Here is a 57,671-nt window from a genome sequence, read left to right on the forward strand (position 1 = left end):
TTCAGCAAGCGTTAATGTGCTGCCTGATAGAGGAATATGTTTAGTATCTAAACTACTGGGACTCTGCTCATAGACTACCCAGCGGTTGGTTTAGAAAAAACAAAAAAGAAAGTAAACGATTTAAAGAAAAAACAAGATGTCAAGAACAAATTTTGATACATTATTGGAGGCTGGTTGCCACTTCGGACACCTTAAGAGAAAGTGGAACCCTGCAATGGCTCCTTATATTTTCATGGAACGCAATGGTATTCATATCATTGACCTCCACAAAACAGTTGCAAAAGTAGACGAAGCTGCTGAAGCTTTGAAACAGATTGCCAAATCTGGCAAGAAAGTTCTTTTTGTTGCTACTAAAAAACAAGCTAAACAAGTTGTAGCTGAGAAAGCTCAATCTGTTAATATGCCTTATGTAATCGAACGCTGGCCGGGTGGTATGTTGACTAACTTCCCGACTATCCGTAAGGCTGTGAAGAAAATGGCTACTATCGATAAATTGACTAACGATGGTACTTACTCTAACCTTTCTAAGAGAGAAGTTCTTCAGATTTCTCGTCAACGTGCAAAATTGGACAAGACTTTGGGATCTATCGCTGACCTGACTCGTCTGCCGTCTGCATTGTTCGTTATCGACGTAATGAAAGAAAACATCGCAGTTCGCGAAGCTAACCGTCTGGGTATCCCTGTATTTGGTATCGTTGATACTAACTCTGATCCTTCAAACGTAGATTTCGTAATTCCTGCTAATGATGACGCTACTAAATCAGTAGAAGTTATCTTGGATGCTTGCTGCGCTGCAATGATCGAAGGTTTGGAAGAAAGAAAAGCTGAAAAGATCGATATGGAAGCTGCTGGTGAAGCTCCTGCTAACAAAGGCAAGAAGAAATCAGTGAAAGCTAGACTCGACAAGTCTGACGAAGAAGCTATCAACGCAGCTAAAGCTGCTGCTTTCATCAAGGAAGACGAAGAGGCTTAATATATAAAATGTGCCAATTTGCTAATGTGCAAGAGTATATTTATACGCTTGTATCTTGATTGGCAGATTGGCACATTTTTTGTTTCGAAAATTATTATTCATTTAAATAAAGGAAATTATTATGGCTGTAAGTATGGCTGATATTACCAAGCTGCGCAAAATGACCGGAGCTGGTATGATGGATTGCAAAAACGCGTTGACTGAAGCTGAAGGCGATTTCGACAAGGCAATGGAAATTATCCGTAAGAAAGGACAAGCTGTTGCTGCTAAGCGTTCGGAACGTGAAGCTTCTGAAGGTTGCGTTTTGGCTAAAACTACCGGTGACCGTGCTGTTATCGTTGCTTTGAAGTGTGAAACTGACTTTGTGGCTCAGAATGCTGATTTCGTGAAACTGACTCAGGATATTCTTGATCTTGCTGTGGCTAATAAATGCGCTACTTTGGACGAAGTAAAAGCATTGCCGATGGGTAACGGTACTGTACAGGATGCAGTGACTGACCGTAGCGGTATCACAGGTGAGAAGATGGAACTGGATGGTTACATGACTGTAGAAGGTGTATGCACTGCTGTTTATAATCACATGAACAGAAATGGTCTTTGCACGATTGTTGCTTTCAACAAGGAAGTGAACGAGCAGTTGGCTAAGCAAATAGCTATGCAGATTGCTGCCATGAACCCGATTGCTATTGATGAAGATGGCGTTTCTGAAGAAGTAAAACAGAAAGAAATTGAAGTTGCTATTGAGAAGACAAAAGCAGAACAGGTACAGAAAGCTGTAGAAGCTGCTCTGAAGAAAGCTAACATCAACCCGGCTCATGTGGACAGCGAAGAACACATGGATAGCAACATGGCTAAAGGATGGATTACAGCTGAAGATGTAGCTAAAGCAAAAGAAATCATTGCTACTGTTTCTGCAGAGAAGGCTGCACACCTGCCTGAACAAATGATTCAGAACATCGCGAAAGGTCGTCTGGGCAAGTTCTTGAAAGAAGTTTGCTTATTGAACCAGGAAGATATCATGGACGGTAAGAAAACTGTAAGAGAAGTGTTGGCTGCTGCTGACCCTGAACTGAAGATTGTTGATTTCAAGCGTTTCACTTTGAAAGCTGAATAATCAATCAGATTCAAATTCTATGATGTGTCCTTAAAAACGGAACACGTTAACTTAATAGAGGTATTCATTAAGACTCTCTATTTGAAGATACAAGAAAGGCAACTAATTCATAACGAGTTAGTTGCCTTTTCTTTTGATTTGATCTTATCATTCCTTTCCTCAAGAAACTGCCATGTATAACATGAGGCACATTCTTGGGGAGGATTATTTCAATGCTTTGTCTATTTCCTTCATCAGCTTGTCCATTTCCTCTTTTTTATAACCGACAGTGGCGGATATCACTTTCCCGTCTTTGTTGATTAAGTAACTTCTGGGAATGTATTGACTGGCAAACTTACCTGTGACTTCCCGTTTCGGGTCCGGGTAGAGAGGAAATGTAAACCCTTTACGCTTGTTGTATTCCGTTAATTGATCGTCGGTATGTTCGCGCCCGATTACTAACATGCAGAAATCTTTGTTGTCCTTATATTTAGGCCAGAGTGTTTTTTGAACTTCAGCCAGTTCGCTTTGGCAAGGACCACACCAAGTAGCGAAAATATTGATTAATACAACTTTCCCTTTCAAGTCCTCGGAGTTTACAGTACCGTTCACTGTTGAATGAAGGGTGAAAGCAGGCATACTATCGCCTACCTTGACGATATCAGCATTGTTGTCTTGTGCAAATGACAACAGTGAGAATAACGCTGCTGCACAGAATAATGTTACTTTTCTCATATCTTTAAAATTTCTAGTTACAAAATGCTATTTAGTTTAACCTCCTATACCTTTTGTTTTAGAGTATCCTTCTTTAATGAGCAGCTCTATGATTTTGGTTTTGAAATCTCCTTGTACCATAATCTCTCCGTCTTTAGCCGATCCGCCTACTCCGCATTTGCTTTTCAGTAGCTTACCCAGCTCTTTCAAGTCGTTTTCTGTACCTATAAATCCGGTAATTAATGTGACCACTTTACCGCCCCGGTTCTTTTTGTCAATGGAAACTCGCAGGCTTTGTTTGTTTTTGTCGAGAGTAACTTGCTCTTCATCGTTATCCATTTCATAGCCGAAGTCCGGATTCGTGGAATACACTACGTTTAATCTATCTTTCCAATCATTATTTTTCATACTCGTCATTTTTAATCCTTTTCAAAAGTATTAAACTTATGGAAAAGAGCAAAATTTGAACCTCTTTTCATTGTTTTGTTTAATCTCTATTAAGGTTTTCTGTTATAGGGTTGTCAGTCTCAAAAAAGATTGTACTTTTGCAAAATACCAAATTTAGTAAGAAGTATGAGCACATCTATACGAAAAGAGGCGGATAAAGTGCCGGAGCCTACCTTGCGCAGACTTCCCTGGTATCTGTCCAACATAAAACTAATGAAAGAAAAAGGAGAACAGTACGTCTCTTCTACACAAATCTCTAAGGAAATAAATATTGATGCTTCTCAAATCGCCAAGGATTTATCCTACGTCAATATCTCCGGGCGCACGAGAGTAGGGTATAACATTGATGCGCTGATTGAAGTGTTGGAGAGTTTTCTTGGATTTACCAATATGCACAAAGCCTTCTTGTTTGGTGTAGGTAGCCTGGGGGCTGCTTTGCTTCGGGATTCAGGTTTGCATCATTTCGGGCTGGAGATTGTGGCAGCTTTTGATGTGAATCCGGAATTGGTGGGAAAAGACCTGAATGGTATTCCTATTTTTCACTCTGATGATTTTGAGGCAAAGATGAAAGAATACGATGTAAATATCGGTGTGTTGACCGTGCCTATTAATATTGCTCAGGAAATTACAGATAAGATGGTAGACGGAGGTATAAAAGCCGTATGGAACTTTACTCCTTTCCGAATCCGTGTACCCGAGAATATTGTGGTGCAGAATACGTCTTTATATGCTCATTTGGCTGTTATGTTTAACCGATTGAATTTTAACGAGAAATAATGAAGATTATTGCAGTAGGCATGAACTACGCCCAGCATAACAAAGAACTGGGACATACACAAGTAAATACGGAGCCGGTGATTTTTATGAAGCCTGATTCTGCTATTCTGAAAGATGGCAAACCGTTTTTCATCCCCGACTTTTCCAACGAGATACATTATGAAACGGAATTGGTAGTCCGTATCAACCGATTGGGGAAAAATATCGCTTCCCGTTTCGCTAACCGCTATTATGATGCTGTGACAGTCGGTATCGACTTTACAGCCCGTGACCTTCAACGAAAGTTCCGTGAGCAGGGGAACCCCTGGGAGCTTTGTAAAGGTTTTGATTCATCGGCTGCTATTGGGACTTTTGTTCCGGTAGAGCATTATAAAGATATTCAAAATCTGAACTTCAATCTGTTGATCGACGGTAAAGAAGTACAGCGTGGCTGTACAGCAGATATGCTTTTCAAGATAGATGATATTATCGCTTATGTCAGTCAGTTTGTAACGTTGAAAATCGGTGATCTACTCTTTACGGGGACTCCTGTCGGTGTAGGTCCTGTTAGTATCGGACAGCGTTTGCAAGGTTATCTGGAAGAGGAAAAACTGCTGGATTTCTATATCCGTTGATCTTTTTTATTCATTAGTACTCATTTGTTATACAAAATATGAAGATAAGAGTAGGCTTTGGCTTCGACGTACATCAGCTGGTCGAAGGGCGTGAATTGTGGCTGGGTGGTATTCTTTTGGAACATACAAAAGGATTGTTGGGACATTCGGATGCTGATGTATTGTTGCATGCGGTTTGCGATGCTTTGTTAGGGGCGGCGAATATGCGTGATATCGGCTATCACTTTCCCGATACGGCTGGAGAATTTAAAAACATAGATAGCAAAATTCTGCTGAAGAAAACAGTGGAATTGATTGCTACCAAAGGATATAAAGTGGGGAATATCGATGCAACCATTTGTGCCGAACGCCCGAAGTTAAAGGCACATATTCCTTTGATGCAAGAGACGATGGCAACTGTCATGGGAATTGATGCGGATGATATTTCCATTAAGGCGACTACTACCGAGAAACTCGGTTTTACGGGTCGTGAAGAAGGTATATCAGCCTATGCTACCGTATTGATAGAGAAGATTTCTTAACCCCTAAAACAAATAAATATGATTCGGCTCTTAAAAATTTACTTAACACTTGCTTTTTTGTTGGTAACGACTTTTTGTATGGCTCAAAAGGGTGAACTGAAATTTAGTAAAGATGGTAAATTCAAAATTGTGCAATTTACCGATGTGCATTTTAAATACGGCAACCGGGCTTCTGATATCGCTTTGGAACGCATAAATCAGGTGCTTGATGATGAACGCCCGGATTTGGTGATTTTTACCGGCGATGTTGTTTATTCTGCTCCGGCAGATTCCGGAATGTTGCAGGTATTGGAACCGGTAGTTAAACGCAAATTGCCTTTCGTGGTCACTTTTGGTAATCATGACAATGAACAGGGAATGACACGGGAACAGTTATATGATATTATCCGTAAAGTTCCCGGCAATTTATTGCCAGACCGGGGAACAGTCTTATCGCCGGACTATGTATTAACCGTGAAATCGTCTTCTAATGTAAAGAAGGATGCAGCTTTGCTTTATTGCATGGATTCTCATTCCTATTCTCCTTTGAAAGATGTGAAGGGATATGCATGGCTTACATTCGATCAGATAAATTGGTATCGCCAGCAGAGTGCAGCTTATAAAGCGCAAAATGGTGGACAGCCTTTGCCGGCTCTTGCCTTTTTCCATATTCCTCTTCCTGAATACAATGAAGCTGCCCGTACCGAAAACGCGATTCTTCGCGGAACTCGTATGGAGGAAGCTTGTGCACCTAAATTGAATACGGGAATGTTTGCGGCAATGAAAGAAGCGGGTGATGTGATGGGTATGTTTGTAGGACACGATCATGATAATGATTATGCAGTGATGTGGAAAGGTATTCTTCTGGCTTATGGACGCTTCACCGGTGGAAATACGGAATATAATCATTTGCCTAACGGGGCCCGTATTATTGTATTAGATGAGGGTGCTCGTACATTTACGTCCTGGATTCGTCAGAAAGACGGAGTGGTGGATAAAATTTCCTATCCGGCAAGTTTTGTCAAGGACGATTGGACTAAACGTTGAGGCTTGCGAACTTCACATGGCTAAGGCGCGTGTACTTTGAACCATAGCTTTCGTATTGGCGTGATACTTTCGCCGATGCAATGTAGATAATATCTCCCAGTCGGTATTCATGTTCTATCCCTGATAGAGTGCATGAAACCGCACTGGGATTTTTTGATGGAATACTTATAATAACCAGGTTTCCACTGGCATCGGTTAAAGTCAGTATCTGCTTGACAAAAAACTGTGGGGTAGTGCCGTTCACTCTTGTTTTGTATGGATCGTCTTCCAGTCGTACGCGTGTGACTTTTAATTTTAAGTCAGTCAGTTTTTCCCCTAATTCTCCCAAATAGCGGCTTGATGAACGTTTCTCTCTCGACTTTCTGATCATGATATCCAAATGTATGGAATGATAAGCCTGTGCTATTTGGACGAAGCGTTCCTGTTTAGGTATTTTTGGGGTGAACTTGTAAGCTACCCAACTTAAATAGGCAGGATCTATCTTCAAAATTTCATGAAGAAAATGTCCCCGGTATTTTCCGAAAAAGATAAGGTCGTCACCGTTACTCTGCATTCTTTTCTCATTGTAATCCATGAGAATAAGGCAACGCCTTGAATAGTAAAACATTGTACTGGCCATTCGGAGGGATTCGTTAATGTCCGGTGACAGGTCATGTATATAAAGAATAGATTGCTTTTCGGGCAGGGGAGAGTACAGCCAAAGGGAATAGTTTGGTTTCCCCGGTCGGGGCAACACCACCAAGTAGACTCCTGCCTCTTTAAAAGAGGCTCTGCCTCGGTTGTACTCATTCAATTTGGCATACAATAAGGCTTCTTCGTTTTCGGAAATGCCCGGTAATCTAGGGTTAGCCATAATTGTTCTCGCTTTTGGTATATTTCAAATATAAGGATTTTCTTTCAGAAAAGCAACTTTTCTCTTTGAAATCTCGTACATTTGTAACCATGTAAATTTTCAAAATTCGAATGGAAGAACGAAACAAGAGAGTATTGGTAGGTATGAGTGGTGGCATAGACAGCACCGCTACCTGCTTGATGCTGCAAGAACAAGGATATGAGATTGTAGGAGTTACCATGCGTGTGTGGGGAGATGAACCGCAGGACGCCAGGGAGTTAGCAGAACGGATGGGGATTGAACATTATGTGGCAGATGAGCGTATTCCTTTTAAAGAGACCATCGTAAAAAACTTCATAGACGAATATAAGCAGGGGCGTACACCGAATCCGTGTGTGATGTGCAATCCGTTGTTTAAGTTCCGTGTTCTGACGGAGTGGGCGGATAAGTTGAATTGTGCATGGGTAGCTACCGGACATTATTCGCGATTGGAAGAGAAAAACGGAAACATTTATATAGTAGCCGGAGACGATGATAAGAAAGACCAGTCGTATTTTCTCTGGAGATTGGGGCAGGATGTGCTGAAACGTTGCATTTTCCCGTTGGGAGATTATACGAAGGTAAAGGTCCGTGAGTATCTTGCGGAGAAAGGGTATGAGGCAAAGTCGAAAGAAGGAGAAAGTATGGAAGTCTGCTTTATTAAAGGAGATTATCGTGATTTTCTTCGTGAGCAGTGTCCCGAACTGGATAGTGAAATCGGACCGGGATGGTTTGTCAACTCTGAAGGAGTAAAACTGGGGAAACATAAAGGAGCACCTTATTATACGATTGGCCAACGAAAAGGACTGGAGATCGCTTTAGGAAAGCCTGCTTATGTGTTGAAAATTAATCCGCAGAAAAATACAGTGATGCTTGGAGATGCCGACCAATTGGAAACTGAATACATGTTGGCGGAGCAGGATAAGATTGTGGATGAACGGGAACTGTTCGGGTGTGAGGATCTGACAGTGCGGATTCGTTATCGCAGTCGTCCGATTCCCTGTCGGGTGAAAAGACTGGAAGACGGACGTTTGTTGGTCCGTTTCCTCGAAACGGCTTCAGCCATTGCTCCCGGACAATCTGCTGTGTTTTATGATGGAAGACGGGTGCTGGGAGGAGCTTTTATCGCTTCCCAAAGAGGAATCGGGCTGGTGATTATAGAAAATGAAGAATTATGATTGATTAAAATAGAAAGATAACTTATGAAGAAGTTTATAGTATTGATTCTCGCTCTAAATATGTATCTGGGGGTATCTGCCCAATTTACTCCGGGAGATACCTTAAAATACCGGATTAGTCTGAAAGACAAAGCGGCTACGGACTATTCTTTGCAGAAACCGGAAAAGTATTTGTCTAAGAAATCTATTGAGCGGAGAAAAAAACAGGGATTGCCCATTGATTCTACCGATTTACCGGTTTGCAGGACGTATGTAGATGCCATACGAAAAACTGGTGTTCATGTACTTGTGACCGGGAAATGGGATAATTTCGTTACTGTTTCTTGTAATGACAGTACTTTAATCAGCGAAATAGCTCAACTGCCTTTTGTACGTTCTACAGAAAGGGTGTGGAAAGGTATCACGCAAAGAGCATTTCAAAGAGACTCATTGATAAATAAACCGTTGCGCACCGATAGCCTTTACGGTCCTGCAATCACGCAAGCGGCTATGAGCCGCGTCGATCTCCTGCATGATGCCGGCTTTAAGGGACAGGGAATGACTATTGCCGTGATTGATGCCGGCTTCCATAATGTGGATAAGATTGATGCCATGAAAAATATCCGTATCCTCGGTGTGCGTGACTTTGTGAATCCGGAGGCAGATATTTATGCAGAAAGCAGTCATGGAATGTCTGTATTGTCCTGTATGGCTATGAACCAGCCGCATGTGATGATTGGCACTGCTCCTGAAGCTTCTTATTGGTTGCTGCGTAGTGAAGACGAATATTCGGAAAATTTGGTAGAGCAGGATTATTGGGCGGCAGCTATCGAGTTTGCCGATAGTGTAGGAGTGGATTTAGTGAATACATCGCTTGGTTACTACTCATTTGACGATCCTGCGAAGAATTATAGATACCGTGACTTGAATGGTCATTATGCATTGATGTCCCGGGAAGCAGCGAAAGCTGCCGATAAAGGAATGGTAGTTGTGTGCAGTGCCGGAAATTCGGGTGCAGGTTCGTGGAAGAAGATTACTCCTCCGGGAGATGCGGAGAATATCATAACTGTAGGAGCTGTAACAAAAAGAGGAGAACTGGCGCCGTTTTCTTCTGTAGGAAATACGGCTGACGGACGTGTGAAGCCGGACGTAGTGGCTGTCGGTTTAAATTCGGATGTGATGGGAACGGATGGAAATCTTCGTCGCGCCAATGGAACCTCTTTTGCTTCTCCGATTATGTGCGGTATGGTAGCTTGTTTGTGGCAGGCTTGTCCGAAGCTGACGGCAAAGCAGATTATTGATTTGGTGCGTCAGTCTGGTGACAGAGCTGATTTCCCGGATAATATATATGGATATGGTATTCCCGATTTGTGGAAAGCATATCAATCAACTCAACGTTAACTGTTCTTTTTTATGGATTCTCTTTCCCTTTTAGAACTGAATTCACTTGTCCGCCGTAGTCTGGAGCAATGCCTGCCCGATGAATATTGGATACAGGCAGAGTTGAGCGATGTCCGTTCCAATACGACGGGGCATTGTTATCTGGAATTTGTGCAGAAAGATCCTCGTAGTAATAATCTCGTAGCCAAAGCACGGGGGATGATTTGGAATAATATCTACCGCTTGCTGAAACCCTATTTTGAGGAAAGCACCGGACAACTATTTACCTCCGGTATTAAAGTGCTGGTGAAAGTAACTGTTCAGTTTCATGAGTTATACGGTTACAGTCTGACGGTGCTTGATATTGATCCAGCTTACACGTTGGGAGATATGGCTCGCCGTCGTCGGGAAATATTATTGCAGTTGGAAGAGGAGGGAGTCTTGACGTTGAATAAAGAACTTGAAATGCCAGTTCTTCCCCAACGTGTTGCTGTCATTTCTTCGGCTACCGCAGCCGGATATGGAGATTTCTGCCATCAGTTACAGCACAATCCGGGCGGATTCTATTTTTATACAGAACTTTTTCCGGCTTTAATGCAAGGCAATCAAGTTGAAGAGTCTGTATTGGCGGCTTTAGACCGTATCAATGCCCGCATCAATGAATTTGACGTAGTGGTCATTATTCGTGGCGGTGGGGCTACTTCTGATTTATCCGGTTTTGATACTTATCTACTAGCAGCTGCATGTGCGCAATTTCCATTACCTATCATTACCGGTATTGGTCATGAACGCGATGATACAGTGCTTGACTCTGTGGCTCATACCCGGGTAAAGACTCCTACGGCTGCTGCCGAGCTTCTGATTCATCAGGTAACGGAAGTAGCAGAGCATCTGGAAGAATTATCTGTACGTCTTCAACAGGGAGCTTATATGCTTCTTGAGCAGGAACAACGAAGGTTGGAGGCGCTCCAAATCCGTATTCCCAATCTTGTTCACCGCAAACTTGCGGATGCTCGTTTTTCTTTGCTGGCAGCAAAGAAGGATTTGTCACAAGTGGCGAAAGCATTGTTGGCCCGTCAGTCTCACCGGTTGGAACTTTTGCAACAGCGGATAGCAGACGCCTCTCCGGATAAACTCTTGAGCCGGGGATACAGTATTACAATCAAAGACGGGAAAGCGGTGACGGATGCATCTTCGCTGAAACCGGGAGATCGCTTGACAACCCGGTTGCTGAAAGGAGAAGTGCAATCTGTGGTGGAAAAGTAACTATCCGTCGACTGTTTATTTGTAAGAACATTCATCATTAACCATTAAATATCAATCATCGTGGCAGCAAAAAAAGAAACATATTCCCAAGCAATGGAACGTCTCGAAAAGATCGTTCGCCAGATAGATAATAACGAACTGGATATCGACATTTTGAGTGAGAAAATAAAAGAAGCCAATGAGATTATTGCTTTTTGCAAGGATAAACTGACAAAAGCCGACCGGGAAGTCGAAAAATTATTGCAAGAAAAGAGGCTATCTGAAGAATAAAAGTTATTTTTGCGTTTCAATGCAATAGAAAATAAACTAATACATAACAATATGAAAGAAATAGACTGGGCGAATCTGTCATTCGGATACATGAAGACAGATTACAATGTGAGAATTAACTTCCGTAATGGTGCATGGGGGGAATTAGAGGTTAGTAGTGATGAACACCTTAATTTGCACATGGCGGCAACCTGTTTACACTATGGTCAGGAAGCCTTTGAAGGGTTGAAAGCATTCCGTGGAAAGGATGGTAAAGTACGTATTTTCCGTTTGGAAGAAAACGCAGCCCGTCTGCAATCTACTTGCCAGGGAATTCTGATGGCAGAACTTCCGACAGAACGGTTTAAAGAAGCAATTTTGAAAGTCGTAAAACTGAATGAACGTTTTATCCCTCCTTATGAAACCGGTGCTTCTCTTTACATTCGTCCGCTGTTGATCGGAACAAGTGCCCAAGTAGGTGTACATCCTGCTGAAGAGTATATGTTTGTTGTGTTCGTAACTCCGGTAGGTCCATATTTCAAAGGTGGTTTCTCTACCAATCCGTACGTTATCATTCGTGAGTTCGATCGTGCCGCTCCTCATGGAACAGGTATTTATAAAGTAGGTGGCAACTATGCAGCCAGTCTTCGTGCTAACAAGAAAGCACACGATCTGGGGTATTCCTGCGAGTTCTATCTTGATGCGAAAGAAAAGAAATATATTGATGAATGTGGTGCTGCCAATTTCTTCGGTATTAAAGATAATACTTATATCACTCCGAAATCAACTTCTATTCTGCCTTCTATTACCAATAAAAGTTTGATGCAGTTGGCAGAAGACATGGGTATCAAGGTGGAACGCCGTCCGATACCGGAAGAAGAACTGGAAACATTTGAAGAAGCAGGTGCTTGTGGTACTGCCGCAGTAATCAGCCCGATTCAGCGTATCGATGATTTGGAAAACGGAAAATCATACGTTATCTCTAAAGACGGTAAGCCGGGACCTATCTGTACAAAATTGTACAATAAGCTGCGTGGAATTCAGTATGGCGACGAGCCGGATACACATGGCTGGGTGACGATTGTAGAATAACGATATATTATGAAATAACACATTTATCAATTAATATTATTCACTATGTTAAAACTAAACTCAGAACTGCGTGCTCAGGCGCGTGAGGCACTTCAAGGAAATTGGGTGATGGCGGCTGTAGCTGCCTTGATTTATTCGGCTATTGTCAGTGCAACAAGTTATTTACCTTTGGTAGGAACATTGCTTGTAGGATTGCCGGTGGCATACGGATTCACGATTCTCATGTTTAGCGTGATAAAAGGAGCAAAAGACATTGACTTGGGAATCTTGTTTGAAGGATTCAAAGACTACAGCCGAATCATGGGAACCGTAGTTTTAGTGTTTATTTATACTTTCTTGTGGTCGTTGCTACTAATTATTCCGGGCATCATTAAACACTATTCGTATGCGATGACACCGTATATTCTGAAGGAAGAACCCGAAATGAAAAACAATGCAGCTATCGAAAAGAGCATGGTTATGATGGATGGCAATAAGATGAAGTTGTTCATGCTTGATTTGAGTTTCATCGGTTGGGCTATCCTTTGCCTCTTTACTTTCGGTATCGGATTTTTCTTCTTGCAACCTTATATGCAGGCTTCTCATGCTGCTTTCTATGAAGATTTGAAAGCACAACAAGGTGGAAATGTAGAAGTAAACGTTGAGGTGAATGTTGAGATTTAATAACACGAATCATTCAATATTATAGAAGAATGGAGCATAGAGAAATCTGTGCTCCATTTCTTTTTGTCGGTTGCGTCAAAATCAGTACCTTTGCGACCTAATCAGGATTGATATGGGAAAGAATAAATTAGAAAAGTTTGCCGATATGGCGAGTTATCCACACGTGTTCGAATATCCTTATTCGGCAGTAGATAACGTGCCTTTTGACATGAAGGGGAAATGGCATGAGGAGTTTTTTAAAAACGATCATCCGATTGTGCTCGAACTAGGCTGCGGACGTGGTGAGTACACCGTCGGCTTGGGTAAAATGTTTCCCGAAAAGAACTTTATAGCAGTTGATATAAAAGGTGCCCGTATGTGGACGGGAGCAACGGAATCATTACAGGCCGGAATGAAGAATGTCGCTTTTCTGCGTACCAATATTGAAATCATTGAACGTTTTTTTGCCGAAGGCGAAGTAAGTGAAATATGGCTTACCTTCTCTGACCCGCAAATGAAGAAAGCAACCAAGCGATTGACTTCTACCTATTTTATGGAACGGTACCGTAAATTCTTGCAGCCGAATGGTATTATCCACCTGAAAACGGACAGCAACTTCATGTTTACCTATACAAAATACATGATTGAAGCAAACCGTCTTCCCGTTGAGTTTATGACCGAAGATTTATATCATTCCGATTTGGTAGATGATATTCTCGGTATCAAGACTTATTATGAACAACAATGGCTCGATCGTGGTTTAGCTATTAAGTATATCAAATTCCGGCTTCCGCAGGAAGGTCAATTGCAAGAACCGGATGTAGAAATAGAGCTCGATCCTTATCGTAGCTACAATCGTAGCAAACGTAGCGGATTAAGTACAAGTAAATAGTTTTGTGCAGTAACAATCGCCCTTAAAGTGAACTGACACTTAATCGAATGGTGATTTTAAATTGTAAATAGTAAATCGTCAAATAGTAAATAAAATGACTCTCTATCCTAAATTGATATTAGATGCATTGGCAACGGTGCGTTATCCCGGTACGGGAAAGAATCTGGTGGAAGCGGAGATGGTTGCCGATAATCTCCGTATTGATGGCATGACTGTCAGCTTCTCATTGATCTTTGAGAAACCGACTGATCCGTTTATGAAATCAATGTTGAAGGCTGCGGAAACAGCTATCCATACGTATGTCTCTCCTGATGTGCAGGTAACGATCACAGCGGAAAGTAAACAAGCTGCCCGTCCGGAAGTTGGCAAGCTCCTTCCGCAAGTGAAGAATATAGTCGGCATATCTTCCGGTAAAGGTGGAGTAGGCAAGTCTACGGTGTCTGCGAATCTGGCTGTTGCTTTGGCTAAATTAGGTTATAAAGTAGGTTTGCTTGATGCTGATATTTTTGGTCCTTCTATGCCGAAGATGTTTCAGGTGGAAGATGCACGCCCTTATGCTGAACGTATCGACGGTCGTGACATGATTATTCCGGTAGAAAAATATGGAGTGAAATTATTATCTATCGGCTTCTTTGTCGATCCGGATCAGGCAACTTTGTGGCGTGGTGGAATGGCTAGTAATGCGTTGAAACAGTTGATTGCTGATGCAGCTTGGGGAGAGTTGGATTATTTTCTGATAGACCTTCCTCCCGGAACCAGTGATATTCATTTGACAGTTGTTCAAACGCTGGCCATGACAGGGGCGATTGTTGTCAGCACTCCGCAGGCAGTGGCTTTGGCAGATGCCCGTAAGGGAATCAATATGTTTACCAATGATAAGGTAAATGTACCTATCCTTGGTTTGGTTGAAAATATGGCTTGGTTTACTCCTGCCGAACTTCCCGAAAATAAATACTATATCTTCGGAAAAGAAGGCGCAAAGAAACTGGCTGAAGAGATGAATGTTCCTTTGTTGGGACAGATACCTATCGTACAAAGCATTTGCGAAGGGGGAGATAATGGTACACCTGTTGCGTTGGATGAAGATTCCGTAACCGGACGTGCTTTCTTATCCCTGGCTGCCAGTGTCGTTCGCCAAGTAGATCGACGGAATGTAGAGATGGCGCCGACTCAAATCGTGGAAATGCATAAATAAGTGGAATCTGGAGTTGGATAGCTTTGCAGTAAGTTATCCATAGGATATAAAACGAGCCTCTGTAGTCTTTTCAAAGACTATGGAGGCTCGTTTATTTATTGATTTTTAGGATTACGTATTCTTGCAAAATAATCTTATATTATAATCCGCGTAATCCGTGCCTAAATATATTATATAAACTAATTATGATGACATACTTATATAGCAATTGTTGTTGGCGGATTTTCCTCTACAAGATAGTGACGCTATCCGATAGAAATAGTGACGGTATCATTATCATATACCGTCACTATCCTAAGCATATACCGTCACTATCTTTTTAACGTTCGAATTACTTATTCAAAGCTTTCATAAGCTCTTTTTTCATGGTGTCTACTCCGGGAAATCCAGTTTGCTTGAAAGTAATATTACCCTCCGGATCAACAACAAAATAAGTGGGAACTCCCCGGATATTGAAGCTGGACATCAGAAAACTCCATTGTTCATTTGTCACACGGAAATGCTCACCATGAATGTCGGTAATCATATTTTCCCAAGTGCCTTTGGGTGAAGTTTCGCCTGTGATGTAGAGGTAGATAATATCCTTGTCTTTTAATTCCTCTTTCATTGGAGTAATGGCTTTATTGGCTGTGCGACAAGGGCCACACCAAGTTGCCCAAAAATCGACTAACAACGTGTGTCCGCGGAATTTAGAGATAATGGATGGGAATAAATCCTCATTGGAGACTTGTCCCGTCTCGTTTACAGTGAAGCCTGTCTTTCTTTTGTTTAATTCAATTTTCTTTATTATTTCTTTGTTCGTTTGAGTAAGCATCTCTGCGTATGCCGGGGAAGAAAAAGTTTTTAGTTCGGCATTCTGCTCTGCTGTTAACGGGGTAAAATCCTTTATGGATTGATACAGCTTATTAAATTTAATGTTATCGAATAAGGGTCCCTGTCCCGTTCCCAGTGTCTCTTTAAGTACATCTAAAGAATTTGGCAGAAAACTTATCAAGTATATTGTTGATGCGTAATATTTACCGTATAGCGCTTTCAGAGTGTTGATAGAAGTGAACTCTTTCAATGTGTCATAGTATTCTGTAGGAATATCAATGCGGGTATTGTAGAAATAGTCGTCAGTCTGTTCTTTATTCAGTTTATTAACAGCGATATATGCTGATTTTAGTTCTCTCTCCGTCATGGCGATTTTACCAGTCGCTGCCAGATCTACCTGAATATTTAATAGCTCTTTACACGCATTGCTGTATGGGGATTGTGCAATTTCTTTTCGAATGGATGGAAGACGCTCCAATACATAAGCCTTGTATTCATCTGCGCTTTTCCCGGCAATGTCGTTATACATATCCATGTAATAAACTCTTTTCAATACAATATCTATATCTACGGAAGCTAATTCTTGTTGCAGACTAGCCAGATAACCATTAAAGTATACAGGTTCTCCATACGTTTTATCCTTTTTTTGCAGATGCGCCTGTCTACGGCATAGTTCCTTTGTATTGATGATGAGCGATGTCTCTTCGTTGGGAGCTATCAGACACTCGATCCAGCCAAAAGGAAGTTCTAATGATACACTTGTAACGGACGTTATTTTGACCTCCGCCTGAAAAGTGCCGTCTTCTTTGATCTTTATGATATTCTGTTCGTTGTGGACATTCAATGCAGGGCTTTCTATATGCATCTTCATTTGTTGCATCATCTCTTTCTGATAGTCCAGCATTTTCCCTTTGAGTGTAGCAGTCCCATAAACCAACTTTGGAGTAGGCAATATCGCTTTCTTGTTTATTTTGTGTACGACTGCTTCTTTGGGAAGTTTTTGTTTATAGAATGTATCTTTGTCTAATTGTATTCCCCATATCTTATAGGCCCCGTCGAAGTCCCCTTCCGAGAAATCCAGACTGGTTACATTTTCAGGTATTGGGGGAAATAAGAGTTGAAACTCCGCTTCTCCCGATTCCGGCATCCAGAATTCCTTATCCAATGTGATTCCAACTCCCTTTCGGATAGGATAAAGCATTCCGTTATTATCTTTCAGAAAACTGCCCGTTGCTATTTTAATCCAGTATTTCGGACGATAAAAAGCCTTTATATACACTGTTGTCACGGTATCACTCATGACAATTTTATCAATCTCAATACTATTGGAGCTCCATGCTAGAAAAGGAGGCCGCTCGATAACTCTGTCTTTGGCTTGTATGGTGCAGATTGTGCAGAATATTAAACCGATAATCCATGCGAATCTTTTCATGTGAATAATGTTTTATTACACGAACAAATATAAGGATCTTTTTATAACTATCCTTGCGAAAAGCTGAAAAAGAAATGACTTTTTTCAGCACCGGGGAAAGATACGTCCGGCACCGGGAGGAGAGAGTTCCCCACCGATGAACGCCCCGTTCCTCACCGATGAGGAAAGGGAGCGGTATCGGGGAAGTTATTTATTGTAACCGGAACGTGATAGGGAGGGTATACTTAACAGGGACAGCCTGTCCTTTTTGCATTCCCGGTTCCCATTTAGGCATGTTTCCCACTACACGGATGGCTTCTGCATCCAGTGACGGAGATACGCTGCGTAATACTTTTACGTTTGACAAACTACCGTCTGTTCCGATAATCATTTGTATGATTACCCTGCCTTGTTCTTTGTTTTTTTGAGCAATGACAGGATATTTGATACTTCTAGCAAGATAACGCATCAACCCGGCTTGTCCCTCCGGGAATTTGGGCATTGTTTCTACTACAGTGAAAGCCTGATCTGCGTTTTCTCCTTTCACACCTACTGCACCGGGAGTTGAATCTTCCTGTGGACCGTATCCCACTACAACTACTTCGTCCAGATCAGACTGTTTGATCTCTTCCGCCTTGGGTAGTTCTGGATCGGATAGTCTGAAAGCAACGGGAACTGTAAATCTTACATTTACTGCTTCCCCTCTTTGTTTGCCAGGTTGCCATTTAGGCATGGCAGCAATGACACGCATGGCTTCTTTGTCGAGATACGGATTGACACTTCGTTCTACTTTTGTGTCAGCTATACTTCCGTCCTTTTTAACAGTAAAGCTTACAATTACACGTCCTTGTGCACCGATTGCATGTGCTTCAGCCGGATATTTGACATTTTTAGACAAGTAATCCATCAATGCCTTCATCCCTCCCGGAAAATCCGGCATTTCTTCTACAACCTGAAAGACAACTGAATCCGGTACACTCTTGATTTGTGTTTCCGTTACTTCCTTTCCTTTTGTACCTTGCGGAAGGCTGATTTCTTGAATTTCTCTTGTAGAAAGTTCGGGAATATTTGTGGTTTCAGCTTGCATGGCAACTTCTTCCGTTACTTGTCCCATCATTTCTTTTGCAAATTTTTCAGTAGTACGTGCTACCATTTCGATGTTACTGACAATCATCAAGATGCCAGCTAAGGGAAGAAACATCAGATATTTGGTTCTTCCTATTTCTTTCGTTCTTCGTTTATTCATCATTTTAATACGATTTTTGAGTGGTAAAACATTGAAACTATTTGATAAATTTGCTGCAGCCTTGTGATGTGCCAGTCCCAATAAGTGGTACTGGTATGATTTACTATCATGTCCCGTTTCTAATACACGATGGTCTGCCATGTATTCGAGGTTTCCTCTGACCTCCCGTTTCATTAACCAGATAAATGGGTTGAACCAGCAGAATATACACATTATTTCGCTGAAAAGCACATCCACCGAGTGGTATTGTCGGGCATGGGTCTCTTCATGCGTAATGATTTCACTGATTTCAGATTCCGTATGTGATTGCGGGTGTATGAATATCCAGTGGAAGAAAGAAAAAGGACCTGTTTCTTTTTTTAATAGATGTACGCGTACTCCTTGTATATTGCTTTTTGAGCATTGGAAATGCAATCGGATGATGCTACCCAGTTGTACGAAGAAACGTGCGGTAAGTAATAACATTCCGCTCCAATAAATAATTTTAGCGAACTGCGTGATAACCTCTTGCCAATTTATGACAGTCGCTTGTGTAGGAGTCACAACTTGCTCCGGAAGCAGGATGGTTGCATAAAGATCTGCCATTGCCACCATCGGTTCGTGAGCTTTTATCCATCCCTGAATATTCAATAGGGGATAAAGCATGGAGATGGCAAAGAAACATAGCAAAGCCATCCTACGCCAATGGAAGAAGGTGTCTTTATGGAAAAACAACCGATAGAATGCATAGAACAGAGCTATCGCTACATTTATCTTTAGAAAATAAGCTAGTTCCGGAGTCATGGTGATGAATGTTTTCTATTAATTTTCTTTTCCTTTTTCAATGAGTTCGATAATATCTTTGAGATCATCGGTCGAAATTTTCTGGTCTTTGGCAAAGAAAGAAACCATTTCTTTGTAAGAGTTCTCAAAGTAGTTACGAACTACGCCACTCATAAAATGGCGTTTATATTCATTTTCGCGAATGGCAGGAGTATATTGGTAGGTATTACCCACACGTTTCGGTGTGACATATCCTTTCCGCTCGAGGTTCTTTACGATAGATGCTACTGTGGTATAAGGAGGTGCCGGTTGCGTATACTTTGCAACAATGTCTTTTACGAAACAGCATTGTAACTCCCAAATGTAGATCATTACTTCTTCTTCTTGTATAGTTAACTTTTCCATGGAGATGTTGTTTAATTACGAATACTTCGCAAATCTACGAATATTTCGTAAATGAGCAATAGCTAGTCGGTTAATAATTGTAAATGTATAAATCTTGCAAGAATATTTTAATTGCATTGTTATTCGGAAATTATTTAAGCATAAAAAAAGACCGGATGAACATTATTTTTTTCTATATAGTCACTCTTTAATAACCTTTATGCAAAAAATAGACTATCAAGGATTTTTTTATATAAAATAAATGAAATATATTTGCGGCTACAAAACATACGTTAAATACGGAAGGGTGTGTTTCAATACTTTAACCGGTTGCGAATAATTCCCCACACTTCAAACAGAACTATTAACTAACAATGCCAACCAAAGGGAAGAGGAAGGCAAACTAAAAAATGAATGATATGAAAAAAGGTTTGATTTTTGTGCTATTTGCACTTGTTTCTATCGTTTCTTATTCTCAGATTTCTTGGAATGCCAAAGTTGGTATGAACATGAGTAACTTTACTGGGGATATGGATACTGACATGAGGATTGGATTCAATGTAGGCGTTGGCATGGAATATCAGTTCTCTGATATGTGGTCTATTCAACCTTCGTTGATGTTCACTCAAAAAGGTGCTAAACAGGATGAAGTGAAAATGAATCCAATGTATTTGGAGATTCCGGTATTGGCTGCTGCAAGATTTGCAATTGCTGATAACCAGAATATTGTAGTGAAAGCTGGTCCTTATTTTGCATTTGGTATTGCTGGTAAGTGTAAAATTGGTGATGAAAAAATTGATTTCTTTGGTGACGGTGATGATCAATTTGGAGCAAAAAGATTTGATGCAGGTCTCGGTGTAGGCGTTGCTTATGAAATTAATAAATTCTTTATTGACTTATCAGGAGAATTTGGTTTGGCTAAATTGGCTGATGGTGACGGTGCACCGAAGAACATGAACTTCTCTATCGGTGTAGGTTACAAGTTCTAAACTTATTATACTCTCTTTATAATATCTCTAAAATCCCTCGTTCTATACTCTCTTGGAACGGGGGATTTTCATGTTCTTATTTGAAAAAAACGGCATATCCCATTGAAAGGATACACCGTTAATTCTCTCTCTTGTAATTCTTACTCATTAATCACTTATCTGCTTGGATAAGTTTTCTTTCTCTTTTAATTCTTTGTATCGCTCTATTGCATGTTTGCGGCTCATTAGTATTTGCCAGCGGTATACCCAACAAGTGGTAAGGAAATAAATGCCGGCTTGCAACCATAAAGCTTTATATTCAAAAGCTACTTCACTAAGAGTAGCTCCCATATTATTGATTTTTACAAAGCCGTTAATTCCAAAGGTAGAGGGGAAGATGTAAGATACATACTTCCAAAACGGGGGAATAGCTGCTCCCGGCCAAGAGATTCCGGAAATAAATAACAAGGGGACTGACGTGAATACAAAAATCAGCATACACGTCTCCCGGTTGCGGATAGCAATGGAAGCTGTCATGGCAAAGAAGATACAAGCCGCAAGGTAGGGGACAACAAATAATACTAATGAACTGGGTTGTCCGATCTGGTTGAGGCTGAACAATCTTGGAACCACATAAAGTACATAGAAAGCTACTAATATATAAACCAAGAAATAACTCAAGCCTTTTCCTAATACAATTCGCAGCGTTCCGTTGTAATGGCGGTTAATAGGCACGAGATCCTTAAACCTGTTATTTTCACGAGCTGTTCCTGCAGCGAGACCGATACCGAGTAATAATGTTTGTTGGATAATCAATACCAATACTGCAGGAATTAGGAAAGCGGCGAATCCGGCAGTCGGGTTGAAGATAGAGATCTCTTCATATTCGATCGGATAAGCGGTGATTTCATCCTGCCGGTCGGTTGTATTTCCACTGCGTGCAATCTTGATGTCCTTATTCATATTCAGAGAAACCGCTGTGTTGGCAAGAAGCATCGATTTATAATACAACAATCCGCTCATGTCGCAATAGATGCTCACTTGTGTCTGTTTTCCTTTGGCAATATTGTCACTAAAATCCGAAGGGATATAAATGATGCCGTATGCACGCCGGTTTTTCAGCATTTGTTTAGCTTCTTCCATATCGGCACAGTAGGAGACGATTTGAATATCGGGCGTAGCATCTACCTTGCGGAGATATTCGCGGCTAAGAGATGAATGTGAATCATCTACAACAACAGCAGGAACTTCACGCACTACTTCGTTATCATAGATGAAACTATATAGCAACGGATAACCTAACGGGACGAGTATAAAGAATATCAGTACCCCCTGGTCGCGGAAAGTTGTCTGAAACTCCCGTTTCCAGATATAAAACAGGTCATTGATGCCTTGAGCTATCTTATCTTTTAATTTTATATCTTTCATTTAGGGTATATATTTATAGTAAACCAATGCTTCCTTCAGGCGGTGAACCACGAAGAAGGGGAGCATCATAAATATTAATAGTGCCATATAGTTGGTCCATGAGTAAGCCATACTATATCCGTTGAGCGCCTGATCCACGTAAATAAGGAAATAGTGCCGCAAAGGAAATAGATTGCTCAAAGCCTGTAAAACAGGATGCATAGCCATGACCGGGAATGAAAAACCGGAAATGGAGAACGATATGACTCCCCACAGGGAAGCAAAACTTAATCCGAGTCGTAGAGTCGGCAGGGTTCCTATCATGACAATACCACAACATTGGGATGCCAGTACAAGACAAAGCGTGGCAAATATCATCGGAAATATACCGCTGTTGCAAGGAAAATGCAGGAATCCATACAGGTATACGTTATAAAATATACCCATGATGAAAAAGATTACGGTGTGGGGAAGCAACTTCCCGGCCAATGCAATATAAATGGAGTTGTTACTCATTCGTAACCATTCGCGAGCCGTACGATCTTTGATTTCTACACCGATTGAATAGACAGTTACCATAAATATTAATAGCATGAGTACTCCCGGTATCAGTGTATTGCATAAGTATACCGAATAGTTCAGCCACGGATTATTCAGTGGGTGTGTATCGATAACAATCGGTTGCAGATATGCCATAGCCTGATCCTCTGTTGCACCTTTGGCATATAACATAGTCCTTGCAGCAGCTCCCGAAGTGAGTTCTCCCATCATTTTCATGTCTCTGAACAATAGGGAGCCTGCAATCAGGTAGGAGTAATTGGTGTAGAAGGAGATTGTCGGTTGTCGTTGGCTCTGTGCCTCTGCCGATAAACCTTTGGGAAGGTAGAAGAATCCGTAGATTTTTCCCTCTTGCATGGCAATGCGTGCATCTGTCACATTACTGTAATGAGCTACAACCCCTGTCTGTGAAAAAGCATCCAGGTTGCGGACAATATTGCGGGAGGTGGACGAATCATCCATGTCTACCACTCCTGCAGGAAGATCCTTGGGAAGTCCCGAATCCATTAAGGTGGTGAAGAATATATAGCAAAACAGTGGGGCAATGACCATACAGAAGAGGTAGAGCGGGCGTGAAACCAACCGCCGGCACTCTCTTTGCATGACCTGCCACAGGGCTATATATTTCTTTTCTCTCTCTCTCATGATTACTTGTCAATGATGACAGACATACCCGGACGGAGGTTTTCCACTTTCTCTATCGGAGAAGCTTTCACTTCGAATGTTTTCAGGTCGAACTGTCCGGTTGTTTTGGTTGCTTTCCAAGCGGCATAAGTCCCTAAGTCTTTCAGATAATATACTTTGAGTTTGATCTTTTTGTTATCCAGAGCAGGAATGACTGCTTCGAATTCTGAACCCATTGTCAGATTTTTGAGCAGATCCTCGCGTACGTTGAATGTTACCCACATATCGTTGAGCTCGGCGATATTCATGATGGGAGCACCAGTACCTACCAATTCGCCTACCTTCGGGAAAATCTCTGAAACTTCTCCGGCAGCCGGAGCTATGAGATAAGTCTCCTTTATGTACGATTCTACTTCGGCAACAGCACCTTTTGCCCGGTTTACCAAAGCTTCCGCGGCCATCTTGTCTTCACGTTCCGCTCCGTTCTTTGCCATAGTATATTGCGCTTTGGCTGCTTTCTCTGTAGCAATGCTTGCATCCCGTTGCGCAGTGACTTCATCCAATTTCTGTGCAGGCATTACTCCCTGCTCATAGAGGTTCTTTACACGTTGATATGATTTTTCGGCAATGGTGACGCCTGCTTGGGCTTTTTGCCACATTTCGTATGCTGCCTGGATTTGTTCCTCACGCGCGCCTTTGATTGCTTTTGCGTTTTGTGCCTGTGCGGCAGCTTCGGCAGCACGTGCCTGTTCCATTTTTGCCACTACGTCAGGAGCTTCCAAAATAGCCAGCGTATCTCCGGCATTGACACTTTGTCCTTCTTTCACGCGAAATTCCAATATACGTCCCGGAACTTTGCTCGAAACGCGATACTCGGTAACTTCAGCCTGTCCCTGTATGATTTCAGGACCTTTGCGAAGCATGAAGAAGCCAACGACTGCAACGATTGCAATAACTCCCAGTAGAGTAAGGAATGCAAGCAGCATATTGCTGTTTTGTGATTTTATAGGTGCCATATGATTTATGAATTATGAATTATGATTTATGTTTTATGGATTGTGAGTTGGTTAGGGATTGGGTTGTTTCTGATTGGGTTCTTTACTTTATTTTTCTGCTTTTTATTTATTTCAGTGTTCCCAGAGATTTCTTCAGATAGATTTCTGTTAACTTCACATCTATTTGTGCGTCAATCTTTTCTGAATGAGCGGACAGCCATGCCGTTTGTGCTTCAAGAACATTACTGGTGGCAATCACTCCCTCTTTAAAACCAAGCGTTGCATAGCGCAGATTCTCTTCCGCTTTTTCCATGTTTTTGGAAGACATAACCAGTTTCTTACCTGCTTCTTTTACCTTGAAAGCGGCTTGATTGACTTGCAACTCTATTTTTTCGCGTGCGTCCTGAAGCTGGTATTGTGCAATGCGGGCTTCGGCTTTTGCTGCTCTCGTTTTATAAATACCTTCTCCCCAGTGCCATATAGGTATCTGTACCATCACTCCCACATTCCACATGCCTTTGAATTTGTTTTCAAAGCTGTTGAAGACAGAAGGATTGGTTACCATATAATTCCCCATCAATGCGATAGAAGGAAGATGTTCGGCACGGGTTACGTTTACTTTCTGTTTATAAATCTGTGTCGCTAATTCGAGACTACGTATTTCCGGACGATTCTCATAAGCGGTAGATAAATCGAAATGAGGGTCTGTTGTCAGTAATGGAATATCTTCCATATTTTCATCTGCTAGCGTGATGGGGGAGCTAAGATCAATACCGCATAGTTGGCACAGCAACATTCGGGCAAGGCTCAATCCATCTTCCACTTTGGTGAGTGTCATTTCTGCTTCATTCACCTTGACGCGTACAGACAAGCCATCCGCTTTGGTGGCTACTCCTTCATTAATCATTTTTTCTACATCACCGTCCAGCTGTTGCAAGAGCTTTAAATAACCTTCCGCCAACTTCTTCTTATTAACCAGCGAAATAACTTGCCAATAAGCCTGGTCTGTACTCATGATTACTTCCTGCATGCCACCGTGGTGTTGTTCTTGAGCCAACTCTTCGGCATACTTTGTTATTTTGTTGTACGCCCGGATTTTTCCACCCATATATAAAGGCTGTGTCAATGTAATAGCGCCTGCATAGACATTTCTGGTGTCTGTGCGGAGTGCATCTACTAAAGAGTTTCCCGCCTGATCGAGAGCAGGCAGCAACTTTCCGCTTAAAGACGAAATAAGAGGCTCCAAATCAGGATGTGTTGCTATAATTCCGGTTGCAACCTGTTGGATAGGGCCTGCCAGATTAGTTCCTAGTCCTGAAAGCGCAGCTTTCTGGTCGTTGTTTAATAATGAAAACTCTTTCTGGTTTCTCATGTAAGCTCCGGTTGCCGAGAAATTGGGAAGATAATTCGTAAATGCAGCTTTCCGTTGATAATGAGCAGCATTTATCTTCTCATTGCTTATCAACAAATCTTTGTTGTTGGCAAGAGCTAATGCGCGGCAACTATCCAGACTTAGAAAGTTCTGCGCTTTTCCTATGAAAGTGAGACTTAGCAGAATTGTCAGAAGAAATACTTTTTTCATCGCATCTTGCATATTAATAAGGTGATACTTCTATATTTAATAACCCGGTTCTTATGTAATTTGTTTATTGAAGTAGTCTGTTTTTTTGAACTTGTTTACTTAAACAATAATTGCATAAACAACGATGCAAATGTATGAGCTTTACTTGAAAGTGCAAAATGAATTAGCTTTTTTTAAAAGATAGTGGGGTAGGATTCTGTAGAAAAGAAAGAAGGCTGTTCCTCGTAGTGAAGAACAGCCTTTCTTGATATATAAAGTAAGGGGATTAATTACAGAGCACCTACTTCTTTCAAAGCAGCGTTCGTTCCGTGAACAGCTTTTGCGCTAGCTGCGAACTTAGCTTTTTCGTCTTCGTTCAGGTTCAGTTCAACGATCTTTTCGATACCGTTCTTGCCAAGGATTACAGGAACGCCGATGCAAAGATCTGATTCACCATATTCACCTTCCAATAATACAGAACAAGGAACCATCTTCTTTTGGTCATGAAGGATAGATTCAACTACGAATGCTCCTGCTGCACCTGGTGCATACCATGCAGAAGTACCCAGCAATTTAGTCAGCGTAGCACCACCTACCATTGTAGCAGCGGCTACTTCTTCCAGTTTTTCGGCAGAGATGAAGTTGGCTACAGGCATACCTTTGTAAGTAGCGAAACGAGTCAAAGGAATCATAGTAGTATCACCGTGACCACCGATAACCATACCTTCTACTTCGTTAGCGTTGCAACCGATAGCTTGAGACAAGAAATATTTGAAACGAGAGCTATCCAAAGCACCACCCATACCGATCACACGGTTTTTCGGCAAGCCCAAAGCTTTCAATGCCAAATAAGTCATTGTATCCATCGGGTTAGAGATAACAACGATGATAGCGTTAGGAGAATATTTCAACAGGTTTTCTGCTACCGATTTAACGATACCAGCGTTCACACCAATCAGCTCTTCACGAGTCATACCCGGTTTACGAGGAATACCTGAAGTAATCACAACAACGTCAGAGTTAGCGGTTTGAGCATAGTCGTTAGTGCAGCCTACCAATGTAGTGTCGAAACCCAGCAATTGAGCTGTCTGCATCATATCCATTGCTTTACCTTCTGAAACGCCTTCTTTAACGTCCAGCATTACTACTTCGTCTGCTACTTCATTAAAAGCAAGTACATTTGCACATGTAGCACCTACGTTACCTGCGCCTACTACGGTTACTTTTGACATAATACTATATATTTAAAAAGTTGATAATTTGTTTTATCTTTTAGCGCGACAAAATTACAACGATAATCCTGATTAAAGAAATTTTTCCGTAATAATTTTAGTTAAAGGTCTAAGTTCTACGGAATGGATGGCTATCATGAAAAAAAAGTGGTCGAACAAGCCGTTGGCAAGCGTGGAAGAGAAGCGGAGAATAAACAACGAAAACGATACAAAAACGAGGGTGTTCGGAGAGGGTGTTACAAAGCGCTGAAACGCCCGCCAGTAAAGGGGAAAAACCCAATGAAAACCAGTAGAGTAGAGAAGAGTAAAGTAAAGAAGAGTAAGTAAAAGTATTATTTCTGTTATAAACAATAGCAATAATACTGGGCAGAGAAGATGGCTTTGGCTGCTGCCGTTGTCGGTTTGGATCACTTCGTCGGTGTCGTTTCTGTTCTCGTGTCCCTCATGAACTGTTCGTCCGGCAGATGACCGCCTTTTGTCTGGTAGGTTGTTGATGCTCGCCCGGTGGGTAACGGACATTCACACGGTAGATAACGTACATTTGTACGTTAGGTGAATTCTATATTATTTCTCGGGCTACCGCTTCATTAAAAAATAATTTCAATACTTGTTTGCTAAAGTACCATTTGCTTCAAAACTAGTACGTAAACAAGGTAAAAGTCGCAAATAAGGATGCTTCGATCAGGTAATGTCAGTGGCCGCTTAGGATCATAAAGGAGAATCAGTCGGGGTACTTGCGTCTGTCGGTTCGGCCTGGTTGACTGGTTAATAAATTAAAATTGCATAGATTAGTCGGGAGTTTTTCAAAAACTCTCACTTTTTATACTTGACTTCTGTTGCGAAATGATTACTTTTGCGCACGTTATCAATTCACAACTGAAACTATGAGTAAAAAAAGCCTTCTTATTGCGGCCGTGGCTATTTTGGTGATAGCTATTATTGGTATTACTTATTTATTGTTTACCGAAAAAAAAGCTAATCGGGAGTTAGTGCAGGAATTCCAATTGGATAAGGAAGATCTGGAAAACGAATATAGTCGTTTTGTGCAAGAATATGATGAATTGAAGTTTAAGGTTACTAATGACTCATTAGGAGTATTGTTAGAACAGGAACAGTTAAAGACCCAACGTCTATTAGAAGAACTTCGTACTGTGAAGAGTTCGAATGCAACAGAGATTCGTCGTTTAAAGAAAGAATTGGCTACCTTACGTAAAGTAATGGTTGGTTATATTAATCAGATTGATTCACTAAATAAACTGGCTGCACAGCAGAAACAGGTCATTGCAGAAGTAACACAAAAATATAATCAGGCTTCACAACAAATCAGTAACCTTTCCGAAGAAAAGAAAAATCTGGATAAGAAGGTGACGTTAGCCGCACAACTCGATGCAACTAATATTCGTATCGAACCACGCAATAAACGCGGTAAAGTGGCGAAGAAGGTGAAAGATGTGGTGAAATTGGCTATCAGTTTCACAATCGTGAAGAATATAACTGCTGAAAACGGGGAACGTACCATTTATATACGTATAACCAAACCGGATAATGATGTTTTGACTAAGAGTGCATCCAATACTTTCCCTTATGAAAACCGTACACTGGTTTACTCCATCAAGAAATATATTGAATATAACGGAGAAGAACAGAACGTGAATGTATTCTGGGATGTAGAAGAATTCTTATATGCCGGAAACTATCGCGTTGATATCTTCGAAGGTGGTAATCTGATTGGTTCGCAGACTTTTACGTTAGATTAGTTTCCCATCTATCGTCTTCCATCCGCTCCCCACATCATTTTGCTGCGGAGTGTATCGAAAAAAATGTGATTAAAACGTTTCACTACCTTTATGCTGTAATCTGCCCGACGGATGGTTAGTTGAGTCGTTTCTTTGCAAGTCTCGCTCCTCCCGTCGATGGCGACGAGGAAGTTGTGACTTCTGCTTTCTACATCTAATGTAATCTCCCAGTCATCCCGAATAACGATAGGACGGACGTTGAGACTATGTGGAGCCACCGGAGTGATGGCAATAGTGTTGGAATGAGGGACGATGATCGGGCCTCCTACACTCAAAGAGTAGGCTGTGGAACCTGTTGGAGTGGCAATTACTAACCCGTCAGCTTGATAAGTATTCAGATACGCGCCATTAATAGCTGTCCGGATACTAATCATTGAGGAGCTGTCTCGTTTGAGAATAGCTATTTCGTTGAGGGCATAAGGAGAATCTTGGAGATGTTTGTCGTTGCAGATCAACTGAAGTACGCTCCGTTCCTCCACACTATATCTGCCGTTTTGGATTTCATCAAATGTTTCCTCCATTTCCTCCGGCGAAATATCTGCCAGAAATCCTAAACGTCCTGTGTTAATTCCCAAAATAGGAATCCCTTTTCTTCCTACGCGGCGGGCAGCTTTCAGAAATGTTCCGTCGCCTCCGATGCTGATTACCATATCGGCAGTAAAATCATCACCATCAAATAATTGATCTGCTTTAATATCCATATTTTCAGAAACTAGGAATTGATAAAATTCCCTGCACATACCAATCTCTGCTCCCTGTTTCTTTAAAAGTTTAAACAAGGTGACAGCATGAGAGGACTTTTTAGCCTGATAAGTATTTCCGAAAATGGCGAATTTCATAAGCAATATCATTAGTTCAGGATGCAAATTTGGCATTTTTTCTTGGATTTCTACTTTAAATAACCAAAAAAGAACCCATAATGCGTTTCGTATTATTAGGCAACTAATAATAATATTTGTATTTTTGCGGCAAATATAACGTAGAACTATGACTAAATTAAGTGTAAACATAAACAAGATTGCCACGCTAAGGAATGCTCGCGGAGGAAATGTCCCCGATGTAGTAAAGGTAGCGCTTGATTGTGAATCTTTTGGTGCAGACGGTATCACTGTTCATCCTCGTCCCGATGAACGCCACATTCGTCGTTCAGATGTATATGATTTGCGCCCTTTGTTGCGCACGGAATTTAATATCGAAGGTTATCCCGCTCCGGAATTTATTGACCTGGTGTTGAAAGTTAAACCTCATCAGGTAACTTTGGTTCCCGATGATCCTTCACAAATTACTTCTAATTCCGGTTGGGACACCAAAGCAAATCTGGAATTCCTTACTGAAGTTCTCGATCAGTTTAACAGCGCCGGTATTCGTACTTCTGTTTTTGTGGCAGCCGATCCTGAAATGGTGGAATATGCGGCAAAAGCGGGAGCGGATCGTGTCGAACTGTATACCGAACCATACGCAACGAACTATCCGAAGAATCCGGAAGCTGCCATCGCTCCTTTTATCGAAGCCGCGAAGACTGCCCGTAAACTGGGTATCGGATTGAACGCCGGACACGACTTGAGTCTGGTTAATTTAAATTATTTCTATAAAAACATTCCTTGGGTGGATGAAGTCTCCATCGGACATGCGTTGATTAGCGATGCATTGTATCTGGGACTCGAACGTACCATTCAGGAATATAAAAACTGTCTACGCTCATGAATGCAATGATCTTGTTAGCCCAAGGGGCTATGAATATGGCCGACTCGCTGGCTACTGCCAACCCCGTATTGACGGAGGTGAACGCTCCTGAAATGAACATGCTTGATATGGCTATCAAGGGTGGATGGATTATGATTGTGCTGGGTGTATTGTCGGTTGTCTGTTTTTATATCCTGTTTGAACGTAACTACATGATTCGTAAGGCAGGAAAAGAGGACCCGATGTTTATGGAGCGGATTAAAGACTATATTCATAGCGGTGAGATCAAAGCGGCTATTAACTATTGCCGTACGATAAACACCCCTTCGGCACGTATGATAGAAAAAGGGATCAGCCGTTTAGGACGTCCTATTAACGATGTACAGGTAGCTATTGAGAATGTAGGTAATATTGAAGTGGCAAAGCTGGAAAAAGGATTGACTGTAATGGCAACTATTTCTGGAGGTGCTCCGATGCTTGGATTCCTCGGTACGGTGACCGGTATGGTGCGTGCATTCTACGAAATGGCGAATGCCGGAAGCGGAAACATTGATATCACTTTACTTTCCGGTGGTATCTATGAAGCTATGATTACTACGGTCGGTGGTCTGATTGTCGGTATCATTGCTATGTTTGCCTACAATTATCTGGTGATGCTGGTAGACCGTGTGGTAAATAAAATGGAATCTCGTACAATGGAGTTCATGGACTTGCTGAACGAGCCGGCTGGAAAGTGAATCGATATGCCAACCTATTAATCACTAACCCTTAATCACTAACAAAGTGGGATTAAAAAGAAGAAATAGAGTATCGCCCAATTTCAGCATGGCTTCCATGACGGACGTCATCTTCCTGTTGCTGATATTCTTTATGATAACCTCTACGGTGGTGTCGCCCAATGCTATCAAAGTCTTGTTGCCGCAAGGCAAGCAGCAGACTTCGGCCAAACCGCTGACAAGAGTGGTTATCGATAAAGACTTGAATTTCTATGCCGCTTTCGGCAATGAAAAAGAGCAGCCGGTGGCGCTGAACGACCTGACTTCATTCTTGCAGAGTTGCGCAGAGAAGGAGCCGGAAATGTACGTGGCATTGTATGCGGATGAATCGGTACCTTACCGTGAGATCGTAAGGGTATTGAACATTGCAAACGAGAATCATTTTAAGATGGTGCTGGCTACACGCCCGCCTGAAAACAAATAAGAAACAATGGACAGAAGAAAAAAGGGTGAATACATAGGAGCGCTGGGTGCACTGTTGGTGCATGTGGCAGTGATTGCTCTTTTGATTCTGGTGAGCTTTACTGTCCCTCAACCGGATGAAGATGCAGGCGGAGTGCCTGTAATGATGGGAAATGTAGACGCAGCAAGTGGCTTCGATGATCCCTCTCTGGTAGACGTGGATATCATGGATGAAGATGCGGCAGCACCCGCGGAAACAGCACCGGAACTTCCTTCGGAACAGGATTTATTGACGCAGACTGAAGAGGAAACAGTAACTCTGAAACCTAAGACGGAAGAACCGAAAAAAGAAACGGTGAAACCTAAAGAGGTGGTCAAGCCGAAAGAACCGGTGAAGAAGCCGGAGAAAACGGAAGCCGAAAAAGCTGCGGAAGCGAAACGGCTGGCAGAAGAAAAAGCGGAACGTGAACGTAAGGCTGCCGAAGAAGCTGCCAGAAAGAGGGTGTCCGGTGCGTTTGGAAAGGGAGCGCAAATGACAGGAAATAAAGGAACAGCGGCTAGTGGTACGGGAACCGAAGGTAGCAAGGAGGGAAACTCTTCTACCGGAGCGAAGACCGGAACCGGAGGTTATGGAACATTTGACCTTGGCGGACGTTCTTTAGGTACGGGCAGTTTGCCGAAGCCTGTATATAATGTGCAGGAAGAAGGACGTGTAGTGGTGAATATCACCGTGAATCCTGCAGGGCAAGTGATATCGACCAGTATTAGCCCTCAAACGAATACGGTAAATTCCGCTTTGCGTAAGGCGGCGGAGGATGCAGCGAAGAAAGCCCGTTTTAATACGATAGATGGGGTGAATAACCAGACAGGGACAATCACCTATTATTTTAACTTGAGATAGTATCATTAACCAAATATATAAAGGATTATGGGAACTGTATACGCTTTTTTTGCAGATGGTTTTGAAGAAATTGAAGCCTTTACTGCTATTGACACGTTGAGACGTGCCGGACTTAATGTAGAAATCGTATCCGTTACGCCGGATGAAATTGTAGTGGGAGCACATGACGTATCCGTCCTTTGCGATATCAACTTCGAGAATTGCGATTTCTTCGATGCTGAACTGCTGCTGTTGCCGGGAGGAATGCCGGGAGCTGCCACACTTGACAAGCACGAAGGGTTGCGTAAATTGATTCTTGATTTTGCCGCAAAAGGTAAACCTATTGCGGCCATTTGTGCTGCTCCGATGGTATTGGGTAAACTGGGACTGCTGAAAGGAAAGAAGGCTACCTGTTATCCGAGTTTTGAACAATATCTGGATGGTGCAGAATGTGTAAATGAACCTGTCGTACGTGATGGAAACATCATTACCGGTATGGGACCGGGTGCTGCCATGGAATTTGCTTTGACAATCGTTGACCTGTTGGTAGGTAAAGAAAAAGTAGACGAACTGGTAGAAGCGATGTGTGTTAAACGCTAAACCGTCCATGAAGAAATATGTAATCATTGTCGCCGGTGGAAAGGGCTTGCGAATGGGAAGTGACCTCCCGAAACAATTCCTTCCCATGGGTGATAAACCTGTGTTGATGCATACCCTGGAAGTATTTAGGAGATATGACGAAACACTTCAAATCATAGTAGTGCTTCCACGGGAACAACAGGACTTTTGGAAGCAACTTTGCCAAAAACACAGCTTTGCGGTGGAACATACCTTTGCCGATGGAGGCGAAACGCGTTTTTACTCTGTAAAGAACGGTCTGGCACTGGTGCAGGAGCCGGGACTGGTAGGGGTGCATGATGGCGTACGTCCGTTTGTGTCGGTAGAGGTGATTCGCCGTTGTTATGACTTGGCAAAAGTGCAGAAAGCGGTGATTCCTGTGGTGGATGTGGTAGAGACACTTCGCCATCTGACAGATGCCGGAAGTGAAACGGTCAGCCGGAATGATTACAAGCTGGTGCAAACACCGCAGGTTTTCGATGTAGAGTTGTTGAAACAAGCCTATGCACAAGAATTTACTCCCTTCTTTACAGATGACGCTTCCGTTGTCGAAGCAATGGGAATACCTGTGTATCTGGCGGAAGGTAACCGTGAAAATATAAAAATAACGACTCCTTTCGATTTAAAAGTAGGGAGTGCCCTTTTATAAATGTTCGATTTAGCCACACGCGACATAAAATTTATCTCCGGTGTAGGCCCTCAAAAAGCCGCTGTATTAAATAAGGAGTTGGAAATCTACTCCTTGCACGATTTAATTTATTATTTCCCTTATAAATATATTGACCGGAGCCGCATCTATTACATTCACGAAATAGATGGCAATATGCCGTATATCCAGTTGAAAGGAGAAATTCTCGGTTTCGAAACCATTGGCGAAGGACGTCAACGTCGTTTGACGGCGCACTTTTCGGATGGTACGGGAGTCGTGGATTTGGTGTGGTTTCAAGGCATTAAGTATATCTTAGGTAAGTATAAACTGCACGAGGAATATATCATCTTCGGCAAACCGACTGTTTTCAACGGACGTATCAATGTGGCGCATCCCGATGTAGACAAGCCGGAAGATTTGAAACTTTCTTCGGTGGGACTGCAACCTTATTATAATACGACGGAGAAGATGAAGCGCAGTTTCCTCAACTCTCACGCGATTGAGAAGATGATGGCAACGGTGATTCAACAAATACAGGAGCCTCTGCCTGAAACACTTTCTTCCAAATTGCTGGCGGAACATCATCTGATGCCTTTGACGGAAGCTCTCCGGAATATTCACTTCCCGACCAATCCCGATGTGCTTCGCAGGGCGCAATATCGCCTTAAGTTCGAAGAACTGTTTTATGTTCAACTGAATATCCTCCGCTACGCCAAAGACAGACAAAAAAGATATCGTGGATATATCTTTGAGAAAGTGGGAGATGTGTTCAATACATTTTATACAAAGAATCTTCCTTTTCAACTGACAGGTGCACAGAAGCGGGTATTGAAGGAAATACGGAACGATGTCGGCAGTGGCAGGCAGATGAATCGCCTCTTGCAGGGAGATGTAGGAAGCGGGAAAACACTGGTTGCCTTGATGAGTATGTTGTTGGCGTTGGATAACGGTTATCAGGCTTGCATGATGGCGCCCACCGAAATCTTGGCGAACCAGCATTATGAAACGATCAAAGAACTGCTCTTTGGCATGGATATCCGTGTCGAACTGCTGACAGGCTCTATTAAAGGCAAAAGGCGGGAAGCGATTCTGACCGGATTGCTGACCGGAGATGTGAAGATATTAATAGGAACGCATGCCGTTATTGAAGATACTGTCAATTTCTCTTCTTTAGGTTTCGTTGTTATCGACGAACAGCATCGCTTTGGCGTGGCACAACGCGCCCGCCTTTGGAGTAAGAATGTTCAACCTCCACATGTGCTCGTGATGACTGCTACCCCGATTCCACGTACTTTGGCAATGACATTGTATGGTGATTTGGACGTGTCTATTATCGACGAGCTTCCACCCGGAAGAAAACCGATTACTACCATCCACCAATTTGATAACCGCCGGGAAAGTATGTATCGTTCGGTGCGCAAACAAATTGAAGAAGGACGCCAGGTCTATATTGTTTATCCGCTGATTAAAGAAAGCGAAAAGATTGATTTGAAGAATCTTGAAGAAGGATATCAACATATTCTGGAAGAGTTTCCCAAATGTACGGTTTGTAAAGTGCATGGCAAAATGAAACCAGCCGAGAAGGATGAGCAAATGCAGCTTTTTGTTTCGGGCAAAGCGCAGATCATGGTGGCCACTACCGTCATTGAAGTCGGAGTGAACGTCCCGAATGCTTCGGTGATGATTATTGAAAATGCAGAACGTTTCGGGCTTTCGCAGTTGCATCAGTTGCGTGGCCGGGTAGGACGTGGGGCGGAACAGTCTTATTGTATTCTGGTGACGAATTATAAGTTGACGGAGGACACCCGGAAACGATTGGAAATCATGGTACGCACCAATGATGGTTTCGAAATAGCTGAGGCCGATTTGAAATTGCGTGGCCCCGGTGATCTTGAAGGTACGCAGCAAAGCGGCATCGCTTTCGATTTGAAGATTGCGGATATTGTACGCGACGGGCAACTGTTGCAATACGTGCGTGCCATAGCTGAAAGTATTGTGGAACAAGACCCTGCGGCACAGAATCCCGAGAATGAAATCTTGTGGCGGCAGCTTAAAGCCTTGCGGAAAACGAATGTTAACTGGGCTGCCATAAGTTGAAAAACGGTTAAACATGCAGTTTATTTGCGTAAATGTGTTGCAAAACATATTTTGTCCCTATCCTCCCTATTTATAGGAGTTTAACGGAACAATTATTCCCTCTTTTTGCACTAAGCATCTGAAAAATAGTTAATAACTCCCTTGCCATTTCACAGGAAAATACTACCTTTGGGAGAATTTTTTTAGTAAATGTATTGTTTAACCATTTGCAAAGTCGAGTATTATGCTTGAAAAAACGCTGGTCATTTTAAAACCATGTACCCTTCAACGGGGATTGGTTGGTGAGATTACTCATCTCTTTGAACGTAAAGGATTACGGTTGGCCGGCATGAAGATGATGCAACTGACTGATGAATTGTTAAGCGAACATTATGCCCACCTTAGCGGCAAACCTTTCTTTCAGCGTGTGAAAGATTCGATGATGACAACTCCTGTCATTGTTTGTTGTTTCGAAGGTGTGGATGCTATTCAAACAGTCCGTACGTTGGCGGGACCGACTAATGGACGTTTAGCTGCCCCAGGCACCATTCGCGGGGATTACAGTATGAGCTTTCAAGAGAATATCGTTCATACATCCGATTCTCCGGAGACTGCAGCTATTGAATTAACGAGATTTTTTAAACCGGAAGAAATATTCGATTACAAGCAGGCTACATTTGATTACCTGTATGCAAACGACGAATATTAATTGAATTGACAAAGAAGGAATGAATTTTAGCATTATTAAAACAGGATTGGTCGCTGTTGCGGCTATGGTCAGTCTGAGCTCTTTCTCACAAGACCTGATTGCCCGCCAAGCACCAATAGACAAGAAATTAAAATCAGTAGACTCTTTGGCCTTGCAGAAGCAAATCCGTGCCGAACAGTCCGAATATCCCGCCCTAAGTCTTTATCCAAACTGGAACAACCAGTATGTACATGCTTACGGAAATGCTATTATCCCTGATACGTATACAATCGACCTGACAGGTTTCCACATGCCAACTCCAAGTACAAAAATTACTTCGCCTTTCGGTCCTCGTTGGAGAAGAATGCATAATGGGTTGGACTTGAAAGTGAATATAGGTGATACTATCGTAGCTGCTTTTGACGGTAAAGTACGTATCGTAAAATATGAGCGTAGAGGATATGGAAAATATGTCGTTATCCGTCATGATAATGGATTGGAAACAGTGTATGGTCATTTATCAAAACAATTGGTTGAAGAAAACCAATTAGTGAAAGCCGGAGAGGTAATCGGTTTGGGTGGTAACACCGGACGCTCTACTGGTTCGCATCTTCATTTCGAAACCCGCTTCCTGGGGATTGCAATTAATCCGATTTATATGTTCGACTTCCCGAAACAAGATATCGTTGCCGATACTTATACGTTCCGCAAAGCAAAAGGCGTGAAGCGTGCTGGTTCTCATGATACTCAAGTGGCTGACGGTACCATCCGTTATCACAAGGTGAAGAGTGGCGATACATTGTCCCGCATTGCTAAATTGCGTGGCGTATCAGTCAGTACACTTTGCAAACTGAACCGTATCAAACCGACTACTACTTTGCGTATCGGACAGGTTTTGCGTTGTTCATAAAAAATATAGCTTATAAAACAGTAATACAATATCTTTAGAAGAGGGCACTTTAATATAATTTAGAGTGCCCTCTTTCTGTTTTTACTTAATTATTGTTACCTTTGCGCACTATTTGGAAGAAGATGAAAGATACCAAGCAACAATTTGAACATGTCATCGCTTTGTGCCGTGACTTATTTTCCAAGAAGCTGCACGATTACGGACCTGCATGGCGTATCCTGCGTCCGGCTTCGGTGACTGACCAGATTTTTATTAAAGCCAATCGGATTCGAAGTATTGAAACCAAAGGAGTAACCCTGATTGACGAGGGAATCCGTGCCGAGTTTATTGCGATTGTCAATTATGGCATCATCGGACTTATCCAGTTGGAACTGGGGTATGCCGAGTCTGCCGACATCAGCAATGAAGAAGCGATGGCTTTGTACGATAAGTATGCAAAAGAGGCATTAGAACTGATGCTTGCCAAGAATCATGATTATGATGAAGCCTGGCGGAGCATGCGTGTCAGCTCTTACACAGACTTGATTCTGATGAAAATCTACCGTACCAAGCAGATTGAGAGCTTGGCCGGCAATACATTGGTGTCAGAAGGTATTGATGCCAATTATATGGATATGATTAATTACTCTGTTTTCGGACTGATTAAGATAGAATTTGAAGGATAAGAACTTACATATCATTCAGGAGGTAGTGGCGAATATGTGTCGTTTTCTTTTGGCGGCATCGTTCATCTTTTCCGGATTTGTAAAGGCAGTTGATCCGCTGGGTTTCCAGTATAAGATACAGGATTATCTGACTGCATTCGGAATGGCTTCCTGGTTCCCTTCATTCTTCCCTTTATTGGGAGGTATCGTTTTATCTGCCGTTGAGTTTTTTATAGGTATCTCTTTGTTCTTTGCAACAAGAAGAACATTGGCTACCTCATTGGCTTTGATGCTGATGATTTTCATGACGCCACTGACCTTGTATCTTGCCATCTTTGATCCGGTTTCGGACTGCGGTTGTTTTGGTGATGCCTGGGTATTGACGAATTGGGAAACATTTGGAAAGAATATCATTCTGCTGTTTGCGGCAATAATGGCTTTCCGTCACAGGAGGATGCTGATTCGTTTTATCAGTGTGAAGATGGAGTGGCTGGTTTCTCTCTATACGCTGTTTTTTGTGTTTACTTTATCGTTCTATTGCCTGGACCGTTTGCCTGTTTTAGACTTTCGCCCTTACAAGATCGGAAAGAATATCCTGGAAGGTATGACAATGCCCGAAGGAGCCAAACCAAGCGTATATGAAAGCATCTTTATCCTGGAGAAGAACGGAGAGCAGAAAGAATTTACGTTGGATAACTATCCGGATAGTACCTGGACATTTGTCGATACGCGTACCATCCTTAAGGAAAAAGGATATGAACCGGCTATTCATGATTTTTCTATGATAGATCTGAATACGGGGGAAGATATAACAGACGATGTATTGACTGATATAGGATATACTTTCCTATTGGTTGCCCATCGCATTGAAGAGGCGGATGATAGTAACATTGATTTGATTAATGAGATATATGACTATTCGGTGGAGCATGGCTACAAATTCTATTGCCTCACTTCTTCACCGGAGGAACAGATAGAATTGTGGAAGGACAAAACAGGAGCCGAATATCCTTTCTGCCAAATGGATGATATAACATTGAAGACGATGGTTCGCTCTAACCCGGGGTTGATGTTGATTAAGAACGGAACCATTCTGAATAAATGGAGCGATGAGGATATACCGGATGAATACGTACTGACGGACAAGTTGGAGAATCTGCCGCTAGGAAAGCAGAAAGTGAGCAGTGACGCTCATACGGTAGGATATGTTTTTCTGTGGTTTGTTATTCCGTTGTTGTTAGTGCTTGGGGTGGATGTGTTGGTCGTTCGCCGCCGGGAACGGAAAACCGCGAAGCGGAAGCAACAAGAAGAAGAGATAAAAAGCAAAGAACCGGAAACAAAGAATCAAGGAATAGAAGAACAAGAATAAGAAAAAATGATAACGAGCGACCCTCTGTAACGAACACTAACCTGAATCGTTCAATCGTCAATCGTCCAATCGTAAATTTATTAACCCTTTAAAATAAAAAAACAAAATGAGAAAGAACATTGTTGCAGGAAACTGGAAAATGAACAAAACCCTTCAAGAGGGTATCGCTTTGGCTAAAGAACTGAACGAAGCATTGGCTAACGAAAAGCCTAACTGTGATGTAATCATCTGTACTCCGTTCATCCACTTGGCTTCTGTTACTCCGTTGGTAGACGCTGCTAAGATTGGTGTAGGTGCTGAAAACTGTGCAGACAAAGTATCAGGTGCTTATACAGGTGAAGTTTCTGCTGAAATGGTTGCTTCTACTGGTGCAAAATATGTAATTCTGGGACACTCTGAACGTCGTGCATACTACGGTGAAACAGTTGCTATCCTTGAAGAAAAAGTAAAATTGGCTTTGGCTAACGGTCTGACTCCGATTTTCTGTATCGGTGAAGTGTTGGAAGAACGCGAAGCTAACAAGCAGAACGAAGTGGTAGCTGCACAAATGGAATCTGTATTCTCTCTGTCGGCTGAAGACTTCTCTAAGATTGTATTGGCTTACGAACCGGTTTGGGCTATCGGTACAGGTAAAACTGCTTCTCCTGAACAAGCACAGGAAATCCATGCTTTCATCCGTTCTATCGTAGCTGACAAGTATGGCAAAGAAATCGCAGACAATACTTCTATCCTTTACGGTGGTAGCTGCAAACCTTCTAACGCTAAAGAATTGTTCGCTAACCCGGACGTTGATGGTGGTTTGATTGGTGGTGCTGCTCTGAAAGTATCTGATTTCAAAGGTATCATTGATGCTTTTAACGCATAATTAAAACTTCTTTCAGGCACGGATTTCACGGATTACACGGTATAGTTTAGTCCAAGAGATTTCGAAAACTGTGTAACCCGCGTAATCCGTGCCTAAATATTATTTATAGAATGAGAAAACTAGCTTTACTTACTTTGTTGTTGGTATTGGCAGTTGTCGGTGTACAGGCACAGGGCATTGTCAAAAGTCTGGAACGTAACGTTCCGGGACAAGGAAAGGTGACTATTCATCAAGATCCCCGTATTGAGGCTCTGATAGGGATGGAACGTCCTGCAACAGGTGAACAGAAAGTAATAAAGACTTCCGGATTCAGAATACAGGCGTATGCCGGTAATAATACTCGTCAGGCTAAGAATGATGCTTATCATGTAGCATCACGCGTTAAAGAGTATTTCCCTGAATTGACAGTATATACTTCGTTCAATCCACCTCGTTGGCTTTGTCGTGTAGGTGATTTCCGGAGCATTGAAGAGGCGGACGCAATGATGCGTCGGTTGAAGTCTACCGGTGTGTTCAAAGAGGTTTCTATTGTAAGAGACCAGATCAATATTCCTTTATAATCGTATCATGTTAGAAAAAGAAGAAATTATTTCTCCGAATCTGGAGGAGTTGAAGAGTCATTATCGTAGTATTATAACTTTGTTGGGTGAAGATGCCGAACGGGAAGGGTTGCTGAAAACTCCGGAACGGGTGGCTAAAGCAATGTTAAGCTTGACGAAAGGGTATCACATGGATCCTCATGAAGTGCTTCGCTCTGCTAAATTCCAGGAAGAATACAGTCAGATGGTGATTGTGAAAGATATCGATTTCTTCTCCCTTTGCGAACATCACATGTTGCCGTTCTACGGGAAGGCACACGTGGCTTATATTCCTAACGGCTATATCACCGGGTTGAGCAAGATAGCCCGTGTAGTCGATATATTCTCTCATCGCCTGCAAGTGCAGGAACGCATGACACTGCAAATCAAAGAGTGTATTCAGGAAACACTGAATCCACTTGGGGTAATGGTGGTAGTGGAAGCCAAACACATGTGTATGCAGATGCGTGGTGTAGAAAAACAAAATTCTATTACTACTACTTCGGATTTTACCGGGGCTTTCAATCAGGCAAAAACTCGTGAAGAGTTTATGAATCTGATTCAACACGGGACTTTGTAGAGAAAACCTGGTAAGAAATGCTATTTGGTTTCGGTACCGGGGAAGGCAGGCTTCGGCACCGATGAAGAGGGTGTGCGGCACCGATGAAGACATCTCTCGGCACCGATGAGGAATCATCGCAGAACAACCCTGTCACCCAATCGTTTTGCCATGATGCTTTGTACGGTCTTCAACTCATTAAAGCGTTTCATAAGCGAGTCACATTTTTCATTATCATGGGCAAGAGCAGGATCTTGCAGGGCATAAAGCATGTGCTTCAATTCCTCCGTTACGATTGCATATTTGAAGTTAATCATTAACATTGGAACCATTTCATAGAGACGCTCTTCATCTGTTACGATCTTTTGGGATTTGGAGTGGTATTTACTAAGCTGATACCGCACATTAATCAAATCCACACTCAATTTACTGATTACCGGATCAGGATGTGCCAGGAAATAACGTTCAGCAATGAAATTGGAATCATGCATGTGTGCAGCAGCTTCCGATAACATTTGGCGGTGCAACGGATTATGAAAAGCTAACTCATCTTCTTTCAAATCATTAATCACATATTCTATAACGGTTACCGGAATCTCGTTTCCTTCTTCATCAGTCAGGTTACACATGATTTTTTCTCCATAACGAACTACCGCTTGTAATATCAGCCGTTCGAATTTGTAGAATTCTTGTCCTTCCTTTCCTTCCTGGGGGATAAAAGATGCATAGTTGTCTTCCTGCAGAGCGGGAGGAACCTCTGTATATCCGTTATCTATTTCAGGAGGCAACGGAATATCTCCGTTGGGCATCGGAGCATTTTCAGACGGTGTCCCTTGAGACATTGTAGCTGTTCTTTCAGCCATCCGGCGTTCCCGTTCCGTCTGTTCAGCTCGTTTCTCTGCTTGAGTTTCCCGTCTTTTGGCAACTTCCGATACCAACAGCTTATCTTCTACATGAAGTAGCTGTGCACATTCTTTGATATAGACATCTCTGACAATCGCTTCCGGGATAACAGAAATACTTTGCACCAAGTTACCAATCAGTTCCGCACGCTTGATGGGATCTTTTCCTGCATCCTCCAGCAGCAAGTTTGTTTTGAAGCGGATAAAGTCCGTTTCATGTTCAGAGATGAAAGCCTGGAATTCCGTTGAGTTATGTTTGCGGGCAAAAGAGTCCGGGTCGTCCCCATCGGGAAGAAGACAGACTTTGATATTCATACCTTCCTCCAATAACATGTCAATTCCCCGGATAGAGGCCTTGATACCCGCTGCGTCACCATCGTAAAGCACAGTCATATTGTTGGTGAACCGGTGAATCATACGGATTTGTCCCGGTGTAAGGGCTGTTCCCGAAGAAGCAACCACATTCTCTATACCGGATTGATGCATGGAGATTACATCCGTGTAACCTTCAACCAAAAAACAACGGTCTTGTTTTACAATAGCCTGTTTGGCAAAATATATACCGTATAATTCGTTACTTTTATGATAGATTTCCGATTCGGGTGAATTGACGTATTTTACTTTAACCCCTTTCGTTGCACTGGCAAGTACACGTCCGCCAAAAGCCACCACTTTACCGGAAAGCGTATGGACAGGGAAAATCACACGTCCCCAAAAACGATCTCGCAATCGGTGGTCATCCGTTTCGTAGCAAAGTCCGGTCTTTACCAGATACTCCTTCTTATATCCTTTTTGGATTGCCTCTTTGGCGAATGCATCGTGACTTTCAGTACAGTAGCCTAATTGGAATTTCTCAATAATGTCATCGCGAAAGCCACGGTTGCGGAAATAAGCCATACCGATGCTACGCCCGTCTATATGATTTTTTAGTATGTTTTGGAAATAATCGCGCGCAAAGTTATTGACGATAAACAGACTTTCACGTTCGCTTTGCACAAACTTCTCTTCATCGCTTAATTCCCGCTCCTTGATTTCAATATTGTATTTCTTGGCAAGATACTTCAGCGCTTCCGGATATGACATCTGCTCGTGCTCCATAATGAAATGCACTGCGTTTCCACCTTTTCCACAAGCAAAACATTTGCATAATCCTTTGGCGGGAGAGACATAAAAAGAAGGGGTTTTATCACTGTGGAACGGACACAAACCGACGTAATTGACACCACGTTTGCGCAGGGTGACAAAATCCGAAACGACATCCATAATTTGTGCCGCGTCCAATATCCGGTCTATGGTAACTTGATCTATCATTCTTTCTCCTGTGAATCCGTTTTTGCGGATACAAAGGTACACATAAAAAAATCCCCTGCAAACAAAAAAGTATGCAGAGGATCGTTAAATCTTGCCTATATATGGGATGGTTCTGTAACCGGAGAGGCACACGGAAGATTATTATTTCCCCTGATCCCTCTCTATATAATAGATAATGGATTATTTAATCTTCTCCCGAATCTTAGTCAGATACTTTTTCATTCCTTCCGCATCTTTGTTCTCGATAATTTCGAGAAGATTCTTCAACTCCGTGCGGATATTGGCTACCTGTCCCGGAGTGCGTGGGTTGAACAGGATTTCCTGAAGCAGGTAGTCGTCTTCGCTTAATAGGCCTTTGGCAATTGCCATGTGCTTTTTGAACGTAGTTCCCGGAGCTTCCTGATGTTTCATTACGGCAGCAAATACAAAAGTCGATACGAACGGAATAGAAAGCGAGTAAGCTACTGTTTCGTCGTGTTCGTCGAACGTATATTCGAAGATGTTTAAACGCAATGTCTGATAGAGATCTTTGAAGAATATTTTTCCCAGATGGTCTCCTTCACTGATGATGATGGCATTCTCGCTGCTTAGATTACTAAGACTAGCAAAAGTAGGGCCAAACATCGGGTGGCTGGAGACATAACGGAAACCGCTTTCTTCATAAAACTTCTTCAGTCCTGTTTTTACAGAGGCAATGTCACTAATGATACAGTCTTTCGGTAACACAGGCAATACTTTATGAAAGGCATCCAGCGTGTACTTCACTGTAACGGCATTAATAACCAGTTCCGGTTCAAAGTCCTTAATCTCCTCCAATGTGGTGAAACGATACGTGTTATAGACAAAACGCAACTGGTGCGGGTTGACGTCGAACACGGCCGTCTCATGTTGAAAGCTTAATATATCAGTAAAGAAAGAGCCCATTTTGCCGGCTCCAAGGATTAATATTCTCATAATGTTTATTTAAAAATCCTTTCCCTAACCCTCTCCCAAGGAGAACAGACTGAAAGTTACTCTTGTCAATATGAACAGGAGGTTACTTTCTTTCCTCTCTTTGGAAGAGGGTTAGTGGAGAGGCTGCTTTTTATTTATTAATAATTCCCATCTGTTGACGAACCGATTCTTCGTGGATGGCTTCGAAAATTTTCTTCATAAACTCGCTGTCCATACCACACTGTTCGCCCTGCGCGCCACGTTTTTCCAAGATTTCATTGTAACGTCCGGCTTGAAGAACGGTGATTCCATGCTCTTTTTTGTAAGTACCGATTTCGCGGGCTACGCGCATTCTTTTTGATAGTTCCTGAATGATATTGTCGTCACATTCGTCAATTTGTTTACGGAGTTGTGCCAGACTTTCGGTAGATTGCGTTTCAGTACGGATCACCAGCAGATTGAGGATATAGTCGAGTACGTCCGGAGTAACCTGTTGGGAAGCATCGCTCCAAGCGCAATCCGGGTTGCAGTGGCTTTCTACGATCAGACCGTCGAAGTTCAAGTCCATCGCCTGTTGGCAAAGCGGAGCTACTAACTCACGTTTTCCACCGATATGACTCGGATCACAGAAAATCGGAAGATTAGGGATACGGCGGCGCAGTTCGATAGGAATATGCCATTGGGGAAGATTACGGTAGATCTTCTTGTCATAGCTGCTGAAACCACGGTGGATAGCCCCCAGGCGTTTCAAACCAGCGTTGTTGATACGTTCCAGTGCTCCGATCCATAATTCGAGATCCGGGTTCACCGGGTTCTTAACCAATACAGGGATATCAACACCTTTCAGCGCATCAGCGATTTCCTGTACGGCGAAAGGATTGGCAGTGGTACGTGCGCCTACCCAAAGAATATCGATTCCCGCTTTCAGACATTCGTAAACATGTTTGGCTGTTGCTACTTCCGTAGAAACATACATTCCTGTTTCTTTCTTTACCTCTTTCAACCAGGCAAGACCTTCTACGCCGATACCTTCGAAACCTCCCGGTTTGGTACGCGGTTTCCAGATGCCGGCACGGTATATTTTCTGTCCTTTTGCAGCCAGTTGTTTGGCTGTATCCATTACTTGTTCTTCAGTTTCTGCGCTACAAGGGCCGGCAATGACAATCGGTCTTTTAGCTTCAATGCCCGGTAATAAAATTGATTCGAGTTCCATATTCTTATTTGTTTTTATTCTTTTAATAACTTGTTTTCGTTGAATTTGTTCTGTCTCATTATGCTGCTGTTTTCTTCTTTTTTTTGAAGAGAGAACAACAGAAACCTATATTCTTTTTATTCTTTCCAGTGCTTCCGCCAGTTTATTGTCTTTGCAACAAAGAGAGATACGAATATATCTTGCTCCGTTACTGCCGAAAATAAATCCCGGAGTGATAAACACTCTTGCTTCATGCAGCACCTTTTCCGTCAGTTCCTCTACATCCTTGCAGGAAGCGGGAATCTTTCCCCAAAGGAACATTCCTACTTGTTTTTCGTCGTAGGTGCATCCCAATGTTTTCATAATTTCACCGGCGAGGTGACGACGGTTGCGATAGTTTTCGTTATTGCCTTCATACCAGTCTGCTTCTGCTTCAAGAGCAGTTGCTGCAGCCAATTGCATGGCACGGAACATACCGCTGTCGATATTACTTTTCACTTTCAATATCCATTGCACGAACTCCGCGTTCGATGCCAGCATACCGATACGCCAGCCGGGCATATTGTGGCTCTTGCTCATAGAGTTGAACTCGATGCAACAGTCTTTGGCTCCCGGCACACTTAGAATACTGATAGGCTTATCGTTCAGGATAAAGCTGTACGGATTGTCGTTCACAATCACGATATTCTTTCGGCGGGCAAAATCAACAAGACGCTCATAGATTTCCGGAGTAGCATTGGCTCCTGTCGGCATGTTGGGATAGTTGGTCCACATCAGTTTTACACGACTAAGATCCATCTTTTCCAGTGCCTCAAAGTCGGGCATCCAACCGTCTTCTTCTTTCAGGTCATAGTTGATAACTTCCGCGCCAAGTATTTTACTTAAAGAAGTATAGGTGGGGTATCCCGGATTCGGGACTAACACCTGCTCACCCGGATTGACAAATGCCAGCGTAACATGGAGGATTCCTTCTTTCGAACCGATCAATGGTTGTATTTCCGTATTCGGATTCAGTTCCACTCCGTACCAGCGTTGATACCAATTGGCGAAACCTTTGCGCAGTTCGGGGATACCTACATACGGTTGATAACCGTGTCCGTTAGGATCATGAGCATTGTTGCACAATGTTTCGATGGTTTCCCTTGAAGGAGGCATATCGGGGCTTCCGATACCGAGGCTGATGACATCTTTTCCTTCAGCATTCATCTGTGCTACCTCTTTAAGTTTCTTTGAGAAGTAGTATTCGCTAACACTTGCCAATCTGTCGGCAGGAGCGATTTTATACGTTTGATTTTCCTTCTGCATATTCGCCTAATAATTTAAGTTCTTTGGTTAATGGAGTGATTGCGGCAATAGATTGCTTGTATCTTAGATAATCGTTGAAAGCTACATCTACGTAAAATTGGTATTCCCATTCCCGTCCGATGATTGGCAACGATTGGATTTTTGTCAGATTGATATTATAGAACGATAGAATAGACAAAACCTGCGACAGACTGCCTTCCGTGTGCGGAAGAGTGAATACCATACTTGCCTTGTTGGTTGCGTTGACATGATGTTGGCGGAGTTCGTCCACTTGCCAGGGATCGGCAACTACCAGAAAACGGGTGAAGTTGTGTTTGTTTGTTTCAATACCTTCCTGAAGGATTTTCATGCCATAACGTTCGGCGGCAGCTTTAGAGCAGATGGCGGCATGGCCTTTCAGGTTTTCATTCTTGATGATTTCCGCGCTACGGGCGGTATCTTCACCTTCCACTACTTTCAACTGTGGATGTTGGTTCAGAAATTCGCGACACTGCATCAGAGCGATAGGGTGGGAGTTGACTTCAGTCAGATCTTCCCAACTCTCATCAGGGAGACAGACGAAGCTGTGCGAGATACGCAGTTTGTATTCACCGATGATTTGTGTGCCGCTTTGTCGCAGCAACTCATTGTTGTGCAGCAAGCTTCCCGCAATCGTATTCTCGATGGCTAGCATTCCGATAACCTGGCTGTCTTTTCGTATCGAAGTAAACACGTCTTCGAAGTTGGCACAACAGATTAACTCTATTTCTTCTCCCTCGAAGTACTTGTGTGCGGCGATATCATGATATGAGCCGAGTGTTCCTTGAATTGCTATCTTTTTCATTGTTCTAATGTATTATATAAAAAAAATCCCGCGTCCATATTGGAGCGGGATTCATATGATTGATTTCTCTATTCAGTCCTTAAGCATCACTGTCACTTGATACATACAAACTCCCGCTCTACTTTGTTGCTAAAGTAAAAGTAAAAAAAGAAGTAATATGCATAAGTAAATGATTTCATTCGAATCTTTGTTTTTTGCTTTGGTTTCTAATTCTGGGGCAAAAGTAATAATTTTCTGTTAGATGCAAACAAAAAACGATATTTTTTTTGTTTTTTCATCAAAAACAAATGAAAAGGTTATTCTGTTTTGAGCTTTACATGTCGTCTTTCTCTGGTTTGCGTGTAGCCTTTTCTTTCATTAAGGCTGAAAGCCTTCTATTATATAGCGTAGGGCATCGCCCTACGTAAAAGCATACACCTAACATAAGCCCTGAAAGGGCGGAACTGCTTGGACGTTTACGTCTTTCATGGTATGATTCTATATAAACTCTTCATTATATTCAACCTGATATTCTTTTAGAAACATTTTCAGTTCATCTTGGAAGGTCATTTTTTTGTGATGCTCTTTTTGTCCCAGAATATATCGAGTTACAGTCTCAACTTTTGATTGACTGACTGAGAAAGCTCCATATCCTTCTTGCCAGGAGAAATCATGATATGAGGGTCCTAAACTTTTTATCCATTTTGACGAACTACGTTTTACTTCTTCTACCATTTTGGATAATGCGATGTTTTTGTTGAGAATACATAGGATATGTATATGATTGGTAAATCCGCCTACTATGATAGGTGGGCAGTCTATGTTTTTCAGAATGCCGGAGATGTATTTGGATATTTCTGATAATTTATCCTCGTTTATACTGTCCTTCCTGTATTTAGTGCTGAAAGTCAGATGAATATAGTTCTTTGATAGGGATTGTGGCATATAGTTAGTTCATGTTCCGCCCTTTCAGGGCTTGTATTTGGGTTTTATAAATACGTAGGGCGATGCCCTACGCTATATAATGGAAGGCTTTCAGCCTTATCAATGTTGATGTCAATCCGTCGTTTCTGATAGTTCCTACACTATATAATGATAGGCTTTCGGTCTTATTTTAAAAGATTCCCGGCAGTGCCTCCGGTTTCGGTCCCAAGTTTTTGAATTCTCCATTCAGACCAGCTTCCTCCTTCGGATTCAGTTCCAAAGATTTCTTCATGTCCTCTACAGAACCATCCTTATCACCATTCAGTAATTTAGCACGTCCGCGTTCTTTGTAGGCCTCTGCAAAGTTCGGATTCAGTTCGATGGCTTCATCAAACAGTCCGATGGCTTCCGTCAGCTTCTTCTGATTGATATAAAGTTGTCCTAAGTAAAGGTAAGCCTGTTCGTTGAACGGGTTTATTTCCGTCACCAGTTTGTAATCCTCTTCCGCTTCTTCGCCCTGACCGTTGGATTCTTTCACTTTTCCACGCAGGAGCATGGCAGTTTCTTCCTCCGGATTTTGAGCAAGTACAGCGTCTATATCCTCCATCATTTCTTTATACTGTTTCAGGTTCAGCAAAGCTTCTGCACGTAGCAGGCGGGCTTCGATGAAATCGTCTTTCAAAGTGATCGCTTTGGTGAGATGGGCAATGGTCATTAGGTCGTCGTTTTGTCCCTTACGGGCTTTTCCTAGCAGATAATGAGCTACGGCATTTCCTTCCTCAATGGCAATTGCTTTATTGGCAGCCTCTTCCATGGCCTGATAATCTTCCTGGATAAAGCATACATTTGCCAGTGTCAGGAAAGTACTCGTGAGATGAGGTTCCATGGCAGCCATTTTTTCCAACAGTTCGCGGGCTTTTGCCGTTTCTCCCATCTGAATGTAGAGTTGGCTAAGATAGCCCATTGTTTCAAACTCTTCCTGAATGGCAAGAGCTTCTGTAAAACATTTTACTGCATAATCCGGACGTCCCATGCGTTGCGCACGTAAACCGTCGTATTTAAAAATCTCGAAATTTTTCTGATCGTTTTTCTGTTTTTCACTTTCCGGAGTTTCCGACTTACCGGAGAAGAAAGATTTAAAAAAGTTCGGCATGACTGTGTTATTTTTGAGTTACCTTGCAAAGGTAGTAACTTATTTTGAAATATGTATCATTCCATCCTGCATCTTCCATTCACCTTCCTCCAATAAATATTGGATGACTTCACTGACTCTCTCTTTCTCCGCTTCTATTTTCTCGGCTATTTCTGCCGGCGTATGCGGTTTTTGGGCAAGTAATTCTGCTATTTTCTTTTTCAGTTCTTCAAGAGACTCCCCGGTCAGCGTATCTGTTGCACGGTGACTAAGGCAAACATCACATTGTCCGCAGTTATGCTCGTTTTTCTCTCCGAAGTAGCGGAGCAGCATCCGGCTTCGGCACACATTCTCCGAAATGACATATTCTTCCATCGCCTTGATGCGAGCTTCATACCGGGCTTTACGCTCTTCGTAGACAGCAGGGGGGATGTGCACAAAACGAAGTTCCTGCCGTTCGCGTGTATATATAATATAAGGAGTCTTTTTGTGCGGAATATAATCTACGATGCGACGTTTGGTAAGCGTGACCAATATGTTATAAATCTGTTCGCGGGTCAGTCCGGTACGTACGGACAGGGTGGCTTCGCTGATATAGGCATAATCGGTGAACACTCCGGTGTAAGAACGGAGAATCATCTGTATCAGAGCTTCCGCTTCCGTTCCCATTTCCCGCAGTTTGTACAGTTCGTCCCGGCGAATCGTAAAAAGAATACGGGAAGCGTTGTCCTGTTCGTCCGTATATTCCAGATAACCTGCTTGAGTCAGTATCTTCAGCGCACTGTCTACCGGAACCGGGAAGTATTTGAACTTCCGGCAAAACTCTTCCAAGTTAAATTCACGTACACATTGGAAACCGTCGCCCATTGCCATCTGATAGTAATATTGCAGATGCTCGTACACATTGAGGATATATTCTTTATCGGGAAAAGTATCCACTACACGCCTGTGTAACGTCGTTCTGTCCGTTTTAGTATATAAGATTACGGCATACGCTTTCTCACCGTCTCTTCCTGCACGTCCGGCTTCCTGAAAGTAGGCTTCGAGAGAATCAGGGAGGTCAAGATGTAATACGATACGCACATCAGGCTTATCGATCCCCATGCCAAAGGCATTGGTAGCTACCATCACGCGAACTTCTCCGCTTTGCCAGCGTTTTTGACGGAGGTCCTTTACGGCATTATCCAGTCCGGCGTGATAAAAGTCGGCGGTGATATCTTCATTTACCAGTAATTCGGTGATTTCTTTGGTCCGTCGTCTGTTGCGGACATAGATAATGGCGCTGCCCGGTACCTTTCGTAAGATATGCAACAGTTCTTGAGTCTTGTTATCTGTTTGCCGTACCATATACGCCAAGTTTTTCCGCTCGAAACTCATGCGGAAAACATTCTCTTCACGGAAATCCAAGCGGGCTTGAATATCTTTCACCACTTCCGGAGTGGCGGTGGCGGTCAGTGCCAGTACCGGAATTCCCGGTAACAGCGCCCGTATCTCGGCAATTTTCAGGTAAGCGGGGCGGAAGTCATATCCCCATTGTGAGATACAGTGACTTTCGTCAACCGTAATCATAGAGACTTTCATTGACCGCAGTTTGGTGCGGAATATGTCCGTGTCCAGACGTTCCGGAGAAATATAAAGGAATTTGTAATCACCGAAGATGCAGTTTTCAAGTGCAGTGAGAATTTCCTGCCGCGTCATGCCGGAATATACGGCAAGGGCTTTGATACCGCGTTTGCGGAGGTTCTGCACCTGGTCTTTCATCAGGGCGATGAGCGGAGTAATGACAATGCAAATTCCTTCCTGGGCGAGAGCAGGCACTTGAAAGGTGATGGACTTACCGCCTCCGGTAGGCATGAGCCCCAGTGTATCTTTGCCTTCGCCGATACTGGTGATGATCTCCTCCTGCAAGTCGCGGAAGGAGTCATATCCCCAATATTGTTTTAATATCTCCTGATACTTATTCAATCGGCTTTATATCCTCGATTTGAAGTTGAACTTCGCCACGCTTATGCGTGTTTTCTTCAATGGTGTAACAGATGTCGAACGAACGTTTCGTTTTGATATAGCGCACGTGCGAACTCTGTCCGAACGCAATACCGTTCATTACATTATTCGATTTATTATCAACCAGTTCGAGCTTGATATGTTCCTGGTCGCGTCCCACCACTTTGCTTGTTCCATAATCATAGACGTGATGAGTGCAGAAAATGGGTTTCGTGTTGTCGGGACCGAAAGGATTAAACTTTTTCAGGTCGTTGAAGAATTTGGAAGAAATATCCCTGAAGTCGATTTCAGCATCAATTTCGATGACGGCACTGGTTTGTTCCGGCAGGATATGCCGTGAAACGTAGTCTTCGAACCGTTTGGTAAAAGCATCCACATTCTCCACTTTCATTGATAGTCCGGCGGCGTATGTATGTCCTCCGAAGTTTTCCAGCAGGTCGCGGCAATGCTCGATTGCTTTATATACGTCGAAGCCGGAAACAGAACGTGCGGAACCTGTCGCCATGTCATCCGTCCGTGTCAGTACCACGGCAGGGCGGTAATACACTTCCGTCAGACGGGAAGCTACGATACCGATCACTCCTTTGTGCCATTCTTCGTTGTAGAGCACAATAGAGCGGCGGTCGGCTAATCCTTCCAGATTGGCAACGATGTTGTTTGCTTCCTCCGTCATACTTTTGTCGAGGTCTTTCCGGGTTTCGTTGTACTGGTTGATTTGTCCGGCTTTCTCAAGTGCCGCCGAGAAGTCTTTTTCCGTCAGCAGGTCTACTGCTTCTTTCCCATTCTGAATACGTCCCGATGCATTGATGCGCGGTCCGATTTTAAACACAATATCGCTGACAGTAATTTCTTTTTCAGAAAGTCCGCATACATCGATGATGGCCTTCATGCCGATACTCGGGTTACTGTTCAGTTGTTTCAGACCGTGGTAGGCGAGAATACGGTTTTCACCCATAATCGGAACGATGTCCGATGCGATACTCACGGCTACGATGTCGAGCAACGGAATCAGATGATGGAATTCGATACCGTTACTAATGGCGAACGCCTGCATAAACTTGAAACCGACTCCACAACCGGAAAGGTGGGTGTACGGGTACGTATTGTCCAGGCGTTTGGCGTTCAATATAGCTACGGCAGGCGGGAGAATATCATCCGGCACGTGATGGTCGCAGATGATAAAGTCAATCCCTTTTTCTTTGGCATACGTGATTTCCTCTACTGCTTTTATTCCGCAATCGAGTACAATAATCAGTCCCACACCGGTTTCAGCGGCGTAGTCCACTCCTTTTTTAGAAATGCCATACCCTTCGTTGTAGCGGTCGGGTATGTAGTAATCAAGGTTCGAATAGAACTGTTGAATAAACTTGTAGACCAATGCCACGGCAGTAGTACCGTCTACGTCATAATCTCCATAAATTAGAATACGTTCTTTCTTTCCCATCGCCCTGTTCAGACGTTCTACTGCAATATCCATATCCTTCATCAGGAACGGATCGTGCAGGTCGGGCAACTGCGGGCGGAAAAACTTTTTGGCATCTGCTGCCTTCGTAATTCCCCGCTGTACCAAAAGTTGTCCAAGAATCGGGCTAATCCCTAATTCCTGGGCCAATGTCTGGCTTGTCTCTGCCTGTTCGGGTGTAATGGGTCGATAATTCCATTTGTGATTCATTTTATATATTGTTTTTTCTTTTTCTGTTCTCAAGGGTTGGAAAGGCACTTCTTCCCAACAAGGGGTAAAAGTACGAAAAAAAGCGGAAGTGTATAGTAGATAAGACGAAAATATTTCAAGGCTGACTTTTTGGAGGCTGATTTCTTTTGTCTATCTTTGTAAAAAGTGCAAAGAATTAAATTTGTGAGATTTCTCTGTTTATGATAAAAAGAAACTTGTTAATCGCTATCCTGATTTTATGCTCTATCGGAATAATAAAAGGGCAAACTGTGTCGGATTCACTGGCGATCGTGTCTGCCCAATGGAAGGTGGAAAGTCCTCAAAAAGGAATAATTCATAAGTATGCTTCTATCCCTCGATTATATCAGGGGATCCAGTCTGTTAGTCTGATAGAAATAGAACCCGGCGCAGGTTTGAAAGTCGATATTGCCGTTTCGGATGAGATGAAAGAGACGAGCCGGATTGCTTCAGAACATCGTGGCATTGCAGCAATTAATGGTTCCTACTTTGATATGAAGCGGGGAAATTCGGTTTGTTTCCTGAAAGTGGGCAATCAGGTTGTTGACACAACCACTTTGAGCGAATGTAAACTGCGTGTCACAGGAGCTATGCATGTACATAAAGGGAAGATAAAGTTAATTCCCTGGAGCAGGCAGATAGAAAAAGAATATGAAGGGGAAACAGGTATGGTACTTGCTTCCGGTCCGCTGATGCTGAAAGACGGACAGATTTGCGATTGGAATTCATGTGGTGCGAATTTTATCCGAACCAAGCATCCTCGTAGTGCTGTTGCCACCACTAAGGAGGGGAAAATATTGTTGATAACCGTAGACGGACGTTTCCCGGAGCAAGCCGAAGGGGTGAATATTCCGGAACTGGCACACTTGATTCGTATTTTAGGAGGTGAGGATGCGTTAAATTTGGATGGAGGCGGGTCTACTACCCTTTGGCTGTCCGGTGCATCGGATGATGGAGTCGTTAATTATCCTTGTGATAATGGGCGGTTTGATCATGCTGGGGAGCGTAAGGTGCCTAATATTCTTTATATTCATTAATACTACTCTTTAATGAGAGCATTTATTTAGCTCAATAACGGATGGGAGAGTGCTTCATCCAACTGTTTTACAGTTATGAGCATAATTGTGATATATTCCTTCCTCCATAAAGTTGAAAAAACATTGAAGTATCTGCCACCTGCAACAAAACGCGTATAATATATTAGTTTACAACTAGTTGTAGCGTTGCAGATACCTGTTGCAGATGCGTTGCAGATAGAGTATCTGCCACACTGTATAATCTATACATAAACCTATTTCCTATGAGTACGGAAGTTTATTAAATGCATTAAACTCCAGTTTCCAGGCGGGGAACTGGAGTTTCCGGTATTAGAAATTGTAGTTTCCACGGTAGGAAACGAGCGTTTCCAAGGCAGGAAACGACAGTTCCTATGTATGGAAACTGCCGTTTCTCCGTATGGATACCAAAACTATCTTATAGCTTTACATATAGAAACCAAGGGGTTTTCTTTGGTTATATAACGCGTTGCAGATACTTTATCTGCAACGCATCTGTCGCAGGTATCTGCAACGCTACAACTGTTTGTCAGCTAGCGTATTACGCGCTTTTTGTTGCAGGTGGCAGATACTTCTATGTTTTTTCAACTTTATAGTAGGCAAATGTGGTTCAAGCCAGTTAGTCTTTTATCTTGCGTAACTTCGCCTTTTTGATAAAGAACTTGGCTAATTCTCTTCCTGCTTTGGCATACGTTTCCTGAACGCGATACCCGGAAGTGAAATCAGTACCCCAAAAGTTGTTGGCAGAAGCATTACGGATTCTGATAGAGGCTACTTGCTCACCCGTTTCAATCTTCTTCACTTTGCAGCTTAGGTCGACAGATGCATTCTGACGCATGACACCCACATTCCAGCCCGGCTCGGTGAAGTCTGTATTGATTTCGATTCGATATTGAGCGCCTTCCGTACCTGCTGTGATACCAACTTCGCTCATATATTTATCGAAAAGTTCCAAGAACTTTGGCTCAAATCGTTCTTTACGGTCGCCATACCAGGCAGCTTTCCATTGATCTCCTTTGCCCTCTTCTTTTGCATTATATTCAGAGCTCTTTTTGTCTACATATTCGCTTTCTGTCAGTTTTCCTACCAGCATTTCATCATAAGAGAAAGTGAATTGTATCACTTGTTGGTCCTTGATGAAGTCGATAGTTCCTGAAGTCATAACAATGCTTTGCGCAAATGAAAATGCAGTAATGCAGCTCAATAGTAGAAGTGTTGTGATAGTCTTTTTCATGGTTCGAATTTGATTTATTGTTTGTTTGTTGTTAAAAGGTACAGACAAACAGTAGATTTAGAATTCAAAACCGAATCTGACTCCTACTCCGTGTAACTCCCATGTATCGTCATAACTGGAATGGTAATAATAACCTCCGGAACTGTAACCATAATCTGTTGAGATCTCATAATCCTGGAAGTTATATATTAAAGCTAAATTCAAGGCCTTTTTCCCTTTTAAAGAAAAACGTACTCCTACTCCTATCGAAGCATACGCTCCTTCTATGTCTCCTACAGCATATCCGGTTTTTACATCGGCAAAAGGCGTCACTCTTTTGTTGATGAAGTTAGCCCTGAAGTTAGCATAGATTGGCGCTGCAACAAGATCAGCATCCGTATAGTAGTTGAGAGCAACACCACCACCAACGAAGAAATAATTATTGAATTGATAACCGTGTGAGGTTGATAATTCAATTTTGGAGGCATTGTAGTCGCTGACATCACCGATGTATGCAAAGTCAACGAAACCTTTATAGCCTTTTAATGTATTTCTTGCAGCTTTGCGGTTGTTGGCCTCTTTGCGGTAATCTCTTGTGTACCGTTCTTCTTTAGTGATTTTCTCCACATCACTCATCTGACAGATGATGAGGCTGCCATCACTTGTTTTAATTTTTAAGGAAACATTGGGCACTTGCTCAATGATAACTCCTTTGATAATGCTGCCATTCTTTAAATACACTACTTCTGTGTAATTTTGTGCTGCGACATAAGTACTGATACTTAACAGTAAAGTCAGCAATAATAGTAGTTTTCTCATGTTTATATATATTATTGGTTTATAATTTCTTGAGTGCGCTATAAACAGATCCTGCCCAGTAGTTGCGCAATCCGAAACCACGTGCTTTTCCATCTGTTATCCATTCTTCAATGATCTCCTTTGTTTCAGTATTGAAGAATACGACTTCATACGTACCTCTGTTGTTTGATTTATCCAGGAACTGTGCGATAAATACCATACCTACGCCCGGCGTTTTCTGAATAGGTAATGCTTCGATAGCCGCTTTGATTTGTTCTTTACTAAGGCTATAGTCTCTTTTGGTAGTCATCAGCTCGGTCAAGTTAATGTTTTCGTTCACTTGATTGACTGCATCCAGTGAGATTTCCGTTACTTCTTTTTTCAACTGTTTTCCTACGTTATACTTCTTTGCTTCTGTGATAAACAGCTCATTGATACGTCTGAAAGCATCTTTGAATTGTATCGGTGATTCATCTGCACCGAAAACTTTAGCTTGGGAGTAGTCCACTCCATAGAACTTGATAGACTGGATGTCTTTCAATGCACTCTTGCCTTGTCCGAAACAGAACAGGCTCGTACTTAAGAATAAGAATAGAATAAGTTTTTTCATATACGTTAATGTTAAAGTGATATAGTTGGTTTACTAACTCCCAAAAGTAGAAAATAATTATCGTAAATCAATGAATTTTATCGTTTTTCGACTCATTGGAGGCATTTGAATTTTTGCGATGTATTCTGCCGACTCAAAATTAATGCTTGGAGCTACTCTTACTTTCGAACGGAACAGGTCTTTTATCTCCTTGGCAAAACCTTCGCTACGGTTTTCACTTCCGATACGGATCAGAATTTCATCCGTTCCCAATTCGTTGGTGTAGACTTCAATGATGTAATTCTTTACCGAAGGGATATTGTCTAGTATGTCGAACAGTGCGGGTGGATACAAAGTAGTCCCTTTGTATTTAATCATTTGCCCTTTTCGTCCGAGGATGGAACTAAGGCGAATCGTATTTCTTCCGCAGGCACAAGGTTCGGTATGATGGTAACAAA

57 protein-coding genes (2 of these 57 cut by a window edge) are annotated in these 57,671 nt (G+C 42.4%); 32 read left to right on the forward strand and 25 right to left on the reverse strand.

What is annotated here, in order from left to right; translation table 11 throughout:
* From rpsI to tsf, 3 genes are all read left to right on the forward strand, one after another.
* A protein-coding gene (gene rpsI / locus KFO40_RS04480) for a 30S ribosomal protein S9 (RefSeq protein WP_004297203.1) crosses the window boundary here: on the forward strand, window positions 1-15 show its final stretch. Its footprint begins 372 nt before the window's first position; the window shows 15 of its 387 coding nt (coding positions 373-387); the start codon falls outside the window, past its left edge; the stop codon is at window positions 13-15.
* 121 nt (window positions 16-136) lie between these two features.
* Entirely contained in the window at window positions 137-973 is an 837-nt protein-coding gene (gene rpsB, locus KFO40_RS04485) for a 30S ribosomal protein S2 (RefSeq protein ID WP_004297204.1), read from the forward strand.
* Between the two features lie 121 nt (window positions 974-1,094).
* Entirely contained in the window at window positions 1,095-2,087 is a 993-nt protein-coding gene (tsf, locus tag KFO40_RS04490; RefSeq protein ID WP_004297205.1) for a translation elongation factor Ts, read from the forward strand.
* Between the two features lie 204 nt (window positions 2,088-2,291).
* On the opposite strand, the gene KFO40_RS04495 is transcribed toward tsf, so the two are convergent.
* Together KFO40_RS04495 and KFO40_RS04500 are read right to left on the reverse strand one after the other, a co-directional pair.
* Window positions 2,292-2,801: a TlpA family protein disulfide reductase gene (locus KFO40_RS04495; RefSeq protein ID WP_009038982.1), complete on the reverse strand. Its 510-nt coding sequence runs from the start codon at window positions 2,799-2,801 to the stop codon at window positions 2,292-2,294.
* 36 nt (window positions 2,802-2,837) lie between these two features.
* The gene (locus KFO40_RS04500; RefSeq protein ID WP_004314718.1) at window positions 2,838-3,188 is read right to left on the reverse strand and encodes a translation initiation factor; all 351 of its coding nucleotides are present in this window, start codon (window positions 3,186-3,188) and stop codon (window positions 2,838-2,840) included.
* Window positions 3,189-3,353: 165 nt separating this feature from the next.
* Here KFO40_RS04500 and KFO40_RS04505 point away from each other — a divergent pair, with 165 nt between their 5' ends.
* From KFO40_RS04505 to KFO40_RS04520, 4 genes are read left to right on the forward strand one after another with little or no spacing between them, the layout of a single operon-like run.
* Window positions 3,354-4,004 carry a redox-sensing transcriptional repressor Rex gene (locus KFO40_RS04505; RefSeq protein ID WP_004297208.1) on the forward strand — a complete coding sequence of 217 codons (651 nt, stop codon included), beginning with the start codon at window positions 3,354-3,356 and terminating at the stop codon, window positions 4,002-4,004.
* Window positions 4,004-4,618, forward strand: a complete 615-nt coding sequence (locus KFO40_RS04510) for a fumarylacetoacetate hydrolase family protein (protein ID WP_008020452.1) — start codon at window positions 4,004-4,006, stop codon at window positions 4,616-4,618. Before KFO40_RS04505 ends, KFO40_RS04510 begins: the two co-directional genes overlap by 1 nt.
* A 38-nt stretch (window positions 4,619-4,656) precedes the next feature.
* Window positions 4,657-5,139, forward strand: a complete 483-nt coding sequence (ispF, locus tag KFO40_RS04515; protein WP_004308656.1) for a 2-C-methyl-D-erythritol 2,4-cyclodiphosphate synthase — start codon at window positions 4,657-4,659, stop codon at window positions 5,137-5,139.
* Between the two features lie 18 nt (window positions 5,140-5,157).
* A complete protein-coding gene (locus tag KFO40_RS04520; RefSeq protein WP_149952128.1) occupies window positions 5,158-6,165 on the forward strand; it encodes a metallophosphoesterase family protein in 1,008 nt (335 codons plus the stop codon).
* Here the strand turns inward: KFO40_RS04520 and KFO40_RS04525 are convergent.
* Window positions 6,155-7,018 carry a hypothetical protein gene (locus KFO40_RS04525; protein ID WP_004314722.1) on the reverse strand — a complete coding sequence of 288 codons (864 nt, stop codon included), beginning with the start codon at window positions 7,016-7,018 and terminating at the stop codon, window positions 6,155-6,157. The two genes, KFO40_RS04520 and KFO40_RS04525, sit on opposite strands and share 11 nt — an antisense overlap.
* A 110-nt stretch (window positions 7,019-7,128) precedes the next feature.
* Between KFO40_RS04525 and mnmA the strand changes: the two genes are divergently transcribed.
* The 8 genes from mnmA to KFO40_RS04565 all read left to right on the forward strand — a co-directional run bounded on the left by mnmA (window position 7,129) and on the right by KFO40_RS04565 (window position 14,909).
* Window positions 7,129-8,214, forward strand: a complete 1,086-nt coding sequence (gene mnmA, locus KFO40_RS04530) for a tRNA 2-thiouridine(34) synthase MnmA (protein WP_195651286.1) — start codon at window positions 7,129-7,131, stop codon at window positions 8,212-8,214.
* Between the two features lie 24 nt (window positions 8,215-8,238).
* On the forward strand, window positions 8,239-9,594 hold the full coding sequence (locus KFO40_RS04535; RefSeq protein WP_141408851.1) for a S8 family peptidase: 1,356 nt from the start codon (window positions 8,239-8,241) through the stop codon (window positions 9,592-9,594).
* 12 nt (window positions 9,595-9,606) lie between these two features.
* A complete protein-coding gene (xseA, locus tag KFO40_RS04540) occupies window positions 9,607-10,839 on the forward strand; it encodes an exodeoxyribonuclease VII large subunit (protein ID WP_004309386.1) in 1,233 nt (410 codons plus the stop codon).
* 60 nt (window positions 10,840-10,899) lie between these two features.
* Window positions 10,900-11,109: an exodeoxyribonuclease VII small subunit gene (gene xseB / locus KFO40_RS04545; RefSeq protein ID WP_004314727.1), complete on the forward strand. Its 210-nt coding sequence runs from the start codon at window positions 10,900-10,902 to the stop codon at window positions 11,107-11,109.
* A gap of 39 nt (window positions 11,110-11,148) precedes the next feature.
* Window positions 11,149-12,180, forward strand: coding sequence for a branched-chain amino acid aminotransferase (locus tag KFO40_RS04550; RefSeq protein WP_255344217.1), 1,032 nt, complete (start codon window positions 11,149-11,151; stop codon window positions 12,178-12,180).
* A gap of 45 nt (window positions 12,181-12,225) precedes the next feature.
* Window positions 12,226-12,843 carry a DUF975 family protein gene (locus tag KFO40_RS04555; RefSeq protein WP_004309383.1) on the forward strand — a complete coding sequence of 206 codons (618 nt, stop codon included), beginning with the start codon at window positions 12,226-12,228 and terminating at the stop codon, window positions 12,841-12,843.
* A 112-nt stretch (window positions 12,844-12,955) separates the two neighbouring features.
* Complete coding sequence (gene trmB, locus KFO40_RS04560; protein WP_004314730.1) at window positions 12,956-13,714, forward strand: tRNA (guanosine(46)-N7)-methyltransferase TrmB; 759 nt, start codon at window positions 12,956-12,958, stop codon at window positions 13,712-13,714.
* 94 nt (window positions 13,715-13,808) lie between these two features.
* Window positions 13,809-14,909, forward strand: a complete 1,101-nt coding sequence (locus KFO40_RS04565; RefSeq protein ID WP_004309381.1) for an Mrp/NBP35 family ATP-binding protein — start codon at window positions 13,809-13,811, stop codon at window positions 14,907-14,909.
* 331 nt (window positions 14,910-15,240) lie between these two features.
* Here KFO40_RS04565 and KFO40_RS04570 read toward each other — a convergent pair whose 3' ends face one another.
* The 3 genes from KFO40_RS04570 to KFO40_RS04580 form a co-directional block, all read right to left on the reverse strand.
* Window positions 15,241-17,154, reverse strand: coding sequence for a TlpA family protein disulfide reductase (locus KFO40_RS04570; RefSeq protein ID WP_118407949.1), 1,914 nt, complete (start codon window positions 17,152-17,154; stop codon window positions 15,241-15,243).
* Window positions 17,155-17,344: 190 nt separating this feature from the next.
* A complete protein-coding gene (locus KFO40_RS04575) occupies window positions 17,345-19,162 on the reverse strand; it encodes a M56 family metallopeptidase (RefSeq protein WP_008020471.1) in 1,818 nt (605 codons plus the stop codon).
* Window positions 19,163-19,180: 18 nt separating this feature from the next.
* Window positions 19,181-19,546 carry a BlaI/MecI/CopY family transcriptional regulator gene (locus tag KFO40_RS04580; RefSeq protein WP_004305524.1) on the reverse strand — a complete coding sequence of 122 codons (366 nt, stop codon included), beginning with the start codon at window positions 19,544-19,546 and terminating at the stop codon, window positions 19,181-19,183.
* 398 nt (window positions 19,547-19,944) lie between these two features.
* On the opposite strand from KFO40_RS04580, the gene KFO40_RS04585 reads away from it, so the two are divergent.
* Window positions 19,945-20,514, forward strand: a complete 570-nt coding sequence (locus KFO40_RS04585) for a porin family protein (protein WP_004314733.1) — start codon at window positions 19,945-19,947, stop codon at window positions 20,512-20,514.
* 147 nt (window positions 20,515-20,661) lie between these two features.
* Here the strand turns inward: KFO40_RS04585 and KFO40_RS04590 are convergent, their stop codons facing one another.
* The 5 genes from KFO40_RS04590 to mdh all read right to left on the reverse strand — a co-directional run bounded on the left by KFO40_RS04590 (window position 20,662) and on the right by mdh (window position 26,870).
* Window positions 20,662-21,921: an ABC transporter permease gene (locus tag KFO40_RS04590; RefSeq protein ID WP_008020474.1), complete on the reverse strand. Its 1,260-nt coding sequence runs from the start codon at window positions 21,919-21,921 to the stop codon at window positions 20,662-20,664.
* A complete protein-coding gene (locus tag KFO40_RS04595) occupies window positions 21,922-23,103 on the reverse strand; it encodes an ABC transporter permease (RefSeq protein ID WP_032811697.1) in 1,182 nt (393 codons plus the stop codon). It lies immediately after the preceding gene.
* Between the two features lie 2 nt (window positions 23,104-23,105).
* On the reverse strand, window positions 23,106-24,098 hold the full coding sequence (locus KFO40_RS04600; RefSeq protein WP_004315462.1) for an HlyD family secretion protein: 993 nt from the start codon (window positions 24,096-24,098) through the stop codon (window positions 23,106-23,108).
* A gap of 106 nt (window positions 24,099-24,204) precedes the next feature.
* Window positions 24,205-25,659 (reverse strand): TolC family protein, encoded by a 1,455-nt coding sequence (locus tag KFO40_RS04605; protein ID WP_211146124.1) that lies wholly within the window; start codon window positions 25,657-25,659, stop codon window positions 24,205-24,207.
* A 269-nt stretch (window positions 25,660-25,928) separates the two neighbouring features.
* Window positions 25,929-26,870, reverse strand: coding sequence for a malate dehydrogenase (gene mdh / locus KFO40_RS04610; RefSeq protein ID WP_004297234.1), 942 nt, complete (start codon window positions 26,868-26,870; stop codon window positions 25,929-25,931).
* Between the two features lie 884 nt (window positions 26,871-27,754).
* On the opposite strand from mdh, the gene KFO40_RS04615 reads away from it, so the two are divergent.
* On the forward strand, window positions 27,755-28,627 hold the full coding sequence (locus tag KFO40_RS04615; RefSeq protein ID WP_008020481.1) for a hypothetical protein: 873 nt from the start codon (window positions 27,755-27,757) through the stop codon (window positions 28,625-28,627).
* Between the two features lie 8 nt (window positions 28,628-28,635).
* Here the strand turns inward: KFO40_RS04615 and KFO40_RS04620 are convergent, their stop codons facing one another.
* Entirely contained in the window at window positions 28,636-29,505 is an 870-nt protein-coding gene (locus tag KFO40_RS04620; protein WP_004307836.1) for an NAD kinase, read from the reverse strand.
* A 148-nt stretch (window positions 29,506-29,653) separates the two neighbouring features.
* Here KFO40_RS04620 and KFO40_RS04625 point away from each other — a divergent pair, with 148 nt between their 5' ends.
* The 14 genes from KFO40_RS04625 (at window position 29,654) to folE (ending at window position 41,384) form a co-directional block, all read left to right on the forward strand.
* Window positions 29,654-30,370, forward strand: coding sequence for a pyridoxine 5'-phosphate synthase (locus KFO40_RS04625; RefSeq protein WP_004307837.1), 717 nt, complete (start codon window positions 29,654-29,656; stop codon window positions 30,368-30,370).
* A complete protein-coding gene (locus KFO40_RS04630; RefSeq protein ID WP_008020483.1) occupies window positions 30,367-31,086 on the forward strand; it encodes a MotA/TolQ/ExbB proton channel family protein in 720 nt (239 codons plus the stop codon). The genes KFO40_RS04625 and KFO40_RS04630 overlap by 4 nt, the downstream gene beginning before the upstream one ends.
* A gap of 46 nt (window positions 31,087-31,132) precedes the next feature.
* Window positions 31,133-31,549, forward strand: a complete 417-nt coding sequence (locus KFO40_RS04635) for an ExbD/TolR family protein (RefSeq protein WP_004305499.1) — start codon at window positions 31,133-31,135, stop codon at window positions 31,547-31,549.
* 6 nt (window positions 31,550-31,555) lie between these two features.
* Window positions 31,556-32,428, forward strand: a complete 873-nt coding sequence (locus tag KFO40_RS04640; RefSeq protein ID WP_015532306.1) for a cell envelope integrity protein TolA — start codon at window positions 31,556-31,558, stop codon at window positions 32,426-32,428.
* Window positions 32,429-32,455: 27 nt separating this feature from the next.
* Window positions 32,456-33,007, forward strand: a complete 552-nt coding sequence (locus KFO40_RS04645; protein WP_008020485.1) for a DJ-1 family glyoxalase III — start codon at window positions 32,456-32,458, stop codon at window positions 33,005-33,007.
* 7 nt (window positions 33,008-33,014) lie between these two features.
* On the forward strand, window positions 33,015-33,674 hold the full coding sequence (locus KFO40_RS04650; RefSeq protein ID WP_008020487.1) for a 2-C-methyl-D-erythritol 4-phosphate cytidylyltransferase: 660 nt from the start codon (window positions 33,015-33,017) through the stop codon (window positions 33,672-33,674).
* On the forward strand, window positions 33,675-35,771 hold the full coding sequence (gene recG, locus KFO40_RS04655) for an ATP-dependent DNA helicase RecG (protein WP_120067225.1): 2,097 nt from the start codon (window positions 33,675-33,677) through the stop codon (window positions 35,769-35,771).
* Window positions 35,772-35,994: 223 nt separating this feature from the next.
* On the forward strand, window positions 35,995-36,459 hold the full coding sequence (ndk, locus tag KFO40_RS04660) for a nucleoside-diphosphate kinase (protein ID WP_004307843.1): 465 nt from the start codon (window positions 35,995-35,997) through the stop codon (window positions 36,457-36,459).
* 19 nt (window positions 36,460-36,478) lie between these two features.
* Window positions 36,479-37,348, forward strand: coding sequence for a peptidoglycan DD-metalloendopeptidase family protein (locus KFO40_RS04665; protein WP_004307844.1), 870 nt, complete (start codon window positions 36,479-36,481; stop codon window positions 37,346-37,348).
* A gap of 122 nt (window positions 37,349-37,470) precedes the next feature.
* On the forward strand, window positions 37,471-38,013 hold the full coding sequence (locus KFO40_RS04670) for a DUF1599 domain-containing protein (protein ID WP_004307845.1): 543 nt from the start codon (window positions 37,471-37,473) through the stop codon (window positions 38,011-38,013).
* The gene (locus KFO40_RS04675) at window positions 38,003-39,361 is read left to right on the forward strand and encodes a BT_3928 family protein (protein WP_117810290.1); all 1,359 of its coding nucleotides are present in this window, start codon (window positions 38,003-38,005) and stop codon (window positions 39,359-39,361) included. Before KFO40_RS04670 ends, KFO40_RS04675 begins: the two co-directional genes overlap by 11 nt.
* Before the next feature lie 106 nt (window positions 39,362-39,467).
* Complete coding sequence (gene tpiA / locus KFO40_RS04680; RefSeq protein WP_024987416.1) at window positions 39,468-40,226, forward strand: triose-phosphate isomerase; 759 nt, start codon at window positions 39,468-39,470, stop codon at window positions 40,224-40,226.
* Window positions 40,227-40,336: 110 nt separating this feature from the next.
* Entirely contained in the window at window positions 40,337-40,786 is a 450-nt protein-coding gene (locus KFO40_RS04685) for an SPOR domain-containing protein (protein ID WP_004307848.1), read from the forward strand.
* A gap of 7 nt (window positions 40,787-40,793) precedes the next feature.
* The gene (gene folE, locus KFO40_RS04690; protein ID WP_004307849.1) at window positions 40,794-41,384 is read left to right on the forward strand and encodes a GTP cyclohydrolase I FolE; all 591 of its coding nucleotides are present in this window, start codon (window positions 40,794-40,796) and stop codon (window positions 41,382-41,384) included.
* A gap of 113 nt (window positions 41,385-41,497) precedes the next feature.
* Here the strand turns inward: folE and dnaG are convergent, their stop codons facing one another.
* The 9 genes from dnaG to recJ form a co-directional block, all read right to left on the reverse strand.
* A complete protein-coding gene (gene dnaG, locus KFO40_RS04695) occupies window positions 41,498-43,576 on the reverse strand; it encodes a DNA primase (RefSeq protein WP_032851002.1) in 2,079 nt (692 codons plus the stop codon).
* A gap of 180 nt (window positions 43,577-43,756) precedes the next feature.
* Window positions 43,757-44,530 (reverse strand): prephenate dehydrogenase, encoded by a 774-nt coding sequence (locus tag KFO40_RS04700; RefSeq protein ID WP_004307851.1) that lies wholly within the window; start codon window positions 44,528-44,530, stop codon window positions 43,757-43,759.
* 130 nt (window positions 44,531-44,660) lie between these two features.
* Window positions 44,661-45,722, reverse strand: a complete 1,062-nt coding sequence (locus KFO40_RS04705; RefSeq protein WP_211146125.1) for a bifunctional 3-deoxy-7-phosphoheptulonate synthase/chorismate mutase type II — start codon at window positions 45,720-45,722, stop codon at window positions 44,661-44,663.
* Window positions 45,723-45,827: 105 nt separating this feature from the next.
* The gene (locus KFO40_RS04710) at window positions 45,828-47,006 is read right to left on the reverse strand and encodes a pyridoxal phosphate-dependent aminotransferase (RefSeq protein WP_087318138.1); all 1,179 of its coding nucleotides are present in this window, start codon (window positions 47,004-47,006) and stop codon (window positions 45,828-45,830) included.
* A complete protein-coding gene (locus KFO40_RS04715; RefSeq protein WP_004315471.1) occupies window positions 46,981-47,829 on the reverse strand; it encodes a prephenate dehydratase in 849 nt (282 codons plus the stop codon). Before KFO40_RS04715 ends, KFO40_RS04710 begins: the two co-directional genes overlap by 26 nt.
* A 477-nt stretch (window positions 47,830-48,306) precedes the next feature.
* Window positions 48,307-48,753 (reverse strand): transposase, encoded by a 447-nt coding sequence (locus KFO40_RS04720; protein WP_004307855.1) that lies wholly within the window; start codon window positions 48,751-48,753, stop codon window positions 48,307-48,309.
* A 169-nt stretch (window positions 48,754-48,922) separates the two neighbouring features.
* Window positions 48,923-49,885, reverse strand: a complete 963-nt coding sequence (locus KFO40_RS04725; RefSeq protein ID WP_044133046.1) for a tetratricopeptide repeat protein — start codon at window positions 49,883-49,885, stop codon at window positions 48,923-48,925.
* 39 nt (window positions 49,886-49,924) lie between these two features.
* Window positions 49,925-51,829 carry an ATP-dependent DNA helicase RecQ gene (locus tag KFO40_RS04730; RefSeq protein WP_004311061.1) on the reverse strand — a complete coding sequence of 635 codons (1,905 nt, stop codon included), beginning with the start codon at window positions 51,827-51,829 and terminating at the stop codon, window positions 49,925-49,927.
* Window positions 51,822-53,540 (reverse strand): single-stranded-DNA-specific exonuclease RecJ, encoded by a 1,719-nt coding sequence (gene recJ / locus KFO40_RS04735; RefSeq protein ID WP_008016000.1) that lies wholly within the window; start codon window positions 53,538-53,540, stop codon window positions 51,822-51,824. Before recJ ends, KFO40_RS04730 begins: the two co-directional genes overlap by 8 nt.
* Window positions 53,541-53,740: 200 nt before the next feature.
* Between recJ and KFO40_RS04740 the strand changes: the two genes are divergently transcribed.
* Complete coding sequence (locus KFO40_RS04740; RefSeq protein WP_211146126.1) at window positions 53,741-54,595, forward strand: phosphodiester glycosidase family protein; 855 nt, start codon at window positions 53,741-53,743, stop codon at window positions 54,593-54,595.
* 637 nt (window positions 54,596-55,232) lie between these two features.
* Here KFO40_RS04740 and KFO40_RS04745 read toward each other — a convergent pair.
* The 4 genes in view from KFO40_RS04745 to KFO40_RS04760 are tightly spaced (at most 57 nt apart) and all read right to left on the reverse strand, a layout consistent with a single transcriptional unit that may run on beyond the window.
* Window positions 55,233-55,847, reverse strand: coding sequence for a hypothetical protein (locus KFO40_RS04745; RefSeq protein WP_049701827.1), 615 nt, complete (start codon window positions 55,845-55,847; stop codon window positions 55,233-55,235).
* A 57-nt stretch (window positions 55,848-55,904) separates the two neighbouring features.
* Entirely contained in the window at window positions 55,905-56,645 is a 741-nt protein-coding gene (locus KFO40_RS04750) for a hypothetical protein (RefSeq protein WP_117811263.1), read from the reverse strand.
* 19 nt (window positions 56,646-56,664) lie between these two features.
* Entirely contained in the window at window positions 56,665-57,234 is a 570-nt protein-coding gene (locus KFO40_RS04755) for a hypothetical protein (protein WP_211146127.1), read from the reverse strand.
* A 57-nt stretch (window positions 57,235-57,291) separates the two neighbouring features.
* A protein-coding gene (locus KFO40_RS04760) for a phenylacetate--CoA ligase family protein (RefSeq protein WP_211146128.1) crosses the window boundary here: on the reverse strand, window positions 57,292-57,671 show its 3' end. 916 nt of this gene lie beyond the right edge of the window; only the last 380 of its 1,296 coding nucleotides appear in the window; the start codon falls outside the window, past its right edge — the gene reads right to left on this strand; it ends in the stop codon at window positions 57,292-57,294.

It is taken from the genome of Bacteroides sp. 1001302B_160321_D4, assembly GCF_015667765.1.
Lineage (GTDB): Bacteria > Bacteroidota > Bacteroidia > Bacteroidales > Bacteroidaceae > Bacteroides > Bacteroides xylanisolvens.

Bases quoted from the DNA above. Each gene is read 5' to 3' on its own strand.
- rpsB (WP_004297204.1), top strand. From the start codon at position 137: ATGTCAAGAACAAATTTTGATACATTATTGGAGGCTGGTTGCCACTTC.
- tsf (WP_004297205.1), top strand. From the start codon at position 1,095: ATGGCTGTAAGTATGGCTGATATTACCAAGCTGCGCAAAATGACCGGA.
- KFO40_RS04495 (WP_009038982.1), bottom strand. From the start codon at position 2,801: ATGAGAAAAGTAACATTATTCTGTGCAGCAGCGTTATTCTCACTGTTG.
- KFO40_RS04500 (WP_004314718.1), bottom strand. From the start codon at position 3,188: ATGAAAAATAATGATTGGAAAGATAGATTAAACGTAGTGTATTCCACG.
- KFO40_RS04505 (WP_004297208.1), top strand. From the start codon at position 3,354: ATGAGCACATCTATACGAAAAGAGGCGGATAAAGTGCCGGAGCCTACC.
- KFO40_RS04510 (WP_008020452.1), top strand. From the start codon at position 4,004: ATGAAGATTATTGCAGTAGGCATGAACTACGCCCAGCATAACAAAGAA.
- ispF (WP_004308656.1), top strand. From the start codon at position 4,657: ATGAAGATAAGAGTAGGCTTTGGCTTCGACGTACATCAGCTGGTCGAA.
- KFO40_RS04520 (WP_149952128.1), top strand. From the start codon at position 5,158: ATGATTCGGCTCTTAAAAATTTACTTAACACTTGCTTTTTTGTTGGTA.
- KFO40_RS04525 (WP_004314722.1), bottom strand. From the start codon at position 7,018: ATGGCTAACCCTAGATTACCGGGCATTTCCGAAAACGAAGAAGCCTTA.
- mnmA (WP_195651286.1), top strand. From the start codon at position 7,129: ATGGAAGAACGAAACAAGAGAGTATTGGTAGGTATGAGTGGTGGCATA.
- KFO40_RS04535 (WP_141408851.1), top strand. From the start codon at position 8,239: ATGAAGAAGTTTATAGTATTGATTCTCGCTCTAAATATGTATCTGGGG.
- xseA (WP_004309386.1), top strand. From the start codon at position 9,607: ATGGATTCTCTTTCCCTTTTAGAACTGAATTCACTTGTCCGCCGTAGT.
- KFO40_RS04555 (WP_004309383.1), top strand. From the start codon at position 12,226: ATGTTAAAACTAAACTCAGAACTGCGTGCTCAGGCGCGTGAGGCACTT.
- trmB (WP_004314730.1), top strand. From the start codon at position 12,956: ATGGGAAAGAATAAATTAGAAAAGTTTGCCGATATGGCGAGTTATCCA.
- KFO40_RS04565 (WP_004309381.1), top strand. From the start codon at position 13,809: ATGACTCTCTATCCTAAATTGATATTAGATGCATTGGCAACGGTGCGT.
- KFO40_RS04570 (WP_118407949.1), bottom strand. From the start codon at position 17,154: ATGAAAAGATTCGCATGGATTATCGGTTTAATATTCTGCACAATCTGC.
- KFO40_RS04575 (WP_008020471.1), bottom strand. From the start codon at position 19,162: ATGACTCCGGAACTAGCTTATTTTCTAAAGATAAATGTAGCGATAGCT.
- KFO40_RS04580 (WP_004305524.1), bottom strand. From the start codon at position 19,546: ATGGAAAAGTTAACTATACAAGAAGAAGAAGTAATGATCTACATTTGG.
- KFO40_RS04585 (WP_004314733.1), top strand. From the start codon at position 19,945: ATGAAAAAAGGTTTGATTTTTGTGCTATTTGCACTTGTTTCTATCGTT.
- KFO40_RS04590 (WP_008020474.1), bottom strand. From the start codon at position 21,921: ATGAAAGATATAAAATTAAAAGATAAGATAGCTCAAGGCATCAATGAC.
- KFO40_RS04595 (WP_032811697.1), bottom strand. From the start codon at position 23,103: ATGAGAGAGAGAGAAAAGAAATATATAGCCCTGTGGCAGGTCATGCAA.
- KFO40_RS04600 (WP_004315462.1), bottom strand. From the start codon at position 24,098: ATGGCACCTATAAAATCACAAAACAGCAATATGCTGCTTGCATTCCTT.
- KFO40_RS04605 (WP_211146124.1), bottom strand. From the start codon at position 25,659: ATGAAAAAAGTATTTCTTCTGACAATTCTGCTAAGTCTCACTTTCATA.
- mdh (WP_004297234.1), bottom strand. From the start codon at position 26,870: ATGTCAAAAGTAACCGTAGTAGGCGCAGGTAACGTAGGTGCTACATGT.
- KFO40_RS04615 (WP_008020481.1), top strand. From the start codon at position 27,755: ATGAGTAAAAAAAGCCTTCTTATTGCGGCCGTGGCTATTTTGGTGATA.
- KFO40_RS04620 (WP_004307836.1), bottom strand. From the start codon at position 29,505: ATGAAATTCGCCATTTTCGGAAATACTTATCAGGCTAAAAAGTCCTCT.
- KFO40_RS04625 (WP_004307837.1), top strand. From the start codon at position 29,654: ATGACTAAATTAAGTGTAAACATAAACAAGATTGCCACGCTAAGGAAT.
- KFO40_RS04630 (WP_008020483.1), top strand. From the start codon at position 30,367: ATGAATGCAATGATCTTGTTAGCCCAAGGGGCTATGAATATGGCCGAC.
- KFO40_RS04640 (WP_015532306.1), top strand. From the start codon at position 31,556: ATGGACAGAAGAAAAAAGGGTGAATACATAGGAGCGCTGGGTGCACTG.
- KFO40_RS04645 (WP_008020485.1), top strand. From the start codon at position 32,456: ATGGGAACTGTATACGCTTTTTTTGCAGATGGTTTTGAAGAAATTGAA.
- KFO40_RS04650 (WP_008020487.1), top strand. From the start codon at position 33,015: ATGAAGAAATATGTAATCATTGTCGCCGGTGGAAAGGGCTTGCGAATG.
- recG (WP_120067225.1), top strand. From the start codon at position 33,675: ATGTTCGATTTAGCCACACGCGACATAAAATTTATCTCCGGTGTAGGC.
- ndk (WP_004307843.1), top strand. From the start codon at position 35,995: ATGCTTGAAAAAACGCTGGTCATTTTAAAACCATGTACCCTTCAACGG.
- KFO40_RS04665 (WP_004307844.1), top strand. From the start codon at position 36,479: ATGAATTTTAGCATTATTAAAACAGGATTGGTCGCTGTTGCGGCTATG.
- KFO40_RS04670 (WP_004307845.1), top strand. From the start codon at position 37,471: ATGAAAGATACCAAGCAACAATTTGAACATGTCATCGCTTTGTGCCGT.
- tpiA (WP_024987416.1), top strand. From the start codon at position 39,468: ATGAGAAAGAACATTGTTGCAGGAAACTGGAAAATGAACAAAACCCTT.
- KFO40_RS04685 (WP_004307848.1), top strand. From the start codon at position 40,337: ATGAGAAAACTAGCTTTACTTACTTTGTTGTTGGTATTGGCAGTTGTC.
- folE (WP_004307849.1), top strand. From the start codon at position 40,794: ATGTTAGAAAAAGAAGAAATTATTTCTCCGAATCTGGAGGAGTTGAAG.
- dnaG (WP_032851002.1), bottom strand. From the start codon at position 43,576: ATGATAGATCAAGTTACCATAGACCGGATATTGGACGCGGCACAAATT.
- KFO40_RS04700 (WP_004307851.1), bottom strand. From the start codon at position 44,530: ATGAGAATATTAATCCTTGGAGCCGGCAAAATGGGCTCTTTCTTTACT.
- KFO40_RS04705 (WP_211146125.1), bottom strand. From the start codon at position 45,722: ATGGAACTCGAATCAATTTTATTACCGGGCATTGAAGCTAAAAGACCG.
- KFO40_RS04710 (WP_087318138.1), bottom strand. From the start codon at position 47,006: ATGCAGAAGGAAAATCAAACGTATAAAATCGCTCCTGCCGACAGATTG.
- KFO40_RS04715 (WP_004315471.1), bottom strand. From the start codon at position 47,829: ATGAAAAAGATAGCAATTCAAGGAACACTCGGCTCATATCATGATATC.
- KFO40_RS04720 (WP_004307855.1), bottom strand. From the start codon at position 48,753: ATGCCACAATCCCTATCAAAGAACTATATTCATCTGACTTTCAGCACT.
- KFO40_RS04725 (WP_044133046.1), bottom strand. From the start codon at position 49,885: ATGCCGAACTTTTTTAAATCTTTCTTCTCCGGTAAGTCGGAAACTCCG.
- recJ (WP_008016000.1), bottom strand. From the start codon at position 53,540: ATGAATCACAAATGGAATTATCGACCCATTACACCCGAACAGGCAGAG.
- KFO40_RS04740 (WP_211146126.1), top strand. From the start codon at position 53,741: ATGATAAAAAGAAACTTGTTAATCGCTATCCTGATTTTATGCTCTATC.
- KFO40_RS04745 (WP_049701827.1), bottom strand. From the start codon at position 55,847: ATGAAAAAGACTATCACAACACTTCTACTATTGAGCTGCATTACTGCA.
- KFO40_RS04750 (WP_117811263.1), bottom strand. From the start codon at position 56,645: ATGAGAAAACTACTATTATTGCTGACTTTACTGTTAAGTATCAGTACT.
- KFO40_RS04755 (WP_211146127.1), bottom strand. From the start codon at position 57,234: ATGAAAAAACTTATTCTATTCTTATTCTTAAGTACGAGCCTGTTCTGT.